Genomic DNA, 47,082 nt, shown 5'->3' with positions numbered 1-47,082 from the left:
CAGCAGGCGTTTGCCGTGTTCGAGCTGCTCAGCGATCTGCGGGCTCGCATCTGGATGCGTTACGGCGTCGAGTTGCACGAGCTGATCCGTCAACAGCGATCGCCTCCGAACGTCGGCGACGTTGACGATATCGCGGACCCGTTCTGAAACGACGTCAACCAGCGGCCGGCATCGGCCGCCGTTCGTTGTTGAGCGATTTACTCGACCTGCGCCGCCGTTTAGTGTCGGATTTGCACAGCCGTCAACAGCATGACAACTCCTCGGAGCATTCCCTCATGCCTGCCTCTACCCCGATTGCCCGCAGCAAGACGGCTGCGCTCGCGCGCGTGCTCGACGTTATCCCAAAGGGCTACTACCGATACACGCAGGGCACTGTGTCCGCGAGCAAAGCGGAATCGCTGGCCCGCAAATTTCACCTGCGATATGGCATCGGCTGCACTCCAGCGCAACGCGTGACGAAGCGAAAGCGCGGGCTGGCCAATGCGCTGCTTGTGATGTTCTGGCCAGAAGGGTGTCTCCAGGTTCAGTGGCTGATGCTCGCGACGGATGGGGATGGCATGGATGGCGAGAGGCTGCTCAGCATCGCAGAGAAGCCGCGCGCGGTGTGGCTCGGATACGAGCTAGTGCGGCGGCCGGAACGTGGCCGAACTGCATGGACCTGGCGTCGTACGTCGAGCGAAATGGCAGAGCATCATGCGCTCATCGCCGAATTCAGCAACAAGCGCTACGCCAATTCGTTGGGCGCGCTGCTTCAGCGTCTCGCCAATCAGCCTGGTTTTCACGGCGTTCGCGAACAATCGAAACGACTTTTCGACGAGGTTCGCAGGTGTGGTTACGCCGGTGACCTTCCTAGCTTGTACTACGTTCAAAAGGTAGCGCACGGGGAACGACTGCGCTTGGTGTAGCAGCTTAGCCACGGCGGCAGCGGACTTCCGCTTGGGAGGTCCTTGCACCGCTGCACGTATCGACCTGCGACTCGTGGGACGCGTTGCGCGACGCATCCGGCCCTCGCGACTGCCGCAATCATCCGTCTGACAAAAATGGGGATACAATCCGACGTTCCGAAACCGGCGTGCGTGTTGCGTCGGTCACGCAAAATTACTTCACTTTTAAGTTAACATGGCGTACCATCTCCGGACGTTGACGCGCCGGTCTATTGGGATATCGAAGCCGGACCCGGCGGTGGGCGTAGGTGCGCGGAAGCTGGTCGCATGGTGCACGGAGAATGATGCCGAAAAATGTCAGCTGCTCGGACAGATTGCGGAGTTGGAGCTTCTTCCCCGGAAAGCTGCCGTCCTTGCTATTGACAAGTTGATTCAAGTTGCCGCGTCGGGATTGCCGGTGGCGGAATTTTATGATGAAAAGTCATGCCACAAGACGCATTCATTCGACTATAAGGGCAAAACGCGAGATATCTGGCGCGTAAGAAAGAGCGACGTCCGAGTCACCTTTTTTTACGGGCACGACAAGCTCATCGTCCTGACTCACGCATTTGCCAAGTACAAGGACAAGCTGACTCGAGCTCAGGAACGAGAGCTCGAGGACGCGGTTAAAGCCTTCATTGATGCGGAAACCGCGCAGCAGTTACTTTATGTCGAGGAACCAAAATGAGTTCACGTGAATCGACCAGCAGCAAGGCAAGCAACCTTGCTGCTCTCCTGGCTGAGGCCGCCCAATCTGACGATTTCGACTTCGAGTTGAAGGCGCAGGAAGTTGCTGTGAACCTTGCCTCGCTTATGCTGCACGCAGGTTTGAGCAGGGCGGCCTTGGCGCGGCAACTGAACTGGAAGCCCGCGCGTTTGAGCAAAGTGCTGGGTGGCGAAGAAAACCTCACTCTACGAACGCTTTACCTTATATACAAGGCTCTTGGATACACGTTTGACGTTGTGCCACGCGCCGAAGATGAGCTGGCGCCCATGCAACCGTGGCAGCGCTTCTCATTTGACAATGAGCATGTACAAACGGCTGACATCAAACTTGAAGAAAAGCCGAGGGTTCCTTCGGTCGGGAGCCGACCCGAGGACGCGTGGCCAGAGTGGCTTTCGCGAAGCCAAGAGAAATACTCGCAGCGCGTTGATTTGATTGCTGCAAACATGGATTTTTACGATGCAGCGCTCGCCTCTTGACCTGCGGCACTACCACTTCAACAGATTCGAACTACAAGTTCGTGGCGACAGGCGTGGTCCCCAGACCTCATCGAATTCAGGGCAATATCCGAGTTTTGATGAGGTCGACTACTCAGCCAACGTACAGGTCTCGGCCCCGCCTGACCAGACATCCCCGTTTCAATTCGCGTTGAAACTTGCTCTCGTTTGCCAACCGAAGTCCCCTGAAACGCAATTCCCGTACACGTTCAATGTTGAAGCGGAGGGCTTCTTTCAGGTTCAGGCTGAGGACGAAGACAAAGGGAGAAAATTGCTGCTCGCAAACGGGACGGCAGTGCTGTACGGTGCGATTCGTGAGCAACTACTGACATTCTCCAGTCGGTTCTCGCAAGGGCCGATGTTGCTTCCGACTGTCAACTTCCTTAATCTGCTCCCGAAAACGAAAGCGGAAGAGACTGTCCCGCCGCTGGCTACGTCAAAGCGCAAGCGTAAGAAATCCACAGAAGGCTAGTGAGTGGCGGTATGACTTAAGCGGTCGTCGTCATGTCGCTAGGTCGTCTATTTGGAGCGCCACCTACGGCCAACCCCAAGACGTCAGCTATTCGACGTTGAGTCTGCTGACGGCTGCGATGTTATACAGCGTTGAGCGTGACACACCGAACTGGCGGCTGATTTCGGCGACCGACATGTCTCGGTTCTTCATCATCGCCAAGGCGGCTTTGCGCTGCTTAGCATCTAGGGCGGGTGGCCTGCCACCATGGCGGCCACGGGCGCGAGCTGCCTCAAGGCCTGCAAGGGTTCGCTCGCGGATGAGTCCGCGCTCGAACTCAGCTAGGGCTGCGAACATGTGGAAGACGAGCTTCCCGGTAGGGCCAGCCGTGTCAATTGACTCCTTCACCGACCTGAGCTTCACGCCACGCTCGTCGAGTTCGCCGACGATGCGGATAAGGTCTTGGAGATTCCGGCCCAGCCGGTCCAGTCGCCAGACCACAAGCGTGTCGCCCTCACGCAGTGCCTTCAAGCAGTGCACGAGTTCTGGCCGGTCAGCCGTCTTGCCACTCGCCTTGTCTTCATAGAGCGTAGTCGCGCCCGCTGCTGTCAGCGCATCGCGCTGAAGGTCGATGGTTTGGTCGACAGTGCTCACCCGAGCGTATCCAATAATCGTCACGTCGCACCCTTTTCCAGTCGCTGATTGCTAAAGAGAATCTTGAGCATCTGGAGGGGTATAGAGCGACGCACAGACCATGACGACGAGCACTGTCGCAAAATTCGTCGTTTTCGTGAGCTTCATGAGAGCGCCGGGAAGTCGCATCCGCGTAACGTTAGGTCCGCACCCGTAACGGCCCTCTTGATACGTATCAAGAAGGCCGGTTCGTCAGGGCGGCGAGGATTGTCGATATCCACTGTTCAATTCGCGCGGGTAGCTCATGAATAGGTCTTGATACGTATCAAGACCAAGTCGCTACGACGAAGACCACAAGCGTCAGGGACGCCCCCTTGATACGTATCAAGAAAGCTATCGCGCAGCGGGGGCGATGCGCCAGCAACCGGTCCCTAGTAGGACACATTTGACCGAGGCGCGACGCGAGCAGATTTTCGCGCGGCGGGCAGCGCACCCCGACGGGCGCCGGCGCCTGAGACGGCGACCGCGGCACGACGCAAAAAGTGTCGTCAAAGAACACATTCAACCCGGCGCCGGCTCGTGTCCTTTAAGGACACGCTCGAACCGGTACCGAAACACGGGGGAATGTCTACGAGAAAGTGTCCGACTCGGACACTTTTGAAAATTCGAGGGTGCGCCGCGTTGGCTTCACCGACGCCCGTGCGGGTGGGTAAGGACACGCCCCGAGCAGTTCCATCGCATGTCGCAGCAAAGCGTCGACGGGAAGGAGTTCGAACCCGAACACCTCTGTATTACGATGAGGGGCTCAGCCTGCTGCCTTGCTTCGCGGCTTGCTGGCTCGCTGACGAGGTTTCGCCTGCCGGGTCATCATCTCAGGTTGATGGTCGGCACAGGGGCGATGGTGTCCAGCCACGTCTCGCGACCTAGTACCCGAAGGACCACGATGAGCGTGTGGAGGGACGACCCGTTGCCGCACTCCAGATTTCGAAGCGCCCGTACGCTGATGCCTGCTCGTTTAGAGACTGTGACCTGGTCCAGGTTTCGATTCACCCGGAGTCTTTTCAGTCGCTCTCCGACCAGGTACTCCATTTCCTCTGGCGGCAGAAATCGCGGTGTTCGCCCCAGCGTCTGCATTTGCCCTCGTCAGTCCGTGTGGATGGTCGCTCAATAACCGGCAGTATTGCGCCGATAAAGCGATTTTTTGCCCTTAACCGGCACTACTTTTCCTTTTACTGTATGTCTGAACATGCACCTTCATAAATAGCTCCTACGGGCGGCCGTCGGCGAGGGTGAAAAACAGTTGCGACCGAGTCCGGAGGTATTCCCATCCCATTGCGGTGGGGTCCTTACGCCGAATGAGGAAGCGAACACTGATGTCCTTCGAGCCGGGTTCGTCGGGTGCCGTTTCGCACTCTATCTCCACGTCTGACCGCTCATTGATTTCGCGTATCGCGGGCTCCAGGACCTTCCGAAGGAAGTAATCAGTTCGTGCGGTCCTGGCCCGTGACGCTCCCGGCCAAGCGCGAACAACGTCCAATGGAATCCACTCGATGGAACCGTGACCTTGGCGCTCTCGCTCAGAAAGGTTGAGGTACAGCGAGCGCGCGTATTTCGACGATAAATCCGGTTGGAACTCGAAAGGCAGCGTGCCGGGCGATTCTTGCGAGCGGAGATAGCGCAGCAGGTCAGTCCACACTTCGACACGAAATCGACTCTCGTCCGCTGTCGTTCCCACGGACTGCACGAACTGTGTTGCCATCCAGACTTCCGAACTGGGTCGCGGTGCGCGGGATGCACGAGTCTCTTCGAACGTTACTTGGTGTGCGTTCCTCAGCATCCGTTGCAGATGGTCGACGTCTCCGCTGTCGACACCCATCAGCCATGCGAAAAGCGTCCGGTCGATTTCATGCGATGCGTAGCGGCTCCCCGTATCGGTTACATCCACCAACGCGAGGTTTGAGTAAGCGGTAAAGTAAATGACGCTCAGGACTTGCGCTGAAACCCAAGTTAGATTGCGCACTTCTTGGCGCACCTGCATCCCGCTGGCTGCCCGATGCGCTTGGGCATTCCAAAGGCTGATATCTTTTGACATTAAGGGTACCTTCGAACTCAGTTGTCGGCGTCTGCGGCAAACCGTTGTGCGACATCATTCACAAGCGCTGCTCTCCCACTCGCTAGTGCTTCGAGCGCGTTCACGTCACCGAGCGTCTCCCGCGGAGATGTGAAAAAAAGCCACTTCACCCAGCCCGGCAACGAGCCGAGTAGTTCGGATATGCGCTCGAGTACCTGGAGGTCGACTCCTGAATTTACGAAAAACGCGGGGTAATAGTCCTTTCCGTCCACATCGACGGTAAAGAATCTCTTGCTATGCGTCGCATCGCCCAATTCCTGCGGCGACATTGACAGCGCAGTCTGAAGGTCGGCGGAAGTGAGTAGCAGGCCCCCAGCGAGAATCTTGCGGTGGTTCTCTTGGACTTCCACTTGAATGTCGGTGTCGGACACATCATCGTCGGGAAAGCGTTCCTCAGGCGGCAGGTCACCTTCAACCTCGTACGAACTGGACTGTTCGCCATCCTTTGTGCCAGTCGGCTCTGGACAGCGTAAGTCGTCGCCATGGACATCGACCAACCATTCCCCAATGCGGTGCTGGACGGTCGCGTCACCAATACCCTTCTTTGGGTCGAGCAGCACCAAGTGTTCGGTCAGGTCGAGGAAGTCTGTACGGAGGTCGAATGCTCCGTAGACGGAGTCGTCGATGGTCAGCCAGTTCTTCAGCCGCTTCTGGAACACATAGGACCGAATGATGTAGGTGCGGTCGATGCCGCTTTTGATGTACCCGAAACGAGCCTTGATGCCCGCGGTCGTACCGACGACACGTTTGGCCAGCGCCGTCGGCAAAAAGGAAACCACCCGTTCAAGGGAGAGCTTTTGCAGCCACCGCGTCGTAAGGACGATTTCCACGTCAGGGTAAGGCTCCAGCATGCTCGCGAGCAGTGGCGCATATTCGAACGCTGGCTCGCCAGAATCGAGCGACACGTTGCCGTGCTCGTCGAGCAGGCCGCGTCCCCTGTGCAGGGTGCCGTCGTAGTCGACGAAGAGTGTCGGTGTGGGCTGGTCCAGCACGAGCGCCGGCGGCTTGCTCTCATTCGTCACGCTTTTCTTCCCCGGCTTGGTTCAGGATATTCGAGTCCGGTGATGTTCTGCCTGACGCAGGGTCCGAGAGAATCTCGCGTGTGCGTCCGATGGTCCAAGTTACCTCGGCATCGGAAAACTCCCATATTCCGCTGCGAGTTTTCTTGAGGAGTCCTGCCTCAACTTTGGACAGTGTTGTTTGCAAGGACCAGGCGTTTTCCGCCATTTTCCTGGCCGTGTACGTTACGAGCTGTTGAGCGAGGTCCTCGCACACGATGTACCTCTCATAGACCTCGGCATCCATAGGTTCTGCGTGGTAAGTATCACCGGACTTGCGCAGCAGGAGTTTGGGCTGCGCGCCAGACACAGCGCCTTGCGCGGACGCTCGCGGAAAGTTGTCTGGGACACACTGCCGGTTCATGAAGGCACCACAAGTCACAGGGAAAGACCACGCTATCAATGGCGTTCGGCGAGCGTCAACAAGAAGTCGACGGTCGCTTGCGAACTGCAAATTCCGCGGTATACCAAGTGTTGCTTTTTTGCCAACGACGAAGGATGCGGGGTGCTGGAAGTCGTCGTCTGCGTTTAGTGCCTGGGTCTACATCAGTGTCAGTGATGGCTTGATGATGACTGCTTTGACGCGGACCAGGGCTGGCAGGGTGGCGGTGCGACGAAGGCCGTCTGCCCCGCACGAGCGTGTTGAAGGTGGGGCGGCTGCTCTTCCTCGCCGCCTCGCTATCGCTCGGAACGGGCGCGACCGCGTCGCCACTGCCGTGACCGTCGCCGCAGCTCATTCTTGGAGGTGAGACGAGTTTGGGCGCCACGATTGTCGGCCGCATAGCCACAGGTCCCCGCCCCCCAATCGGGGTAAATGACCTGCGCCAGCTTCGTGCACATCGCAGCACGGGCGCCGGCTGACCAGGATACGTACATGACCGCTACACACCTATACTCCGACGGACTTACGGCGGAGGTCGGCATATCGACGCGGGCAACTGCGGCGGGCAATATCGCTGAGCCTCGGGTGCGACAGGCCGCCCGTCCTGGTAAGCAAAATCCACCATGCGCGAAGGTCTGCATAGCCGCCGCAGGCAGCAGAATTCTTCGCACGGGAGATGGCGAGCGAAGCGAGCTGATTTAGCTTTGAAATACCATTGCTTAGTAATTTTCTAAAGATGTATTGCCCGCCCTCACTCCCCGAAAAGTGCGCGTAGTAGCGCTGAGTATTCCAGCTTCTCGGTTCCACAGGTCCCTCGCCGGTAGCCACAGGTCCCCTTTCTGCCAGCCGCAGGTCCCCATTGTTCCAATCATGGGTCATCTCCCGACGTATACTTGCTGCCGTCCGACGGGCGGCCATGTAATTCTGACAGGAACGACAATGACCGCGACGCCGAACAACACGCTGGCAGCATGGCACAAGCTGCAACTCCCCCACGGCCTGGGGACGAACTTCGTTACCGCGCAGACGCTCGCGCGAAGCGCAATCTTTAGCACCCTGACTTACGGACCGAAAGCCCGGCGTCCACAATATCTCTCGAAGACGCAACTGGCGACGACTGACACGAGCGGCATAAAGGTCTTTCAGACCGCCGGTCAAGGGCTCGACCAAGGCGACGCTGATGTCTTTTACGAACTGCTCAGGCGCGTCGTCAACAGTGGCCAAGAAAGGCATCGCGAAGCGCGCGTCTATTTCAATCGCGGCGAAGTCATCAAAGCGCTCGGACGAACTCCCGGCGGAAACACCAGAAAGCTGCTCGACGATTCGCTTGACCGTCTTTTTCACGCGGAATTCGAGTTCTCGGTCCCTGGCCTTTTCGTCGGCAAATCCAGGCTGATTCTTAAGATGCTCGGCCCTGAATGCGAGTCGGAAACGGAGCACGACTATGACGTTCTGCTCGATGTCGAACTGGCGAGGCTTTTCGATGGCGGGCAATGGACGCTGCTGCGCCGGTCTGTCATGCAATCCCTCAAGGGCAATCCGCTCGCAAAAGGCCTGTACGCGTATTACTCGACGCATCTGTCTCCCTATCCCATGTTGCCCGGAACGCTTCGCGACCTGATGGGGCGAAAGGGCATGCAATTGAGCAAGTTCGTCGCCGTACTGCGACCTGCGCTGGCTGAGGTCAAGAAGGCCACCGGCTGGGCTAAATGTGAACTGGAGCTGACCGAGAAAAACGCAGGCAAAGTCGTCGTCGAGAGAAACAAGAAAAACAAGAAAGAAGCGAAAGACACGGCGCCCGCGTCAGCAGCGAAGACCGAAGTACCGGAGCCTGTTGCAGAGACCGTGGCGTCCGACGACCCATACGGAGATATTTAGGTCTGACGGGCAACGAGTAATATCACCGAGCGCGAAGCACTTTTTTGGGCGGGAGCGCGAGGTTCTCGTTGACCCGTTCCGCAGAACGGTCAGCAACGGAACCGCGGTGAAGCGCACGGCGTTGTTCTCAATCCTTGCAATTCTTTCTTATATGATAATTACTATTATCATATAAGATTTTTTGAGACTTATAAGTCGGTATTGGCCAATTAAGTGAATGCGCTGAAGGTTTCGGTAGTCTCGAAGCTGTGGGGCGCTGCGCATCTTTTTCTCCCATGCGATTACCGATTCACCGGCGCCGATGCAGGTCAGTCTTTTGATTCGGCATCGCATTCTCGGCCGTACGTCTGCGTCTGCGTACAAATGCGCCACGGTCAAGCGACTGCACTGTAGCTAAAGTCTGACTTGCGATATGCCGATATGCCGAGAATGTGTAAACCAACATTTTGCGGCAAGAAATGAAATGCATTTTGGGTAATCGACTTTCTGGATTGATATCAGGACTGTTGCCGAAGTCCGTGTTTGCGTTGCGGCGGCTGAAATCAGTAGCTTTCGAAACTCCGGCAATGATGAAGACGGCGCTCATGGCTGTAGCACAGTTGTGGCTCCCTTTGTCGATAGTCTCCGTTTGCCTGGCGGGTCTGTATCTCCCTGAGCAATCGGTCGCGCTTTGCCGCTCGCTGTCTGCAGCGTTGTCGGAAAGCGGCCAGAACAATCTTGGCAGCACGGGCTATACGGGCACGCTAGCCGAAATCTTCGACTGGCTCGGAGGAAGTGGGCTTGTCGTAGTTGTCATGTGGTTCTTTCTGCCGTTGGGGACGAGCGTTGAAGCGCGCTTTCACCGCGAAGCTGCAACTAGTGCCGTTGTCCAGATAGTCATCTTATCTCTAGTCGCGCACCTGCTTATCCTCGCCCCGCTTTTCCTTCACCCTTGGTTTAACCAGTGGAGTGCGTATACGTTCTTTAGCCTTCTGGCCATCTCGTACACGCTTGCGCGCTATTCGCTAGCAGGTCAGTGGTTGAAAATGGTATTTGCTTCGGTAACCTACTTGGTCATCGTAGTTTGCGTCGGGTACGGCTTCCCTCAGGTCGGTGTCGTCGTTGCGGTATTCGTACCCTTTGGATACCTCGCGAGGTTGCATGACGGGGCAGCTGTCGGTTGGCAACGCCGCTGGCCCTTCCGGGAGCCGCTAGTGCTCTTGGTTGGCACAATACCGGTCCTCTTCGGCTGTATTTGGCTTGATGCACTACTCGAACCAGACGTCTTGCTCAAGCACCGCACAACCGTTCACCCCGCTATTTTGGCCGTATGGTGGCTGATTCCGGCCGTGGTCACATCTGCGATGTTACGCATAAGGCTGCCGAAGCCGCGTATGTCGGCAATGGTGCTGGTGCTGCTCGCCGCGGCAGCGGTTGTGCTACATGGCGGGCTCAAATCACATGCTTCCGCTCTGACGACACTGTGTTTGACTACCACACTGGCTCTTGTGGCCGCGTTTATCCTGAGCCGCCCGAGGTCCAGTCTCGTCAGGACCGCACTGGTTACAGGTCTCGCCTTTTGTGCCTTGTGGTCAGCATCTCGGTTGAACCCGAGCATTGACCTCGAGCATGCTAATGCACAGCCTGGCCGCGCCGAATCGGGAGACGACAAGAGCTTCAGAACATTCTATGACGCTTGGCTTGCTGCTCGCGGCGAGACGGAGAACGATAACGGTCCAATCATCCTGGTGGCCGCAGCTGGAGGTGGTATCAGAGCCGCGGAGCACACAGCGCTCTCACTTGCCGCTGCGGACGATTACACAAGCGGAGTATTTGGGTCGCGGATTTTTGCTGTAAGCGGCGTGTCCGGCGGTTCCCTCGGCATTGCGTCGTGGCTAGCTGCACGCGATGCTAGCGTCTTGCCCGCAACTCAACCAATCTGCGCAAATCCCATGTATTTGCGTGGTGCATGGCGGCTTGCACACTTCTACGCACACGACTTTATCTCCCCGGTAGCCACGCGGATGTTGTCGTCAGACTTTCCTCTCGCCATATCACCGTGGCCAACAGGGCATAGCAGCCGTGACAGCGCGCTAGTCGATTCGTGGGCAACTGGTTGGGCCGCTGTTGCAAGGGAGTACGGGCGTGACGAGAACAGTTCCGTTCTGGTGCGTACTCTAGAAAGCCTCTCTGAGGACGCTGCTCACTTCCCCCTGACAGTATTCAATTCGACTGCTGCAGCAGACGGAAGGCGAGCAGTCTACAGCAGCGTAAGCATGGACTTTCCTGGTGCATGGACATTGGACGCGGCTACGCCGGTTGATGTGGCTACGCTTGACAGCGCAAGGTTTGCGCTTGTAAGTCCGGTGGGTTCAGCCTGTGCTAGGGGGAACGATTCGGAGAAAGCCAGTGCAGACCCATTGCAAAAGTGCCCGCCTGGATACCGACGCATTGCAGTTGCCGACGGCGGGTACGCTGACAATTCCGGGCTGGCTTCGGTCAACGACATTCTCGACAAGTTGCAGGTGTTTAGGCCGAACCTTGAAAACGTCTATGTCGTCTCGATAAGTAGCAACCCGACTCAGAACGTCGCTTTCAAAGAGGGCACTCGCTTCGACAATGGGCGCTTTCTGGCGGAAATGGTTGCGCCAGCGTATGTGATGGAAAGCGCGCGGGCCGGCCACACAACGGTTTTTTCGAATCTTGTCGCGAAGCGCGTTGGCGAGGCGCATTTCATGCGTTGGGAGATGCTGTCGGCAGAGTCGGTCGAGTATTGGCGAAAGCAGTATCTCAGGGCAACAGCTTCAGGTGGTAGCTTTGTCGAAAGAATGCAAAGCCGGTCGCATGCCATTGAGCAGCTTGACCTTGCACCGCTCGGTTGGACGCTAGACCCCTATTCGGCAGGAGCGGTGTTCTCGCAATCCGTTGGCCATTTTCGAATCTGGGATTTCCCCGTGTGCAAGCAGTACGGAGTCGGGCTTCAGGATATGTGTAACGTGCTGGCACCGTACGCGCAGTGGGGCTTCGGGGCTAGCAAGCCGGCCCAAGGGGCACCAGAAGCCACAGTGAAGGGGACGCGAGCTGCATCGGACCGGAACGAGCCTCGACAGATTTCCCGCAAGCTGGGCTAGGGTAGACGGTCGTGGCGGCTTTGCTGGTTACCTCGGAGGCCACGTTCGTATTCCATTGATAGGGGTGGTTTAATGAGGCGGGGCAGTTGCGCGTAATCATTCCGGACCGGTCTCAACTACCTATGCGCATATTCACAGATACTGAATTCACTGATTTTCGGGACTCGGAGCTAATCAGCATCGCACTCGTCGCCGAAAATGGCGCTGAGTGCTATGGCGAATCGAGCGACTTCGACCAGTCACTTTGTAGCGACTTTGTGAGCGATGTCGTGCTGTCCCAGCTCGGGATGCCAGCAGGGCGGTCGATGCCATATCTGGAGCTTCAGCGGGAGGTGCAGATGTGGCTCGGACGCATTTCGCGTCGAGACCAACCGGTTGTCTGCTATGACTTTGACTGCGACCTGAAATTGCTGGAGTGCTTGCTTGGTGGTGAGCTTCCTCCCGGATGGAAACTCGAGAACATCTGGAGTAAGCTCAGCTAGGGTAGACGAGTTTTTTGCCGAGCACGGCATCTGCATCACGCTTTGTGGGACGCTCGCGCGAATCGAACTGCGATGAACCCGAAAGCGTTCAATTAAGGCGCTGCTATCTGCGCGTCGAGGAGATGCGCGCGGGCACATCTTGTTCTTGTTTCGGTGGTCGAAGACAGTAGTCAATTTCGCAGCATTGACGTTTTGGGGGCAGCGAATGGGGCACGCTGAAAATCAACTGAGAAAAAGTCAGCGTATTTAATTTGCGTTTTTACAACAGTTCAGTGGCCCTCCGCGCAACAGAGCTCAGCCGATGGCTAGGCCCTTTTTCTTTGGTAAATCTGAATCGCTGTGCCAATTTCGCTGGATTCTTGCAGACGGTCTGGTCATGCTGAATATTCTTGCTAGACGAATAGGTCTGAATTGGAACGTGTCGCAAGTAAGCGCGGATGATGTATCTACTCGTCCCTACGAGGCACGCATATTAAATTTGATCGGGGTTAATAAGTCTCGAAAAATGATCGGAGTAAAGGTAACTCTAGGTTTTAGCGATAACGGATTGGCTACAATTAACCATATTCAATAATTGAACGGGTGATTTTACCCCTCCGTACTCCTTGCACAGATTTAGCCATGAACGAGAAAGATCAAGTGTTTTTTATTGAGCTTGGCGAACGTATTGCGAGGGCGCGAAGGGCGCGCGGCATGACCCAACAAGAATTAGCAGAGGCGCTCGGTATCGCACAGCAAACGCTAGCCCACTATGAAGTCGGGCGCTCGCGAGTGCCGGCATCGCTGTTGCCAGCTTTAGTGGAACGGTTGATGTCCTCTTTCGAAGAGTTGCTGTGCAGGCCAGTCGCGCGACGGCTCGGCAAAGGAAGTTCTATATCGCGCCTACAACGTCAGATCGCCGCAATCGAACAACTCCCCAAGCCCAAACAGCAGTTCGTCTCACAAATGTTGGACACCGTGCTCGCACAGGCACGGAAGTAGTAGGAGTCGCAATGCAGTAAACGAAGCGCGGGCCATGAGTGTTACCAGCACTCACGGCCCGCTAACCAAAACCAACTCAACGCAGGAGTTGACCATGGCTGACGCCAATCTTAATGCATCGCACGCACATCCCGAGCGCCGCGTAACCATCCAGCAGTCCTGGCGGTACCGCAGGTACAGTTCGCGCGCAAGAAATGACCCGCCGCTTTACCCTTGGCTTAAGCTTTCCGGCCGATGGCTCGAAGTCGCAGGCTTTGAAGCAGGCCAGCGCGTCCGAATCACGGTAGAAGACAAAAGGCTTGTGATCACCCCAGACTGATCCGCCCTTCAGAGCGAAGCCCGCACACAAAGAAGGCCACGAACCCGCGGGGTTCGTGGCCTTCACGCCTTCTAAGGCCGAACCGAAAATCTTTTTTGAAAGACTGCGCCCCTCTTTCTTTACTGCTTGATTTCGGCCTCGACGAGCTTCGCGAGCAACGCCAGCGACTCCTGCCATCCCAGATAACACGCCTCGACCGGAATGATCTCCGGTATGCCCTCCTGCACGACGGTCATCTCCGCGCCGAAAAACACTGCGCGCAGTTCCACCGTCGTCTGCATGGTGCCGGGCAGGTGCTCGTCCTCGAACACACCGGTGTACCGCAAACGCTCGTTCGGCACGAGTTCGAGATATTCGCCGCCGAACGAATGACCGTGGCCGGCCGTGAAATTCTTGAACGACATCCGGTAGCGGCCGCCGACTTTCGCGTCGAGTTCATGAACCGTGCAGGTGAAGCCGTTGGGCGGCAGCCATTTCACGACTGCGCTCGCGTCGAGAAAGGCCCGATAGATGCGCTCGGGCGGCGCGCGCAGCACACGATGCAGGCGGACGGTGTTCGATGCCATGTCTAAGCTCCCAGGGTGGTGGATCGCCCTGCAATAGTAGGCCACCCGCCCGGGACCCATCGCCTAAACTTCCCAATACCGAATCAATACCGCACACCCGGCCGCATACCCATCGGCCGGATAGCCCGCAGCCGCTAACCCAGCGGCACCCGGAGGTCACCATGAGCGCTCAACCGCTTGCGATGCATCAGGTCGACTACGAAGGCTTCGAGATTCACGTCAGCGCCACGCCAGCCCAGGAAGGCGCGAACCGCTACACCTACACGGCCTACGTTTGCCATCCCGGCGCGAATCCCGCGAAGCCGGGTCACACGGTCACGTATCACGCGGATGGCGACGAAACCTGGCGCAGCGAGGAGGACGCCACCGAGGAGGCGGTGCATGTGGGCCGCAGCATCATCGACGGCACGCACCCCGATCTTTCCGTGCTCTCGCTCGTCACCCACGGCTTCTAGGCCCCTCCGAGTGAGCCGCCTTCGCGCGCGGCCCGCGCTAAAAAAGCGGGCCGCATGTGTCGCGGGAGGGGAGGAGGAAAAAGGCCCGGACCGCAGTCCGGGCAAAGCCGCCGGATTTCCGGCGGCGGAGGTTTTCGTGGGCGTGCCGCTTATTTGTGCCGCGCGCGTTGCACGCGCGGCGCAGAAATGAACGGCGGGCCCGCTCTCTCCCAATCGGGAGAGCGGGCCCGCCAGGCGTTGCTCGCGTAGTGCGCCGGCACTACGTGTGAGCCGCGATTACTGGCCGAAGTAGGTCGGCTTGATGTTCGGTGCGCGGGTGCCGGTTTGGGCGCTGCCGTTCGTCGACGCGCCGTAGGCCGTGGCTTCTGCAGCGCCGTTCTGCTGGGCGACGCGCGCCTCGGCAGCCTGCAGGTCTTCCGGATAGTACGGGCTCGACAGGTTCGGTCGGTAGCCGGCCTTTTCCAGCTGGACCAGTTCGGCGCGAACTTGGGCGCGCGTCACGGGCGCTTGCTCGGCTTGTGCGAACGACAGGGCGGGAGCGGCGAGGACGGTAGCGGCGAGTGCAGCAGCGATCAGATTCTTCATGGTAACAACCTCCGAAAATTATGTTGTCGATCCGTAACAATCATGTTGTTCGAACCGTTGATAAGACTTTATTGCAGTGCACTTCAAAGAAAAATACCGCAGTACAGCAAACATCCTTACTGCAATTGCAATAATTCCAACGATCTTCGGGCGCTTCGGCCGGACCGGATGTGGTCCGGTGAGGCAAAATAGGCACCGAGGGCCGCGCGTTGGGACGGCTGCTTAGCCCGATCGCTTAATGCGAAACCCATTTCAAAGTTCAAGGAGAAACACCATGAAGAACTCTCTCGGCCGCCAGGCGCTAATCGCCGCCGCGCTCGCGGGTCTTGCGGCGGCCGGCGCGGGCGTGGCCCACGCGGACGACACCGTGAATTGCTACGGCGTCGCCAAGGCCGGCCAGAACGATTGTTCGAGCAAGACCGGCGTGCACGACTGCGCGGGCCAGGCGAAGGTCGATCACGACAAGGGCGACTTCAAGACCATGCCGAAGGGCACGTGCGAGAAGCTTGGCGGCATGCCGGAAAAATGAGCCTCGCGGCTGAGGCGGCGCGCAACGCGGGGAGCGCAAGATGAGCGCGCCGGTCGCACTCGGCGGCGTGGGCATTGGCCTGCGTCACGCGCACTTCGAGGCCTTCATGGCAGGGGCGCCTGCGGTCGACTGGATCGAGGTCCACAGCGAGAACTACTTCGGCGAAGGCGGATACGACCTGCACGTGCTCGAAACCGTGCGCCGCGATTTGCCGGTGAGCCTGCACGGCGTGGGGCTCGGGCTCGGCTCGGCTGCGCCGCTCGATACGGCGCATCTCGCGAGGCTCGCGCGGCTGGTGGCGCGCATCGACCCCGCAGTCGTCTCCGAGCATCTGTGCTGGGGCGCGAGCGCGCAAGGCGCGCTGCACGATCTGCTGCCGATGCCGCTCACGCAGTCCTCGCTCGATCACCTGAGCGCGCGCGTCTCGCAGATGCAGGACGGGCTGCGGCGTACCGTGCTGATCGAAAATGTTTCGACCTACGTACGATTTCGCGACGATAGCTACAGCGAGGCTGAATTCCTCGCCGCGCTCGCGCAGCGCACGGGCTGCGGCGTGCTGCTCGACGTGAACAATCTGTACGTGAATCAATGCAACCACAGTGAGGATGCACTGGCGGCCATGGCCGCGCTGCCGCCGCAGATCGTCGGCGAGATCCATCTGGCCGGGCATCGCGCGACGCCAGCCGCCGTGATCGACGATCACGGTTCGCGCGTCGCGCCGGCGGTCTGGTCGCTGTACGAGGCCGCGCTCGAGCGCTTTGGCGCGACGCCCACGCTCATCGAGTGGGACACGGCGGTGCCGGCGCTCGAGGTGCTGCTCGACGAGGCTCGTCTCGCGCGCGAACGCTTTGCGAAGCACGCGCATCACGTAACGGAGCTGCGCTCATGACGGTGCGCAACACGCTGGAAGAGACGCAACAAGCCTTCGCCACAGCGCTGGACGATCCCGCCGCCGATGCGGCGCTCACTCGCGAGCTGCTTCCCGACGATGCCGCGCTGCTGCACGCGCGCATGGGCCTGTATCGCGGCAATGGGCGCGCGGCGCGGCGGCTTGCGCTCGCGAACGCATATCCGGTGCTCGCGGCCCTGACCGGCGAGACGTGGTTCGATGCGCTCGCGCTAGCCTATGCGCGCGCGCATCCTTCGCGCGATGCCGATCTGAACCGCTTCGGCTCGCAGCTGCCCGAATTCATCGAGCGCTACGAGACCGATGCGCGTTATGCGTATTTCGGCGATGTCGCGCGGCTCGAATGGGCGCTGCACGCAGCCAGTTACGCAGCGAACGCCACGCCGCTCGACGCGCAGCAATGGCAAGCGCTCGGCGCGGAGCGTCTTGCGCAAGCGCGTCTCGCGGTGCATCCCGCCTGCGCCGCGCTCGCTTTACGCTTCGACGCCGTGGCGATCTGGCGGGCGCACCAGCCGGGCGGCGTCTGGCCTGGGCGTGTGGACGTGCCGTCGTGGGCGCTCGTGATCCGGCCGCAATGGCGGCCCACGGCGCTTGTGCACACGCGTGCCGCCCACGCGGCCTTCGTGGCGCTGCGCGACGGCGCCACGCTCGACGATGCGCTTGTACAATCCTTCGACATCGACCCGGCTTTCGACTTCGGCGGCCAGTGGCGAGCGTGGATCGAGGCGCGCGCCATCGTCGGCGTGCGCGACGATTGACCCAGCGGCATGACAATGCGCACACATAGTCGCACGTTAAAGCAGAGGAATCCAAACTATCAAAAACGCGCGACGCTCGAAATACACTATATTCAGGAGAATAGGGCGCAAAATGGAGCGCGCCGCAAACGTCGCCATCGACCGGACTTGCCCGCATAGCCACGCCTCGCGTGCCATGCGAGGATGAATGCACAGCAAGCGCCCGGCAACGGGCGCCACTGCAAGGCTAGCCCCCGAAGGCACGAGATGATGATCCGCCGACCGTACGCCGTGCTTGCCATCGGCATTGCGCTGGCAGCAGTGCTGACGCTTGTCGCTGCGTGGGTCATGGCGCAGATGCGGCACGACGCGCTCGCGAGCGCCCGCGCTTCGGCCTCCAACATGGCGCTGCTTTTCGAGCGCGACACGGCGCGCAATATCGACGTCTACGACCTTTCGCTGCAGGCCGTCATCGACGCCATCGACGATCCGCGTCTCGCCTCGCTACCCCCCGACATCCGCCAGAACGTGCTGTTCGACCGCTCGGCCACGGCGAAGAATCTCGGCGCGATTTTCGTCACCAACGCGGCGGGCGAGGTGGTGTTCGATTCGCGCTCGGTGCCGCCGCGCGCGCTCAATGTGGCCGACCGCGACTATTTCATCGCGCAGCGCGACTCGCCGCACGTGGGCCTCTTTCTGAGCCATCCGTTCATTCCACGCGAGGGGCCGGCCAACGCGACCATCGGAATGAGCCGCCGTCTCTCGAATCCCGACGGCTCTTTCGCAGGCGTGGTGGTGGGCACGATGCGGCTCGATTATTTCCGGCAATTGTTCAGCGGCGTGGACATCGGCGCGAACGGCACGCTCGCGCTCACCCTCGCCGACGGCACGCTGCTCATGCGCCGCCCGTACGTTCCTGAGTTGATCGGCAAAAGCGTCGCGGAATCCGCGCTCTTCCAGCGTTTCCGGCGATCGCAGGCTAGCGGCTTCTTCTCGCTCGGCCCCGTAGACCGCGTGCGGCGCTGGTTCGCGCTGCGGCCCGTGGACGGCTATCCGCTCGTGTTCGTCGTTGCCGTCGCGGCGGACGATATCTACCGCGAATGGCGCGTGCGCGCCTGGATCATCGGCACGCTTACGTCGGTGCTCGACATCTCGCTGATCGCGGTCTCGTTGATGTTCACGCGCCAGTTGCGCCGGCGCGGCGAGGTGGAGGCAGAGTTGCGCGTGCAGGCGGGCACCGACGCGCTCACCTCGCTCGCGAACCGGCGCGCCTTCGAAACCCGCGCGGACCACGAATGGGCGCGCGCACGCCGCTCGGGCAACCCGCTCGCGCTCGTGCTGCTCGACGTGGACCGCTTCAAGCTCTACAACGACCGCTACGGCCATCTCGCGGGCGACGACGCCATCGCGGCGGTGGCGCATGCGCTCCGCGCTCACGCACGCCGCGCGGCGGACTGTGCGGCGCGCTATGGCGGCGAGGAGTTCGTGCTGCTGCTGCCCGAAACGGGCGAGGCCCAGGCGCTCGCGCTGGCCGAAAAGGTGCGCGCCGCGATCGAGGCGCTGGCGCTGCCGCACGCCGATAGCCCGAACGGGGTGCTTACGGCAAGCGTGGGCGTAGCGTGTACGACCCAAATCGCGTTTGCCGACTGGCGCGCGCTCACCGACGCCGCCGACGCGGCGCTCTACAGGGCCAAGCGCTCTGGCCGCAACCGCGTGGCGGCGTGGCTGCCCGCTACGCCCGATGACGCCCGCGGCGCGGATGTCGAAGGCCGCTCTGGCTGACCACCATCCAATTTTACCCGGATGATATTGCACAATATAATTTACCCGGATAATATTCGCCAATCATTGGATATCAAGACGGAGAACACCATGGTGGTGGCGAATGGCTGTACGGCTTTTGCGGGCACGCGCCTGATCGCGCGCGGCGCGCCGCTTCAGGTGGCGCTGGCGGTCAAGGCGGAACTCGAGCGTGACGCGAACGAAAGCGGGAACGAGAACGGAGCGACGGTGCTGGTCTTCGACGACCGCGACGCCCGCCCGGTCGAATTCGATCTGCGAGGCACGGAAAAGGACATCGTGGCGCGCATCGCGGCGCAGGTGGGCAACGAGCAGGACGCAGCCGCGCCCAACGTCGCCGACGAAGCCGCACCGGAAGACGCCCCGCGCGGCCGCGGCCGCCCGAAGCTTGGCGTGATAGCGCGCGAGGTGACGTTGTTGCCGCGCCACTGGGACTGGCTCGGCGCGCAGCCTGGCGGCGCCTCGGTGGTGCTGCGCCGGCTCGTGGACGCCGCGCGCCACGCGAGCGAGGCACGCGAACGTGTGCGCGCGGCCCAGGAAGCCGCGCATCGCTTCATGACTGCGCTGGCCGGCAATCTGCCGGATTACGAGGATGCGTTGCGCGCGCTTTATGCGGGCGAGCGTAGCCGCTTCGAAGCGGCGAACGCGCCCTGGCCGGAAGACGTGCGCGACTATGCGCGGGAACTGGCGGAAGCCGCCTTCGCCTGAACGGGCGAAGGGCTCGAATTGCGCGGGCAAAAAAAAACCGCTCCAGCGGGGAGCAGGAGCGGGGAAGTCGGAGAGTTACTACTTGCCAACTCTGCATGAACACTCGTGTGGTCACGCAGCAAGGACAGTCTAGATCCGGCACCCCGCCCTCAATATAGGAGAAGTCTGAAACTCCATTCGGTGTCGACTTCATAACTCACGTCGACGGCTGCCGCAATTGTTTCGGACGCCCGACATCCGGCTTGCCACGCCGATTGCGGCTCCGTACACTCCCGCCTGACCTGCATCAAGGGCGGCCGTTGCATCGATGCGTGCGCGCCAACAATCAAAACCACAACCAGAACCGCAAATCACGCCGACAAGAGGAACCCATGTCCGACTCCTATTTCCCGCGCTGGCGCGCGCAGACGGGTGACGCCCGCAGCGTCGTGGCCCCCGACGAGCGCCTGCCCTGGCCGCAGATGCTCGCCATGGGCGTGCAGCACGTAGTCGCCATGTTCGGCTCGACCGTCCTCGCGCCGCTGCTCATGGGCTTCGACCCGAACCTGTGCATTTTCATGTCTGGTGTCGGCACGCTGCTGTTCTTCGTGGTGGTGGGCGGGCGCGTGCCGAGCTATCTCGGTTCGAGCTTCGCGTTCATCGGTCTCGTGATCGCCGTGACGGGCTATGGCGGCCAGGGACCCAATCCCAACATTCCGGTCGCGCTCGGCGGCATCATCGCGTGCGGCGTGGCTTATACGCTGATCGGCCTTCTAGTTTCGGCCGTCGGCACCAAGTGGATCGAAACGCTCATGCCGCCGGTGGTGACCGGCGCGATCGTCTGCGTGATCGGGCTGAATCTCGCGCCCATCGCGGTGAAGGGCGTGAGCGGCTCGATCTTCGACTCGTGGATGGCCATCGTCACCGTGCTCTGCGTGGGCGGCGTGGCGGTGTTCACGCGCGGCATGCTGCAGCGTTTGCTGATTCTCGTCGGCCTGTTGATCGCCTATGTGATCTACGCGATCGTCACGAACGGCATGGGCCTTGGCAAGCCGATCGACTTCTCGATCGTCGCGAACGCCGCCTGGTTCGGCATGCCGAAGTTCACCGCGCCGGTGTTCGACCCGCACGCCATGGCGCTGCTCGTGCCGATCGCCGTGATTCTGGTGGCGGAGAACCTCGGCCACATCAAGGCGGTTTCCGCGATGACGGGCTACAACCTCGACCGCTATGTGGGCCGCGCGTTCATCGGCGACGGCCTCGCCACGATCGTTTCGGGCTTCGCGGGCGGCACGGGTGTCACGACCTACGCGGAAAACATCGGCGTGATGGCCGTGACGAAGATCTACTCGACGCTCGTGTTCGTGATCGCCGCGCTCATCGCGCTCGTGCTCGGTTTCTCGCCGAAGTTCGGCGCCGTCATTCAGACGATTCCGGGCCCGGTGCTCGGCGGCGTCTCGATCGTCGTGTTCGGTCTGATCGCCGTGACGGGCGCGCGGATCTGGGTCGTCAACAAGGTGGACTTCTCGGACAACCGCAATCTCATCGTCGCCGCGGTCACGCTCGTTCTCGGCGCGGGCGACTTCTCGCTCAAGCTCGGCGGCTTCGGGCTGGGGGGCATCGGCACCGCCACGTTCGGCGCGATCATTCTCTACGCGCTGCTGCGCCGCAAACCGGCGCAGGAAGCGGCGGTTTAAGGCTCACCGCCTTACCGCCTTACCGCCTCACCGCGACATGCGGCGCCGGTCCTCGGCGCCGCGTTTTCCACTCTCTCGTTTCCCCCAACTGCGCCTAAGTGCTCAGTTGCGATTGCGTCCGCGCGTCGTCATCGCCGTTTCCGAAAGATCGACTTCGCGCATCAGCTTCGCGAGCGTCTCGTCGTTGATCTGCATCTGGTTGCGCAGCTTGAGCAGCGTCGCGCGTTCGGCGCGCATGCCGGCGAGGCGCATTTCCATTTCCAGCGCGTCCGAGCGGCGCGCGTTCGCGCTGCGGTCGCGGTCGGCGTCGAGCGAGGCGAGGCGGCGGCGGTAGGCGTCCATCACGCGCGCGGTCGTGTCGGCGGCGTAGGCGGCCTGCGATTCGTCGAGATCCTCGCTCACCTTTTCATGCACCGCATCCACGGCGCGGATGGCCGCCTGCGCCGCCTGGATGCGCGCCGCACGCTCCTCGGCCGCATGCGGTCCCTGCGCGCCGCGCCGCACGCCGCGCAGCAACAGCGGCAGACCCACGATCGCCACCAGCAGCGAGGCGAGGATCACCCCCGTCGCGATGAAGATGGCGCTGTCGCGCCCGGGCAGAGGGCTGCCGTTGGCGAGCGCCACGGGCAGCGAGAGCACGCCCGCGAGCGTCACCGCGCCGCGCACGCCCGCCACCGTGGTGATCGCCACGGTGCGCAGGCCCGGCACCGCGTTGGCCACGCCGTGACGCGCGGCGCCGCGGCTCGCCACCCAGCGCAGCAGCCACACCCAGCCGAAGCGCATGGCGTAGAGCGCCGCGAGCACGGCGGCGATATAGCCGATGAGGCGCAGCATCTGCACGTTGCTCGTGTGGTGCGCGTCGAGCAGCGCCTTGCCGAGAATGCCAGGGAACTGCAGGCCGAGCAGCGTAAACACCATGCCGTTAAAGACGAACTCGATCATCGACCAGGTGCTCGTGGCGCGCACGCGTGCCGACACCGGTCCTGTGTGCGCGACGCTCGTGAAATTCATCGTCATACCGGCGGAAACGGCCGCGAGCACGCCCGACACTTCGAGGTGCTCGGCGAACAGATACGCCGCGAACGGAATCAGCAAGGTGAGCACGACGCCGGGCGCGGGGTCGCCTTCTTCCGTCATGTTGAGAAAACGCGCCGAAACGAAGCTGAAGAGCCAGCCGATCGCCGCCCCAAGCGCCAGACCGCCCGCCGCGATCACGACGAAGCTGAGCGCCGCCGAGCGAAGCGAAAAGTAGCCGGTGAGCGCGGCCGCCACGGCGAACTTGAGCGCGACGAGGCCCGAGGCGTCGTTCATCAGCGCTTCGCCTTCGAGAATGTGCATGAGCTGCGCGGGAATGCGGTCCTTGCCGGCGATGCCCGAGAGCGCGACGGCGTCGGTGGGCGAGAGCACGGCGGCGAGCGCGAACGCCACGGGCAACGAGATCTGCGGCACGAGCCAGTGCACGAAGTAGCCCACGGCGACGACCGTCAGCAGCACGAGCCCGAGCGCGAGCATGAGGATCGCGCGGCGCTGCAAGAAGAACTCGCGTTTGGGCATGCGCCAGCCGTCCGCGAACAGCAGCGGCGGAATGAACAGCGCCATGAAGATGTCGGGATCGAACGTGACGTGCGGGTTCACGAGCGGAAACGTGAGCAGCGCGCCAATGCCGATCTGCACGAGCGGCAACGGCAGCTTGAGGGGCACGGTGCGCGCGATGATGCCGGACAGGGCGACAGCAAGCAGCAGAATGAGAACGGTGAAGAGAATGTCCATCGAAAAACGTAGCGGGGCGAAACGTGGCCGAACGGGACCAGGCGGGGAAGCGTCGAAGAGGGGCGGAGCCTCTTTTCACACGCGGTGCGGCACTGCGTTCTGGCGCGCATTAGAAAGGGGCGCGCCGGTCGAGGGACAGTGTAGCCTGACGCGTCTGTAAGCCGCCGCGAAGCGCGCAGGGCGAATACGTGATGAACCGGAATTTGCCGAAGATGCGGCCATTTGTCTTCCATGTGTGCGCCACGAAGTGCGCCACGACTGCGCCACGACCGAAGCAAAGGCGCGGGGAAAGGCGCACGATATCGGTGCGCCGTGCGATCTCTCGCGCGGTGCATGGCGTGCCCAATCGCTGCGCACGCGACGGGCGTGAACGCGTTTCCCGATGCGTGCCAGATCGCAGTGCGAGCGAGCACGGACCTTGCTTCATCCCTCTCCTGACGCAACGAAAACCAGGCTACGGAGGGTAAGCGCGGACCGTGCAGAGGCTGTGCGGACTGCAGCGTCCTTCCTACGCGCTAGAGGATGGCATGATCACAGAGCAACAGGACAAAACAGCCGTGACCCCTCACGGCTTCGATCTCAGCGTCACTTCGGGGCTACAGCGCTACAGCGCACACCACGGCGACCTTACGCTCACGAGCGTGTTCCAGCCGGTGTTCAGCCTCTCGCACATGCGTGCGGTGGGCTACGAAGGGCTGCTGCGCGCGCATGATCCGCTCGACCGCCCGGTTTCGCCGCTCGACGTATTCGGCGACGCCGCGCGCGTGGGCGAAGCGCTGCTGGTGGACCGGCTCGCCCAGGGGCTGCATCTGGAGAACTTCGCGCTGCTCGGCGCGGAGCGCGAGTGGCTCTTTCTCAACGTGCATCCGGGCACGCTGATCGAGGCTTATCACTCGGCGGCGCTGCTCGCGAACCTGCGGCGGCTGAACATCGCGCCGCGGCGCGTCGTGCTCGAGGTGCTGGAGGACGAGGCGACCGATCTCGACGCCCTCGCGCAGGCCGTGGCGACGTTTCGCGAGCGCGGCTTTCTCGTGGCGCTCGACGACTTCGGGGCGGGCAACGTCGATATCGGCCGCGTGTGGCAGCTCAATCCCGACATCGTGAAGCTCGACCGCATCATGCTCATGCATGCGCAGCATCGCGCCGACATGGCCGCGACGCTGCCCGCGCTCGTGGCGCTGTTGCACGACGCGGGCAAGCTCGTGCTGATCGAAGGCGTGGAGACGGAACACGAGGCGCAGCTCGCGCTCGCGTGCAACGCGGACTTCGTGCAGGGCTTCTTCTTCGCGCGGCCCGCGCCCGGACTCGCCGACGCGGCCCAGGCGCAGAGCGTGATCGCCGAGGCGACCGAGCGTTTTCGTCAGCAGACCGAAACGCGCGAGCGCGGCGAGACGAATCGCCTCGTGCCCTATCTGCGTGCGTTCGAGCGCGCGGCCGAACGGCTTGCGGCCGGCGAATCGATGGAGGAGGTGTGCTGGAACTTCCTCGCGCTCGATCATGCGGCGCGCTGCTATCTGCTCGATTCGAACGGCAGGCAGGCGGGCCGCAACGTGGTGCTGCGCGTCGATCGCGCGGAGCGCGATGCGCGCTTCTTGCCGCTGGAGGACGCACAAGGCGCGAGCTGGCTGCGCAGGCCGTACTTCCGCACGGCGCTCGTCACGCCGGGGCGGGTGCACGTGACCGGGCCGTATCTGTCGATTAACGAGGCGCTGCCGTGCCTGACGCTTTCGATGGCGGTCCCGGTGGGCGAGCGCCTGTGCGTGCTGTGCGGCGACATCGACTGGTTCGAGTAGGCGTGCATCTGCGATCATGTCGCGTTCCTCACGACATGGCGCGCCAACATGCAACATGAACGGGTCCTGCTGGAAGTCATCGCGACCACGGTCGCCGATGCGCAAGCCGCGGAGCGCGGCGGCGCGGATCGTCTAGAACTCGTCACCGCAATGGGCGAGGGCGGCCTTACGCCGAGCATCGGTATGATCGAAGCCGTAGTCACGGCGGTGGCGATTCCCGTGAACGTGATCGTGCGGCCGCACAGCCGCTCGTTTATTTACGATGCGAGCGATTACGCGGTGATGCTGCGCGACGTGCGTGCGGCAAAGCGGGCAGGCGCGCATGCGGTCGTGATCGGCATGCTCACGGCTTCGCATGAAGTGGATCGCGAAGGACTGCAGCGCGCGATCGACGCCGCCGACGGCATGCCGCTCACGTTTCATCGCGCGTTCGACGAAGTACGCGATCTGCACGAAGCGCTCGACGTGCTGCTTGGTTTCGACGCCGTGACGAACGTCCTCACCTCGGGCGGCAAGCCTTCGGTGCTCGACGCGCAGAGGCAGATCGCAAAGCTCGTGCAGCGCGCGGCGCGCACGCATTGCACGGTGCTGGCGGGCGCGGGACTGACGCTCGAGCGCGTCGCGCAATTCGTGAGCGCGACGCAGGTGTGCGCGGTTCACTTCGGCTCGGGCGTGCGCGTTGACGGCAAGGGGCTCGCTCCCGTCGACGAGAACAGGGTGCGGCTCGCGCGGAACCTGCTCGACGCCTGACCCATAAAAAAGCGCGCGCCATTCAGATGAACGGCGCGCGCCTTCCTGCTTCGCGTCACGTTACTTCGCCACCACCACCGGAATGCCGCGCAGCGCGCCCGCGCCCTTGAACGAAGCGAGGGCTTCCTGTACCGCCGCGCTCGTCTTCACGTCGATGGCAAGGCGCGCCGCCAGTTCGCGCTCGCTGCGTTTGACCGCCGCGAGGTTCGCCAGCTTGACGTGCCCATAGCCGCGCACACGTTGATGCAGATTCGCGAGCTTGGCAATGTCGTCGGCGTTTTCGGCGGTGAGGCTTGCGAACGCACCGCGCAGCGTCGCCTCGTAGTCGCCGGAGAGGGCGCGCTCCATGCGTCGCTCCAGCGTCTTGCCGAACGGATCGAGCCACGTGCCGCGCACGCTGCGGCCCTTCTTGAGCAGCCCAAACGCACTCCACATCCACTGGCCGAACTGCATCTTGCGCGGAGGCTGGCCATTCTTTTCACGCGCGATGAGCGGCGGCGCGAGGTTGAACTTCACGGTGAAGTCGCTGCCCGCCGTGCCCTCGAACTGCGCCTCGAGCGCGGCGCGCAACGCCGGGTCGGCGTGCAGGCGCGCGACTTCGTATTCGTCCTTCACGGCAAGCAGCCGGTAGAACGTGGTCGCGACGGCGCGCGCGAGTGTTTTCTCCGCACTCTTGTCGGCGCTGCGTGCGGCGTCGACCAGCGCGCGATAACGCTTCACGTAGCTCGCGCCGCCATACGCGAGCAGACGTGCTTCGCGGTCGGCGATCAGTTCGTCGAGCGTTTGGGTGAGCTTGCGCGCCGTGGCTTTCGCGGCTGCCGTGCGTTGCGTGTCGAGCGCTTCTAGCGCGGCCGGATCGGCGGCGGCCATGCGGCCAATCGAGAACGCGAACAGGTTTGCCTTCACGGCCACGTTGTTCAGCTCGATGGCGCGCGTGAGCGCCGCGAGCGAGACCGGCACGAGGCCGAGCTGCCACGCAAAGCCGAGCATCACGATGTTTGCGCCGATCGTGTCGCCGAGATAACGTTGCGCGAGCGCCTGGGCGTCGCATGCGGCAAGCGGATCTTGCGCCGGTTGTGCGCCGCCTGTCGCCGCGTGCCGCATCTTCGCGAGCAGCGCGTCGGCGTGCAGGTTCGCTTCCGGGTTCTGCACGAACGACGCGTTCGGAATCTCATGCGTGTTCACGACGATGCGCGTGCGGTCGTGTCGCACGGTTTGCAGCGCGTCGGCGCTCGCGCCCACCACCATGTCGCAGGCGAGCAGCAGGTCGGCCTGCTGCGTGTCGATGCGCACCTGGTTGAGCAGCGCGTCGGTCGCCGCGAAGCGCACGAACGAGAGCACCGAGCCGCCCTTCTGCGCGAAGCCCATGAAGTCGAGGACCGAAGCGCTCTTGCCTTCCAGATGCGCGGCCATGCTGATGAGCGCGCCCACGGTCACGACACCGGTGCCCCCCACGCCCGTCACGAGGATGTCGTAGGGCGCGTTCTCGAGATGCGTGGCCGGCATGGGCAGCGCATTCACGCGCGCGGTGAGCGCCTGCGGATCGAACGCCGCGCCCGCGGCCTTCTTGAGCTTGCCGCCCTCGATGGTGACGAAGCTCGGGCAGAAGCCGTTCACGCACGAATAGTCCTTGTTGCACGACGACTGGTCGATGCGACGCTTGCGGCCAAGCTCCGTTTCCACGGGTTCGACCGAAAGACAATTCGACTGCACGCCGCAATCGCCGCAGCCTTCGCACACTTCCTCGTTGATGAAGAGGCGCTTGTCCGGGTCGGGGAATTCGCCTTTCTTGCGGCGGCGGCGCTTTTCGGCGGCGCAGGTCTGGTCGTAGATCAGCACGGTCACGCCCGGCGTTTCGCGCAGTTCGCGCTGCACCGTATCGAGTTCGCTGCGGTGATGGAACGTCGTGCCCTTCGGGAACAGGCCATGATGGCCGTCGTACTTCTCGGGCTCGTCGCTCACCACCACGAAGCGCGAGACGCCTTCGGCCTCCACCTGGCGTGCGATCTGCGGCACGGAGATGCTGCCGTCCACGGGCTGGCCGCCCGTCATCGCCACGGCGTCGTTGTAGAGGATCTTGTAGGTGATGTTGGTCTTCGCCGCGACTGCCTGGCGAATCGCAAGGATGCCTGAGTGAAAGTAGGTGCCGTCGCCGAGATTCTGGAACACGTGCGGCATCTTCGTGAACATCGAATGCGCGGCCCAGTCCACGCCTTCGCCGCCCATCTGGATCAGACCGGTCGTGTCGCGCTCCATCCACGAAGCCATGAAGTGGCAGCCGATGCCGGCCTGCGCGATCGAGCCTTCGGGCACCTTGGTCGACGTGTTGTGCGGGCAGCCCGAGCAGAAGTAGGGCGTGCGGCGCACGGCGTCGGCGGCGTTCGAGAGGATTTGCGGCGCGACGAGATCGACCACGCGCTCGCGGCGGTCGAGCGCGGGCCGGTGCTTCGCGAGCCATGCGGCGAACACGGGCAAGATGCGCGAGGGGCGCAGCTCGCCCAGCTCCGAGAGCAGCAGCGTGCCGTCTTCGGCGTGCTTGCCGATCACCGTGGGGCGCGCGCCTTCCTTGCGGTTGTAGAGGTAGTCCTTGATCTGCTGCTCGATCACCGGGCCCTTCTCCTCGATCACGAGCACGTCGGTGAGGCCCGCGACGAACGCGTCGATCCGCGACATCTCCAGCGGGAACGACAGGCCCACCTTGTAGATGCGCACGCCCGCGCGGTCGAGGTCGTCGACGGTGAGATCGAGACGGCGCAGCGTTTCCATCAGGTCCAGATGCGCCTTGCCGCAGGTGACGATGCCCACGTTCGCGTGCGGGCTCGGCGCGATCCACTTGTCGATGCTGTTCATGCGCGCGAAGTGGCGCACGGCGTCGAGCTTGGCTGCGAGGCGCTGCTCGATGGCGAGACTCGGCAGATCGGGCCAGCGGTTGTGCAGGCCGCCCGGCGGCGGGGTCAATCCTTCCGGTGCTTGCCAGTCGGTTTTGATGGCATCGAGGTCGACGGTCGAGCCCGACTCCACCGTTTCCGAAATCGCCTTGTAGCCGACCCACGCGCCCGAGTAGCGCGAGAGCGCCCAGCCATAGAGGCCGAATTCGAGCATGTCCGCGATGTTCGACGGATTCACGACAGGCATGTGCCACGCCATCATCGCGAAGTCGCTCTGATGCGGCATCGACGACGACACGCAGCCGTGGTCGTCGCCGGCCACCACGAGCACGCCGCCGTGCGGCGACGAGCCGTACGCGTTGCCGTGCTTGAGCGCGTCGCCGGCGCGATCGACGCCCGGGCCCTTGCCGTACCACATCGCGAACACGCCTTCGACGGTGCGCTCCGGGTCCGCTTCCACGCGCTGCGTGCCGAGCACGGCGGTGCCGCCCAACTCCTCGTTGATGGCGGGCAGGAAGCGCACGTCGGCGGCTTCGAGCAGTTTCTTCGCCTTCCACGCCTGCTGATCGACCATGCCGAGCGGCGAGCCGCGATAGCCGCTGATGAAGCCTGCGGTGTTCAGGCCATGCGCGCGGTCGAGTGCGCGCTGCATGAGCGCGAGGCGGATCAGCGCCTGGGTGCCGGTCAGGAAAATGCGGCCGCGCGTGGCGGTGAGGTTGTCGGTGAGCTTGTAATCAGCGAGGGGCGGCGTATCAAGCGGCGAGGACGTATCGCCGAACGGGGGGCGCGCGGTCATTGGGGGGAGTCTCCATTTGTCGAACGCAGTGAGCGCTTCAGCTGTCGCCCGGAGTTAGTGCTTCAGCACTTACTCCGGGCCCATGCAGAGCACTTACTGCGTTCGCATGCATAGCTTTGCGGTCGCTCAAGCCCCACGGAGCAGGGCGGCGAAAGAGACTCTATTTTTCCTCGCCAATGACGCAAATTTTTTGCTAACTCTCCGGCGCTGCCGCTTATTCGCGCGAGAGCCTGCCCGCGCCGGGCGAGTTTGGAGAGAGATTTTCCCTGCCGTGCCGCAAACCCGTCTGAAACGGCCTTCGGGACAATCCGTCAGATCGTCCGGGGTGCGTAGGGCTTTGCCCGATCGAAGGGCACGACATCGTGAAAGTGCGTGTAGTCCATCGTGCTCACGCCGTCCGCGTCGCTCATCAGGTCGACGTAGCGGTAGTCCCAGCGGATCTGGCGGTCCGACCAGCTAAAGCGCGCCTGCATGGTCTGCGCGGTGGACTCGTCGGAGCCCTCGATCACGACGTGCAGCGTGGCGTGCTGCTCGGCCAGCGTCTCGGGCGTGACGCCGTAGAGCGGGCTCGACTCGTCGATCACGTGCATGAGATTCCAGCCCAGCGTGAAGAGCGGATGCTGGTCGCGCACGAGCTTGAGGTCGTGAATGCGCCGCGCGCGAAAGCCATCCGACGAGGTTTCGATGCGGATGAGCCGCAGCTTCGCGCCCGCTTCGGCGATCACGTTCTGGCGGGCGTTGGCGGCGCGCGCCATCAGCGTCATGCGGCCTTCGATGGGGTGCACCACCACCTGGCTCGCGAACATGATCTTCGCGCGCGGGCGCGAGAAGCGCGCGAACACGAGGCCGGTCGCCAACGCGATGCCCGACATGCCGACGAAGATTTCCAGCGTGGCGACGATATGCGCATAGAGCGTTTGCGGATGCATGTCGCCGTAGCCGACCGTGGCGAGCGTTTCCACGCTGAAGAAGAACGCGCCGAGAAAGCCCGTCGGGTACTGATTGGCGATGGGCGCCGTGCCGAGCTGGTAGAGGCACGCGAACACGCCGTTCATGAGCAGGAACAGAGCCGCGAGCGACGCAAAGAAGGTGGGCCAGCGCATGGTGAGCGCCGTGTGATAGAAGTCGCCCCAGGACTGCGGCATGCCGTAGACGAGCACCTCGCGCGTGCCGATCATCAGCTTGCGCGGCGTGCCGCGTCTGGCTTTTCGCCTCGGCCCCGCGGGCGTTTCGGCCTCGCAGGCGGCCATGTCCACGCCGGGTGAAGCCCCGGATGCCGAATCGGCTTGCTGGGCCGCTTCCTGGTTGGCGAAGCGCTCCGGCGTCTCGGACGTCATGATGGTCCCTGCGGATCTGAAGTAAGGAGAAGAGCGTAGCAATGCCGCAGGGACAGGACAAGCGGGCACGCGCCGACGCGCGCTGGCGGGGCGCACGGCTAGCGCGGCGAGAGCAGGAGTGCGACGCGGGAGGAACCGCGTCGAACGAAAGGCTTACGGAAACCCGTGCGGCTTCGGAATGCCCGCGCCATGTTCGATATCGGCGATGGCCTGGCGGCGCGCGGCGTCCACGGCTAGCGTCGCCGCGTCGAAGCCGGCGTTGCCGCCGACCGTGACCCACGGCTGTACGGCCTTGTCGCGATGCGTGATTTGATACTCGGCGTCCCAGCGAGCGCCCAGCAGTTCGAGCGGATGCACGTGGATGGCGTAGACGCCGTATAGAAAGAGCTGTTCGGACATGGCTAACCTCCTGTCGACCAGAGTTAGCGCTTTAGCGCTTACTCTGGTCCCATGCACAGCTGTCGACCAGAGTTAGCGCTTTAGCTGTCGGCCGGAGTTAGTGCTTCAGCACTTACTCCGGGCCCATGCAAAGCGCTTACTCTGGTCCCATGCACAGCTGTTGACCGCACTCGTGCGGCCCCATGAAGAGCACCCCCGCCTCTTGCAGCGTTGCCCGCAGTCCCTGAGCGGGCACCGGGCTCACCGCGGCGACTTACAGTTCGAGTTCGCCGAGAATGCGATGCGCCAGCGCCTTGGCTTCTTCGAGAGCCTCTTCCGGCGTGCCCGATGCGGCTTCGACTTCGTACACCGCGTTCTCGAGTTCCTCGCCGTCGTCGCGCGCCAGGGAGACCAGGCCCTGGTACTGGCCGGCGTTCATGGGCCGCACAGAGGCGACGGCCGTGTAGATCCCCTTGGTGTAGCTGACGTCTTCCATAACGTGCTCCTCGTGGAAGGAAACTCCCCTCGACGGGTCACGTGGATTGGGGCGCGCAAGCGTCGCGCATGACCCGCAGCAGGAGGAGATTCCATGCTAGCACGTTGCCCGCGCCGCTGCGGGACACGCATATGACGGCGGCGCGGCGCTTTCGTGTCAGCCCCGCGCGGTGTCCAGGCGGTGCGCCAGACTGCGCGCCGCGGGCGCCTTCAGTCGGCGATCAGCGCGACGACTTCGTCGAGCGTCGGCGAATGCGCGCCGGGCCGGCGGCACGCGGCGGCGCCCGCGGCGAGCGCGAAGGCCAGATGCTGGCGCCAGTTGCGCTGCGGGGCGCTCATGAGACTGAACAACAGCCCGCCGATGGACGCGTCGCCGGCACCTACCGTATCGGCCACTTCGACGCGCGGCGGCGCCGCCTCGATCACCTGGTTGCCCACATAGAGCGTGGCCGCCTGCGCGCCGCGCGTGACGAGCAGCGTGGCGGCCGGATTGAGCGCGCGCACGGCTTCGATGGCTTCGGCCTCGCTCTTGCCGGCGAACAGCATGCGCAGGTCTTCGTCGGAGACCTTGATGAGGTCGGCGAGCGCGGCCATGCGGCGCAGGATCGGCTCGTAGCCGTGCGCCATGAGGTTGCGGTAGTTCGGATCGAAGCTGATCTTCACGCCGGCCGCGCGCAGCTCGGCGGCGAGCGTGGCGAGCGTTTCGCCGAGCGGCTGGCGCACGAGGCTGATGCAGCCGAAGTGCGCCCACTTCGCATGCGCGCGCCAGCCTTCGGGCAGCTTCGCGGGATCGAAGGCGAGGTCGGCGCTGTGCTCGCCGATGAAGTAGTACGCGGGCGGATGCGTCTGATGCACGATAGCGAGCAGCGGCGCGCGCTCCACGCGCTGCATGAAGCGCATGTCGAGACCGGCGGCCACGCTTGCGTTCCAGAGCTCGTCCGAGAAGTTGTCGACGCCGAGCGCTCCCACGCTCGCCGTGGGCAGCCCGAGGCGCGCGACCGCGCGCGCGACGTTCCAGCCCGCGCCGCCAGGATGCGCGCGCCAGTGCGAGTCCATGCCCGGTGCGCCGGGCTGCGTCGTATGCGGCGTGCCCTCGGGCGCGGGGGTGCGCACGAGATCGGTGAGGATGTCGCCGGCCGAGATGAAGGCCGGGAAGCCGGACGAAAAGTCCGGGCCGGTGCTGCAGGTGCTCATCGTCGTGTTCCTCTGTTTAGTTCTGGCCGCTCGTGCCCGTCATGTCGTTCGCGCCACCAGCGGCGGCGGTCGCTTCCTCGCGGCCCACGACCGGCGCCATGCCGCGTCCTGGCAGCGCGTTCAGCGCTTCGTAGCACGCGCCCATGGTGTGATAGTCGGTCTTGCCGGCGGGGCTCTTCTCGTCACTGTACTTGCGGTTGTCGCAAGTGAGGATGCGGTACCACGCTCCGTAACGATGATCGACGAAATTCGCCCAGCTGTAGCGCCAGATTTCGTCGTACCAGTCCCAGAAGCGCTCGTTGCCGGTGCGCTTGCCGAGCAGCGCCGCCGTGGCGAAGGTTTCCGCCTGCACCCAGAAGTACTTGTCGTGATCGCACACGGTGCCGTCCGGGCCGAAGCCGTAGTAGAGGCCGCCGTGATCGTTGTCCCAGGCGTGCGCCATGGCGGCGTCGAACAGTTCGATCGCGCGCGGCAGCAGCCAGGGCAGCGGCCGGTGGCGTTCGAGCAGCAAGAGCAGCTTCGCCCACTCCGTTTGATGGCCCGGCTGGAAGCCCCACGGGCGGAAGATGTTCGAGCTGTCTTCCTCGTTGTAGTGCCAGTCCACCGACCAGTCCGCGTGAAAGTGCTCCCACACGAGCCCTTGCGAAAGCTTCGCCTGGCGCAGCGTGATGTTCGAGGCCACGCGCTCGGCGCGGTCGAGATAGACGAGATGGCCCGTCGCCTCATAGGCCGCGAGTAGCGCCTCGGTCGTGTGCATGTTGGCGTTCTGGCCGCGATAGCCGGACACGACCCAGTCGGCGCTCGCCTCGTCGGCGTAGAGGCCCGCTGCGCCGTCCCAGAAGCGGTGTTCCATCAGATCGAAAGTCGCGCCGATCATCGGCCGCGCTTCTTCGATGCCGGCCATCGCCGCATGCGCGTAAGCGAGCAGCACGAACGCGAGGCCGTAGCAGTGGCGCGTGGCGTCGAGCACGCGCTTCTTGCCGTCGCGCCAGTCGATCTCCCAGTCGTAGCCCTGCAGATGCGGGTCCCAGTGGCCCTCGCGCAAGAACTGCAGGCCGTGGCGCGCGTATTCGAGGTAGTGCGGATCGCCGAACTCGCGATACGCCATCGCATAGTTGAAGACGTAGCGGCAGCTGCTCACGAGGTGGCGCGAGTGCGCGTTATAGATCGAGCCGTCGTCGCGGAAGTAGTGGAAGAAGCCGCCCGAGGGATCGAGCACGTTCGGCGCGTAAAAGCGCAGCGTGTCCTGCACGTGGCCGAGCAGGAAGCCGCGGTCGCGAAAGCTCGCGACGCCCGGTACGGCGACGGGTTGTGCGGTGGCGGAGGAGGCGGTGTCGGCGGTCATCGTCATGGCTTTCTCTTCTGGCTTGGACGTGGCTTCAGCGTATTTTCGATCTGTGTTCTGCGTGTTTTCGACGGCGCGCGTCACGCGCTCTGCGGTGCATCTGCAGCATGATGGACGGCGTGCGCGACAATGAGATTCGATGACGCCGCACCCAGTGTGCTCGCACGCGCGACGAGCTGCACCGGCAAGCGGATTTCGCTCGCGTCAGGCGTTTCTTCGAGCAGCAGTTCGACGCCGCGCCGCCCGAGCGCTTCCTTGTCGACGGCGATCGTCGAGAGCGGCGGCGTGGCGTGGGTGGCGCCAGCGATATCGTCGAAACCGATGATGGCGATGTCCTCGGGCACGCGCAGGCCGTTGGCGAGGCACACGCGCATGGCGGCGAGCGCGGCGGCGTCGTTGTAGGCGAAAAGCGCGTCGGGCGGCGGGCGCGAGGCGGCGCGCGCCGCGTCGATCAAACGCTGCATGGCGAGCGACGCGCCCGTGTCGGGATCGAGGCCGCCGTCGATCGTCGTTTCGAGCGACGGGTCGAACAAGAGCCCCGCCTCGAAGAACGCGCGCCGGTAGCCGAGCGCGCGCTGCGCGATGCTGTAGTGCGCGAGCGAGCCGCCGATGAACGCAATGCGCCGCCGTCCCAGTTCGAACAGATGCTGCATGGCGAGCGCGGCGCCGGCCGCGTTATCAATGTTCACCGAGCGCAGGCCAGCCGCCCACAGGTCGATCAGCACGAGCGGGCGCTGCAGCGCGACGAGCGCGGCGAGCATTTCCGGCTCGACGAAGCCCGCAACGGCGATGGCGTCGGGCGCGTGCAGGCGCAACTGCTGGACGGTGTCGTCGGCGGGACCGGCGGTGAGCAGCGCGGGCACGATGCCGTGTTCGCGGCAGGCGTCTTCCACGCCGTGCAGCACGTGCGAAAAGAACGGGCTGGCCGCGAAGTTGTTGTGCTGGCGATGGAGCAGGAAGGTGAGCCGCCGAATGCGCGGACGCAGTTGCGCGCAGTCATAGCCGAGCGTGCGCGCGACTTCGACGATGCGCCCGCGCGTGGCCTCGGAAAGGCCCGGCTGGTTCTTCAACGCGCGCGACACCGTGCCGATCGACACGTTGGCGGCTTGCGCGACGTCACGAATGGTTGTCCCCATAATTCCTGGCTGGCGGTGGCGCGTTGGGCGTTCCGGGTGTGGTCAGGTGTGCGGCGATTGTATAGTAAAAACCTGGCAAAAAACCCCCATTCCAGGTTTCGAATTCCAGGTAAATACCAGTAAACAATGAAATAAACGCAAACGTTCATGTTTAGTAAAAAGTACTAAACGGGCGCAGGCACGACGGTTGCGGTAACCCCGACACCATCACTCGACTTGCGGAGGCATCATGCTCGGCACCCTGCTTCTGGTCATTCTGATCCTGCTGCTCATTGGCGCGTTCCCAGCGTGGCCGTATAGCCGTTCATGGGGCTACGCGCCGTCGGGCACGCTCGGCATCATCGTCGTCGTGGTCGTCGTACTGGTCTTGATGGGGACGATCTAGCCACGGCGCAGCCGTAAAGCGACGCAAGCAAAAGGGCCGGCGCGCGGCACCCGCCGCGCGGCCGGCCCGTTCGTGTTCTGGGCTGCCGCAGGCTGAGTCAGGCTGCTATGACCAACCGGCTTCGCCAGGTGCCGAAGTGAGCGCGGGCACGAGGTTGGCGCTCGCGCTGCCGTGGATCACGACGAGTCCGCTCGCTTCCTGCTTCGCGCGGCGCTTGGCCAGGGCCGCGAGCGAGGCGATGGCGTCGCTGCTGTGCTGCGCGCCCTCGCCCGGGGCGATGTACACGCAGCCGATCGCCATCGTCACGAAGGTGAAGAAGGTGGCGTTGCCGTGGCGATCCTCGCCGTGAATGCCGCCTGCGAGGCGGTCGCCCGGTGCGTAGAAGCGCTGCGCGCCTTCGTTGAACATATCGATCGCCTGGCGCGCGCGCTCGCGCCACGTCTCGCTCTGGAACAGGATCAGGAAGTCGTCGCCGCCCACGTGGCCGAGGAAGTCGCGCGTGGGGTCGCAGGCGTCGGCGAGCACCGTCGCCGCGAACTTGAGCACCTCGTCGCCCTGCCAGTAGCCGTACTGATCGTTGAAGGGCTTGAACTGGTTCAGGTCGACGTAGCACGCGTGAAAGCCCGCGTCGTGCGACAGCAGACGCTCGATATGCGAGCTGATGGGGATATTGCCCGGCAGGAACGTGAGCGGATTGGCGTAGCGCGCCGCCTGGATGCGCACCTCCGTCACGGCGCGCACAAGGCTCTCGCCGGTGCCGAGCCCGGCGTAGCGGCCGTTATCGGTGATCACGAAGCCATCGGCGAGATAGCGCTGGTCGTCGCTGACGAGCAGCGTCGCCATCTGCTCGACCGTCATCGACTGCTCGATGAGCACCGGCTGCGCGTTGGCGAATTGCAGGCAGGCCTTCTTGCCGAACAGCTCGCGGTGATACGGCAGCGCATAGCGGTCCATGAACGCGCGCCGGTTGATGAGCGCGACGGGCGCTTCGTCTTCCACCACGGCCACCGCGTGCAGGTCGGGTTGGCCGTTGAACAGCTCGAGCACGTCGTTGTTGGTCGCCTGGCGCGGCAGCGCAGGCGCGCGCACGAGCATCTTGCTGGCCGGCGCGCCACCGCCCGCGGGCTGCGTGGCGGCGCTGCGCGTGGCCTCGGGGAACACGGCGATATGGTCCGCGCGAATCGCCTCGCGCGCTTCGCGGGTGAGCACGCGCAGCGGCTCTACGTTGGGGCGGCCGAAGAAAAAGCCCTGGCCGCAGTCGATGCCCATGTCGCGCAGCACGATCAGGTCGGCCGCATTCTCGATGCCTTCCGCCACGAGCCGTGTGCCGCTCGCCTGCGCGAAATGCTGCACAGCGCGCACGGCTTCGAACTTGAGCGCGTCGTTGGCGATGTCGTGGATGAAGAAGCGGTCGATCTTCACGACATCGGGCTGCAACTGCACCCAGAGGTTGAGGCTCGCGTTGGCCGTGCCGTAGTCGTCGAGCGCGAATTGGGCGCCTGCGGCGCGCAGCGTCTCGACGACGGGCGAAAAATTGCGCAGGTCGTGGATGGCGCTTTGTTCGGTGAGCTCGATCACGACGCGTGTGGGGTCGATCGGGCCGTCGAAGAGGGCGAGCGCGGCGTCGCCGTCGGCGGTGAGCTGGCGCAGCGCGTCGGCGCTGAAATTGAGGAATAGCTTGCCGGGGCAGTTGAGCCTCGCGAACGTTTCGATGCAGGTGCGGGCGGCGGCGCGTTCGAGCGAGGCGGTGCACTGTTCGTCGCCGGCGCGCGCGAAGAGGGCGGCGGGCGTTTCGAGCGGCGAGCCTGCCGGCCCGCGAATGAGGCCTTCGTAGCCGACGATCGCGCCACCCTCGAAATCGACGATGGGCTGGAAGACGGCGCGCAGCTGGCGCTGGGCGATCAGCGCCCCGACGCCGGGCGCCGCGTGCAGGAGTGGCGCGGGAGCAGACATGGACAGGCCGGAACGGGCGAAGACGATGAACTTAACGGCATATCATCGGATGAATTAAATGAAATTTTGGTGACAGCGCGGGGAAGCCCATTCTTTGGGCATCCGGCGCATGCGCGCGACGCGGGGAGGGGAGGCTGGCGGGGGAGGGTGAGACGCCGGGCGCTAGCCGCGGCGTTTGCTGCAGCGGGGCGGCGGTCTCGCGCCGGGCCGAATGACGTACTGAACGATGCTCAGCGCCGTGCGGCGGCGGCAGTGCGCTCATTCGCGCCGGCGCGCGATTCGTCGCCCGCGCTGGCGGCGCGCTCGGCGCTCATGCCGCGCTCGCCCCAGCGCTGGGCGAGCGCCGCGCACACCATGAGCTGGATCTGGTGGAACAGCATGAGCGGCAGCACGACCGCACCCACGGCGTTCGAGGCGAAGATGACTTTCGCCATCGGCACGCCGGCCGCGAGGCTCTTCTTCGAGCCGCAGAAAATGATAGTGATCTGATCCGCGCGCGAGAAGCCGAGCTTCTTGCTCGTGAACATCGTGATGCCGAGCGCGAGCGCGAGCAGGACGCCGTTCACGACGAGCAGGCCGCCGAGCGCGGTGAGCGGAATGTGATGCCAGAGCCCTTCGTTCACGGCCTCGGAAAACGCGCCGAACACCACGAGCAGGATCGACCCCTGATCGACGAACTTGAGCACGCCCTTGTTGCGCTCGATCCAGCGGCCGATCACCGGGCGCAGCAGCTGGCCCGCCACAAACGGAACGAGCAGTTGCAGCACGATGTTCCACACGGTGTGCCAGGCCGAGCCGCCGCTCGCGCTCTGGTTCGTGACGATCAGGCTCACGAGGGCGGGCGTGACGAAGATGCCGATCAGGCTCGACGCCGAAGCGCTGCAAACGGCGGCGGGCACGTTGCCGCGCGCAATCGAGGTGAACGCGATAGACGACTGCACAGTGGAGGGAAGCGTGCAGAGGAACAGCACGCCCGCGTAGAGCGCCGGGGTGACGAGCGGCGAAAGCACGGGCTTGAGCGCGAGGCCCAGCGCCGGAAACAGCACGAAGGTACTGAGCAGCACGACGATGTGCAGCCGCCAGTGCGTCGCACCGGCGATGATCGCCTCGCGCGAGAGCTTGGCGCCGTGCAGGAAGAACAGCAGGCCGACGGCCACGTTGGTCAGCCAGTTGAAACCGGTGGCGGCCTGGCCGTGCACCGGGAACAGGCTCGCAAGAATCACCGTGCCGACGAGGCAAAGGGTGAAGTTATCGGGCAGGAATTTGGGACGTGCCATCGGACAATCTCAAGTGCGCGCGTGGGCGCCTGGCTGCGCGCGGATCGATGTGCGTGCAACGGGTGAATGGGAAAGTCTATTGTCGGCGCAAGCCGATTGAAAAAGCAAATTCATTTCAGGCATCGATTAATGATTGGCGCGCATGTATCTCGGCATCCCTGTTCGCTTTATGCGGGATTCCTCCTGAACGCGCGACGGGTATTCCCGAGCCGCAAAAGTCGTCAGGACTCCGCGCATTCTTCAGATGTTCAGAGATGACTGAAGCATAAAACGAACCGCTGCTGACCCGTGCCCAAGAGCCTTGCCAAACGGCCTTCGCTGGGCGCGTCGGCAGCCAGAAAACCCAGCAGTAACATGGTGTTACAACCCTTCGGGCGGCATAACATCTTTTGGCTCGACACCCCTTCAGCACGCCCATAAATTACCGTCAAAGGACGCCCGGACCGTTGTGGCGGCAATCGTTACGCGCTCGCGCGGCGAGCGTCCGGGGACTAGCCCGCCATGGCCCGATTGGCGGGTGTGCCAAAGCGCGAACGTCGGGCAGGTGAAACGTCACAATGCACGCAGGGTTGTCAAAACTGGGACAGTGGGTCTTGGGGGCCGGATTAGCGGCCTTCGTTGCGCTCGCCCATGCTCAGCCCGGTTTTTCAGGGCACGGCGGGGGCGGCGGCTTCGCGCGCGCGCCTTCCATGCCCGCGATGCCCGCCATGCACTCGATGCCGGCGCCGCGCGGCGGCAGCATGGCGTGGGGCGGCGGCTACCGCGGCGGCCCTGAACGCGGCCGTGGCCCGACCGCTTACGCCGGTGGCGCTTCGCCCATGCGCGTGGCAGACCAGGGCGGCCGCAATGAGCGCCGCGGCAACCGCGCGCCGAACCAGTGGCAAGGCCAGGTCCAGCAGCAGGCTCCCCATCGCGACTACAGCTACGGCACGCCGTTCGGCGGCTACGGCGGCGGCTATCGCGGCAATCCCATCACGCCCGTGAGCGCGGAATCGCGCCAGGTGCCGCATCCGCCGGCCGACTCGCCGGTGCGCGCGGGCTCGATCCGCGAAGACGTCGCCCGCTACAACGAGGAGCGCGGCGGTACCTACCGGCCATTCCCGCGCAACGGCGGCGAAGTCCCGCGTCCGCCCATGCCTTCGCCTTACCGCAATTGAGCGCTGCCTCGCGGCCGCTTTCGCTTTCTTCCCCACGCACGTTTTCTCCCGCTTTCTTCTTTTGATTCTCCTCGGGATTCGCTTCAGGCATTGACCTGCTAGCGCCGCCGAAACACGTCCAAAACAAGGTGCGTTCGTCCACGCCGCGAAAACTGACGCGTGGATACCACACTTTTTTGGAAATCTCTCGTCACACAGAACCCTATCGTCTCAAATCTCGCTTTCGTTTCGGCGGCGCGTCATTCGCAGCCCCGCGCGTGCGGCAGCGGCCCGCTGGGCGCGGCCCGGCACGCTGCGATTCATGGTGACGCAGCGCAACGCAAAGCGGCGTCGACAGCGGAAAAGCCGGTTCGATCGACGGCAAACTAATGCGCCCGATATACCGGCAATAACACCGTTTATTTTTGACCATAAAAATGGTCCGCAAAGATGGATCCGCCCAGAACGGCCACGTCTGCGAACGACGAAAAACAAAGCCTTGCGCGAGCGCCTCAGCCGCCCGACACCCTTTTTTGACAAAGACTGGAGAACCCATGAATACAACGGTCAGCCGCGCGCTGCGCACTACCCTGAAGGCGAGCGCGCTCGCCGCTGTTCTTGCCGCCGCGTCGTCGTCGGCGTTTGCGCAGTCGAGCGTCCAGCTCTACGGCCAGGTCGACGAATGGGTCGGGGCGACGAAATTCCCGGGCGGCCAGACCGCCTGGAACGTGAGTGGCGGGGGCATGTCCACGTCGTATTGGGGCATGAAGGGCTCTGAAGATCTGGGCGGCGGCTTCAAGGCGATCTTCACCCTGGAAAGCTTCTTCCGCGCGCAGAACGGTCAGTACGGCCGCTTCGCGGGCGACACGTTCTTTGCGCGCAATGCGTACGTCGGCCTCGAATCGCCGTACGGCACGGTCACCGCGGGGCGCCTGACGACGCAGCTATTCGTCTCGACGATTCTCTTCAACCCGTTCATCGATTCGTACACCTTCTCGCCGATGGTGTACCACGTGTACCTCGGCCTCTCGACGTTCCCGACCTACACGACCGATCAGGGCGTGGTGGGCGACTCGGGCTGGAACAACGCCGTGCAGTACTCGACGCCTAACTTCAACGGCCTCTCGGGTTCGGCCATGTATGCGTTCGGCAACCAGGCCGGCCAGAACGGCTCGAAGAAGTGGAGCGTGCAGGGTCTGTATTTCCATGGCCCGTTCGCGGCCACGGCGGTCTACCAGTACGTGAACTTCAACAACACGCCGGGCGACATCGGCAGCATCGTGAGCGGCGACACGACCATCATCGGCCTGAAGAGCCAGGGCGTGGCGCAGGTCGGCCTCTCCTACGACCTCCAGTACGTCAAGTTCTTCGGCCAGTACATGTACACGGCGAACTGGCAGCAGGTGGGCAGCTGGCACGTCAACACCGCCCAGGGCGGCGTGACGGTCCCGGCCGGCCCGGGCACGGTGATGGCGTCGTATGCGTACTCGCGCGACGGCGGCGGTCTGAACCAGACGCGCCAGACGGCGGCCATCGGCTACGACTACCCGCTCTCCAAGCGCACGGACGTCTACGCCGCGTACATGTACGATCACTTCGACAACATGTCGAGCGGCCAGACCTACGGCGTGGGCATGCGCGCGAAGTTCTAAACGGCGCAGCCTTCAAAACCCCGCGCTATGTGCAGCGCGGGGTTTTTGCTTTTTGGGCCGCCCGATATGAAGCGCGCCTGCGCGTTTCAACACCCGCATTTGATAAAACGAGGAAAATATCGCCGATTGATTCCCATTCTTTGATGTTCGAAGTGAAGGCCGCGCAATGGATACCCTCGTCAGCATGAAAGTGTTCCGCCAGGTGGTGGAGGCGGGCAGCTTCGTCGCGGCGGCCGAACGCATGAACATGTCCGCCGCGATGGCGAGCAAGCATGTGATGCATCTGGAGCAGCAGCTCGGTGCGCGCCTGTTGAACCGCACCACGCGCCGCGTTGCGCCCACCGAGGCGGGGCGCGAGTACTACGAACGCGTGGCCCAGGCGCTCACCGAACTGGACGAGGCCGGCCAGGCGGTGGGCGCGGCGAGCGTGGTGCCGCAGGGGCGGCTGCGCGTGTCGTCGCTCACGGCGTTCGGGCTGCGTCATGTGATGGGCGCGGTCGCCGACTACGCCGCCGGGCATCCGCAGGTGACCGTCGACATCACGTTGTCCGACCGCGTGGTCGAGCTGATCGACGAGGGCTTCGACGTGGCGATCCGCGCCGCGCCTTCCGGGCTCAAGTCGTCTTCGCTGATCGCCCGGCCGCTCGCCACCGCGCACATCGTGCTGTGCGCCTCGCCCGAGTACCTGCGGCGCCACGGCGTGCCGAAAACGGTGGCCGATCTCGCGCGGCACAACTTCGTTCAGTACGCGGGGGCATCGGCTCAGGAACTCGCGCCGTTCGCGGAGGGCGCGGGCGGCATGAAGCCCAAGCCGGGCGGCAACCTCATCGTCAATCACCTGGAAGCGCTGCGCGTGGTCGTGCTGCAAGGCGGCGGGCTGTCGATGCTCGGCACCGAGGTGGTGGGCGACGATATCGCCGAGGGGCGCCTCGTGCCCCTGCTCGTCGACGCGCTGCCGCCGCGGGAACTGCCGATCTACGCCGTGTACGCGAGCCGCCGCCATCTCTCTGCAAAGGTGCGCTCGTTCGTCGATTTCCTGGCCGCGCGTTTTTCGGAGCGCGCGCTGTGGCCAGGCGTGGAGGCGATCCGCGCGGCGGCGGTCAATGCCGACGCCGCCCGTATTGCGTCTACCCGGCGCTGAAACCGGGCGCGCCTAGCGTTCAGCGGGCCACGCCCAGCCGCGCCTTCGTCGCCTCATACTCGTGCTTCAGGCGCGCCACGAGGTCCGCTACCGAGGGCACGTCGTCCATCAGGCCGACGGCCTGGCCCGCACCCCACACGTCTTTCCAGGCCTTCGCCTTCGAAGTGCCCGCGCCGAAGTCCATCTTCGACTTGTCCGACTCGGGCAGCGCATCCGGATCGAGCCCGGCGTTCACGATGCTCTCGCGGATGTAGTTGCCGTGCACGCCCGTGAAGAGGTTCGTGTAGACGATGTCCGCGGCCTTCGCTTCGAGAATGGCGTGCTTGTAGTCGTCCACGGCGTGCGCCTCTTTCGTCGCGATGAAGCGCGTGCCCATGTAGGCGAGGTCCGCGCCCATGGCCTGGGCGGCCAGGATCGAGCCGCCGTTGGCGATCGCGCCCGACAGCACGATCGGGCCGTCGAAGATGCGCCGCACTTCGCCCACGAGCGCGAACGGCGAAGTTGTGCCCGCATGGCCGCCTGCGCCCGCGGCCACGAGGATCAAGCCGTCCACGCCCGCTTCGAGCGCCTTCGCGGCGTGGCGCAGGTTGATGACGTCGTGCAGCACGATGCCGCCATAGCTGTGCACGGCGTCGAGCAGTTCGCGCGGCGGCGCGCGCAGGCTCGTGATGAAGATCGGCACGTGGTGCTCGACGCACACGCGCACGTCGTGCTCGAGCCGCGCATTCGACTGATGCACGATCTGGTTGACGGCGATCGGCCCGATGACGGCCTCGGGGTTCGCGTTCTTGTAAGCGGTGAGTTCTTCCCGGATCTGCGTGAGCCAGACGCCCAGTTCCTCGGCGGGGCGCGCGTTGAGCGCCGGGAACGAGCCGACGATGCCCGCCTTGCACTGCGCGAGCACCAGCTCCGGATAGCTGACGATGAACATCGGCGAGCCCACGACGGGCAGCGAGAGGTTTTGCAGGACGGCGGGGAGTGCCATGGGGAGGTCTCCTGGCGGCGCTTCGATAGACGGCGGGGCGCGAAATCGGCCGTTCGATTATAGGCGTGGGGTCGTTCGGGCATCGCGTGTGCGGATTCCTGGTATGGTTTTCGAGGGAGTGTTCGGTTTCTACCGCTGCGGGCTCAAAAGCACATTTTCGAGTCGCGCGCGCCTCATACAATGACCGCAGACCAACAAACACAAGAGACTAGCCCCATGCCCTTCGACGGATTCCAGCCTTTCACCGTTCGCACTGCGGGCGGCGTAGACATCTGCGGCGTGAAGGGCGGCGACGGACCGCCGCTATTGCTGCTGCACGGCCATCCGCAGACGCATATGATCTGGCACCGGTGCGCCTCTTCGCTCGCGCAGCATTTCACCGTCATCGCGACGGATCTGCGCGGCTACGGCGCCTCCTCGAAACCGGCCAGCGACGACACGCACGCCGCCTATTCGAAGCGCGCGATGGCGGCCGATCAGGTCGAAGTCATGCGCCACTTCGGCCACGAGCGTTTTCTCGTGTGCGCGCACGACCGCGGCGCGCGCGTCGCGCACCGCATGGCGCTCGACCATGCCGACGCCGTCGAGAGGCTCATGCTGCTCGACATCGCGCCCACGCTCGCCATGTACGAGCAGACGGATCGCGAGTTCGCCACGCTGTACTTCCACTGGTTCTTCCTGATCCAGCCCGAGCCGCTGCCGGAAACATTGATCGAAGCGAACCCCGACGTCTATATCGAGCGCGTCATGGGCAGCCGTCACGCGGGGCTCGCTCCCTTCGCGCCGAAGGCGCTGGGCGCCTACCGCGCGGCGCTGCGTCAGCCGGGCGCCGTCCACGCGATGTGCGAGGACTACCGCGCCTCGGCCACCATCGACCTCGAGCACGACCGCGCCGACCTCGAGCGCGGCAACAAGGTGGCGTGCCCGCTGCGCGTGCTGTGGGGCGCGGAAGGCGTGATCGAGCGCTGCTTCGACCCACTCGCCGAATGGCGCAAGGTGGCGCGCGACGTGAGCGGGCGCTCGCTGCCGTGCGGCCATTACATTCCCGAGGAGGCGAGCGAGGCGCTGGTCGAGGAGATGCTGGCCTTCTTCGAGACCACGGAGCGCTGACGGGCTGCCGCGCCCCGGCTTCAGCCTAGAGGCGGCAGGCGGCGCGGGACCGGCGTGGACTTGACGATGGCCGTGCTGGTTTCGGCGCGCTCGGTGACTTTCGCGAGAATCTCATCGAGCTGATCGATCGAATGCAGATAAAGCCGGGCGATGAAGCAGTCGTCGCCCGTGACCTTGTCGCACTCGACGAATTCGGGAATGCGCCGCAGCACCTCTTCCACCAGATGCAATTGCCCGGGCAGCGGCTTCACGCGCACGATGGCCTGCAAGGTGTAGCCGAGCGCGCGCGGATCGATCTGCACCGTATAGCCGCCGATCACGCCTTGCGCTTCGAGCCGGCGCAGCCGGTCGGACGTGCTCGGCGCCGACAGTCCCACGTGCTTGGCCAGTTCGGCGACGCTCGCGCGGGCGTCCTCGGCGAGCGCCGCGAGCAGCATGCGGTCGATGTCGTCGAGCGGGGCCGCGGCGGGCGTTGGATTCGGGCGTCGGTTCATGATTGCGCGGGTGTTCCGCCAAGTTGGCCTTTCAATCGAAGGCAATGGTTGCCTCTCGCCTAAGTTTAGCCATGTATTCATCGGCCCGCAGCCGATAAACTGACTTGCAGATGCGAAGGGCCGCGCGCCCTTCGTGCGCTACAACGAGGATGCAAGCTCATGTCTGCCAACACTCCTGAAATTCGCCGCGGCGCCGCCGAGATGATCGTCGCGATGCTGATGTCCGGCACCATCGGCTGGCTCGTGGTCGCCTCGCGCCAGGCGCCGATCAACATCGCCTTTTTGCGCTGCGTGCTGGGCGGCGCCACGCTCACGCTCGTGTGTGCTGCGCTCGGCCTGCTGCGCCGCAAGCATCTGCCGCCGCGCACACTCGCGCTCGCCGTGCTCGGGGGCGCGGCCATCGTCGCGAACTGGGTGCTGCTGTTCGCCGCCTATTCGCGCGCTTCGATCTCCATGGCCACGGCCGTCTACAACACCCAGCCGTTCATGCTGGTCGGTCTCGGCGTGGTCGTCTTGCGCGAGCGCGTGAGCGCTTCGACGTTGGCGTGGCTGGCGGTGGCCTTCCTCGGCCTCGTGTGCGTGGTCGAGGTGCAGCCCGCCGTGCTCGCCGTGCCCGGCGAGTATCTGCAGGGCGTGGCCTACGCGGCGGGCGCGGCGTTTCTCTACGCGATCTCGTCGATCATCACGCGCCATCTCAAGGGCACGCCGCCGCACCTCATCGCACTCGTGCAGCTCGCGTTCGGCGCGCTCGCGCTCGCTCCGTTCATCCACTACGGCACGCTGCCGGCCACGCCGCTGCACTGGGCGCAGCTCGTCACGCTCGGCGTCGTGCACACGGGCATCATGTACGTGCTGCTCTACGGCGCGATCCAGAAGCTGCCCACGGCGATGACGGGCGCGCTCTCCTTCATCTACCCGGTGGTCGCGATTCTCGTGGACTGGTTCGCGTTCGGCCAGCGTCTCGCGTGGATCCAGGTGGTGGGCGCCGCGCTCATCCTCGTCGCGGCGGCGGGCGTGAACCTCGGCTGGCGGATCGTGCCGCAGCGGCGGGACACCCGTTCGGCCTGAGGCGTCGCGAGCGCGCCGCGCGGGCGCGGCGCTTCGGCATGCGGCGGTTGGCGTGTGGACAGCATAATGTCGCGATTCGAACCTCGCGATTCTCTGGTCCTCATGACGCCTTCGCACGCCCCCCGGGACGAAGCCGAACTCACGCGCGCCAAGCGCCAGGCGCTGGCGTTCCTGCTGGTTGCGGCGCTCGTCTTCGCCGGCACGGCGCTCTTTTTCCCGCCAGGCGTCGTGACGGACGGCGTCAAGTCCGTGAGCGAAGCCGCCATGGTCGGCGGCCTGGCCGACTGGTTCGCGGTGGTTGCGCTGTTCCGGCGCGTCCCGATTCCGTTCGTTTCGGCGCATACGGGCGTGATTCCGCGCAACAAGGAGCGCATCGCCGACGAGCTCGCCGCCTTCGTGCGCGACAAGTTTCTCGACGTGGGTTCGCTCGTCGGGCTGATCCGCCGCCACGATCCGGTGGCGCGGCT

The 47,082-nt window shown here is 63.9% G+C and carries 44 protein-coding genes (1 of these 44 running past the window's edge); 25 read left to right on the top strand and 19 right to left on the bottom strand.

What is annotated here, in order from left to right; all coding sequences use genetic code 11:
• Nucleotides 1–188 precede the first annotated feature (188 nt).
• The 4 genes from M3I53_RS04385 to M3I53_RS04370 all read left to right on the top strand — a co-directional run bounded on the left by M3I53_RS04385 (nt 189) and on the right by M3I53_RS04370 (nt 2,616).
• Complete coding sequence (locus tag M3I53_RS04385; protein ID WP_254314715.1) at nt 189–905, top strand: hypothetical protein; 717 nt, start codon at nt 189–191, stop codon at nt 903–905.
• 214 nt (nt 906–1,119) lie between these two features.
• Nucleotides 1,120–1,611 carry a type II toxin-antitoxin system RelE/ParE family toxin gene (locus M3I53_RS04380; protein WP_254314714.1) on the top strand — a complete coding sequence of 164 codons (492 nt, stop codon included), beginning with the start codon at nt 1,120–1,122 and terminating at the stop codon, nt 1,609–1,611.
• Nucleotides 1,608–2,126: a helix-turn-helix domain-containing protein gene (locus M3I53_RS04375; RefSeq protein ID WP_254314713.1), complete on the top strand. Its 519-nt coding sequence runs from the start codon at nt 1,608–1,610 to the stop codon at nt 2,124–2,126. The genes M3I53_RS04380 and M3I53_RS04375 overlap by 4 nt, the downstream gene beginning before the upstream one ends.
• A complete protein-coding gene (locus M3I53_RS04370) occupies nt 2,107–2,616 on the top strand; it encodes a protein-export chaperone SecB (protein ID WP_254314712.1) in 510 nt (169 codons plus the stop codon). Before M3I53_RS04375 ends, M3I53_RS04370 begins: the two co-directional genes overlap by 20 nt.
• Before the next feature lie 87 nt (nt 2,617–2,703).
• Here the strand turns inward: M3I53_RS04370 and M3I53_RS04365 are convergent, their stop codons facing one another.
• The 5 genes from M3I53_RS04365 to M3I53_RS04350 form a co-directional block, all read right to left on the bottom strand.
• Nucleotides 2,704–3,273, bottom strand: a complete 570-nt coding sequence (locus M3I53_RS04365; protein WP_254314711.1) for a recombinase family protein — start codon at nt 3,271–3,273, stop codon at nt 2,704–2,706.
• Between the two features lie 822 nt (nt 3,274–4,095).
• Nucleotides 4,096–4,317 (bottom strand): helix-turn-helix domain-containing protein, encoded by a 222-nt coding sequence (locus tag M3I53_RS38555; RefSeq protein ID WP_375542465.1) that lies wholly within the window; start codon nt 4,315–4,317, stop codon nt 4,096–4,098.
• A gap of 178 nt (nt 4,318–4,495) precedes the next feature.
• Nucleotides 4,496–5,320: a replication initiation protein gene (locus tag M3I53_RS04360; protein ID WP_254314710.1), complete on the bottom strand. Its 825-nt coding sequence runs from the start codon at nt 5,318–5,320 to the stop codon at nt 4,496–4,498.
• 17 nt (nt 5,321–5,337) lie between these two features.
• Nucleotides 5,338–6,381: an HAD domain-containing protein gene (locus tag M3I53_RS04355; protein WP_254314709.1), complete on the bottom strand. Its 1,044-nt coding sequence runs from the start codon at nt 6,379–6,381 to the stop codon at nt 5,338–5,340.
• A complete protein-coding gene (locus M3I53_RS04350; RefSeq protein WP_254314708.1) occupies nt 6,371–6,664 on the bottom strand; it encodes a hypothetical protein in 294 nt (97 codons plus the stop codon). The genes M3I53_RS04355 and M3I53_RS04350 overlap by 11 nt, the downstream gene beginning before the upstream one ends.
• Nucleotides 6,665–7,738: 1,074 nt before the next feature.
• Between M3I53_RS04350 and M3I53_RS04345 the strand changes: the two genes are divergently transcribed.
• The 5 genes from M3I53_RS04345 (at nt 7,739) to M3I53_RS04325 (ending at nt 13,569) form a co-directional block, all read left to right on the top strand.
• Complete coding sequence (locus tag M3I53_RS04345; protein WP_254314707.1) at nt 7,739–8,677, top strand: hypothetical protein; 939 nt, start codon at nt 7,739–7,741, stop codon at nt 8,675–8,677.
• 458 nt (nt 8,678–9,135) lie between these two features.
• A complete protein-coding gene (locus M3I53_RS04340) occupies nt 9,136–11,787 on the top strand; it encodes a hypothetical protein (protein ID WP_254314706.1) in 2,652 nt (883 codons plus the stop codon).
• An 86-nt stretch (nt 11,788–11,873) separates the two neighbouring features.
• Nucleotides 11,874–12,269 carry a hypothetical protein gene (locus tag M3I53_RS04335; RefSeq protein WP_254314705.1) on the top strand — a complete coding sequence of 132 codons (396 nt, stop codon included), beginning with the start codon at nt 11,874–11,876 and terminating at the stop codon, nt 12,267–12,269.
• A 621-nt stretch (nt 12,270–12,890) separates the two neighbouring features.
• Complete coding sequence (locus tag M3I53_RS04330) at nt 12,891–13,250, top strand: helix-turn-helix transcriptional regulator (protein WP_254314704.1); 360 nt, start codon at nt 12,891–12,893, stop codon at nt 13,248–13,250.
• Between the two features lie 94 nt (nt 13,251–13,344).
• On the top strand, nt 13,345–13,569 hold the full coding sequence (locus tag M3I53_RS04325) for a SymE family type I addiction module toxin (RefSeq protein ID WP_254314703.1): 225 nt from the start codon (nt 13,345–13,347) through the stop codon (nt 13,567–13,569).
• Between the two features lie 119 nt (nt 13,570–13,688).
• On the opposite strand, the gene M3I53_RS04320 is transcribed toward M3I53_RS04325, so the two are convergent.
• Nucleotides 13,689–14,135: an SRPBCC family protein gene (locus M3I53_RS04320; protein WP_254314702.1), complete on the bottom strand. Its 447-nt coding sequence runs from the start codon at nt 14,133–14,135 to the stop codon at nt 13,689–13,691.
• Between the two features lie 161 nt (nt 14,136–14,296).
• Between M3I53_RS04320 and M3I53_RS04315 the strand changes: the two genes are divergently transcribed.
• Nucleotides 14,297–14,590 carry a hypothetical protein gene (locus M3I53_RS04315; RefSeq protein ID WP_254314701.1) on the top strand — a complete coding sequence of 98 codons (294 nt, stop codon included), beginning with the start codon at nt 14,297–14,299 and terminating at the stop codon, nt 14,588–14,590.
• 276 nt (nt 14,591–14,866) lie between these two features.
• On the opposite strand, the gene M3I53_RS04310 is transcribed toward M3I53_RS04315, so the two are convergent.
• Nucleotides 14,867–15,175: a DUF4148 domain-containing protein gene (locus tag M3I53_RS04310; protein WP_069265178.1), complete on the bottom strand. Its 309-nt coding sequence runs from the start codon at nt 15,173–15,175 to the stop codon at nt 14,867–14,869.
• Nucleotides 15,176–15,449: 274 nt separating this feature from the next.
• On the opposite strand from M3I53_RS04310, the gene M3I53_RS04305 reads away from it, so the two are divergent.
• From M3I53_RS04305 to M3I53_RS04280, 6 genes are all read left to right on the top strand, one after another.
• Nucleotides 15,450–15,704 carry a DUF2282 domain-containing protein gene (locus M3I53_RS04305; protein WP_254314700.1) on the top strand — a complete coding sequence of 85 codons (255 nt, stop codon included), beginning with the start codon at nt 15,450–15,452 and terminating at the stop codon, nt 15,702–15,704.
• A 40-nt stretch (nt 15,705–15,744) separates the two neighbouring features.
• Nucleotides 15,745–16,593 carry a DUF692 family multinuclear iron-containing protein gene (locus M3I53_RS04300; RefSeq protein ID WP_254314699.1) on the top strand — a complete coding sequence of 283 codons (849 nt, stop codon included), beginning with the start codon at nt 15,745–15,747 and terminating at the stop codon, nt 16,591–16,593.
• On the top strand, nt 16,590–17,369 hold the full coding sequence (locus tag M3I53_RS04295; RefSeq protein ID WP_254314698.1) for a putative DNA-binding domain-containing protein: 780 nt from the start codon (nt 16,590–16,592) through the stop codon (nt 17,367–17,369). The genes M3I53_RS04300 and M3I53_RS04295 overlap by 4 nt, the downstream gene beginning before the upstream one ends.
• Nucleotides 17,370–17,615: 246 nt before the next feature.
• Nucleotides 17,616–19,130 (top strand): sensor domain-containing diguanylate cyclase, encoded by a 1,515-nt coding sequence (locus M3I53_RS04290; protein ID WP_254314697.1) that lies wholly within the window; start codon nt 17,616–17,618, stop codon nt 19,128–19,130.
• Nucleotides 19,131–19,220: 90 nt separating this feature from the next.
• Nucleotides 19,221–19,856 (top strand): DUF2239 family protein, encoded by a 636-nt coding sequence (locus M3I53_RS04285; protein ID WP_254314696.1) that lies wholly within the window; start codon nt 19,221–19,223, stop codon nt 19,854–19,856.
• A gap of 371 nt (nt 19,857–20,227) precedes the next feature.
• On the top strand, nt 20,228–21,532 hold the full coding sequence (locus M3I53_RS04280; RefSeq protein WP_254314695.1) for a solute carrier family 23 protein: 1,305 nt from the start codon (nt 20,228–20,230) through the stop codon (nt 21,530–21,532).
• A gap of 102 nt (nt 21,533–21,634) precedes the next feature.
• On the opposite strand, the gene M3I53_RS04275 is transcribed toward M3I53_RS04280, so the two are convergent.
• The gene (locus M3I53_RS04275) at nt 21,635–23,302 is read right to left on the bottom strand and encodes a Na+/H+ antiporter (RefSeq protein ID WP_254314694.1); all 1,668 of its coding nucleotides are present in this window, start codon (nt 23,300–23,302) and stop codon (nt 21,635–21,637) included.
• 527 nt (nt 23,303–23,829) lie between these two features.
• Between M3I53_RS04275 and M3I53_RS04270 the strand changes: the two genes are divergently transcribed.
• A complete protein-coding gene (locus M3I53_RS04270; protein ID WP_254314693.1) occupies nt 23,830–25,095 on the top strand; it encodes an EAL domain-containing protein in 1,266 nt (421 codons plus the stop codon).
• A gap of 48 nt (nt 25,096–25,143) precedes the next feature.
• Nucleotides 25,144–25,845, top strand: coding sequence for a copper homeostasis protein CutC (locus tag M3I53_RS04265; RefSeq protein WP_254314692.1), 702 nt, complete (start codon nt 25,144–25,146; stop codon nt 25,843–25,845).
• 60 nt (nt 25,846–25,905) lie between these two features.
• On the opposite strand, the gene M3I53_RS04260 is transcribed toward M3I53_RS04265, so the two are convergent.
• From M3I53_RS04260 to M3I53_RS04230, 7 genes are all read right to left on the bottom strand, one after another.
• The gene (locus tag M3I53_RS04260; RefSeq protein WP_254314691.1) at nt 25,906–29,529 is read right to left on the bottom strand and encodes an indolepyruvate ferredoxin oxidoreductase family protein; all 3,624 of its coding nucleotides are present in this window, start codon (nt 29,527–29,529) and stop codon (nt 25,906–25,908) included.
• Between the two features lie 311 nt (nt 29,530–29,840).
• On the bottom strand, nt 29,841–30,779 hold the full coding sequence (locus tag M3I53_RS04255) for an ion channel (protein ID WP_254314740.1): 939 nt from the start codon (nt 30,777–30,779) through the stop codon (nt 29,841–29,843).
• Between the two features lie 240 nt (nt 30,780–31,019).
• Nucleotides 31,020–31,265: a hypothetical protein gene (locus M3I53_RS04250; RefSeq protein WP_254314690.1), complete on the bottom strand. Its 246-nt coding sequence runs from the start codon at nt 31,263–31,265 to the stop codon at nt 31,020–31,022.
• A 253-nt stretch (nt 31,266–31,518) separates the two neighbouring features.
• Complete coding sequence (locus tag M3I53_RS04245) at nt 31,519–31,740, bottom strand: hypothetical protein (RefSeq protein WP_028201740.1); 222 nt, start codon at nt 31,738–31,740, stop codon at nt 31,519–31,521.
• A 209-nt stretch (nt 31,741–31,949) separates the two neighbouring features.
• A complete protein-coding gene (locus M3I53_RS04240; RefSeq protein WP_254314689.1) occupies nt 31,950–32,933 on the bottom strand; it encodes a carbohydrate kinase in 984 nt (327 codons plus the stop codon).
• Between the two features lie 16 nt (nt 32,934–32,949).
• Nucleotides 32,950–34,284, bottom strand: coding sequence for an AGE family epimerase/isomerase (locus M3I53_RS04235; RefSeq protein ID WP_254314688.1), 1,335 nt, complete (start codon nt 34,282–34,284; stop codon nt 32,950–32,952).
• A 74-nt stretch (nt 34,285–34,358) separates the two neighbouring features.
• Nucleotides 34,359–35,414: a LacI family DNA-binding transcriptional regulator gene (locus M3I53_RS04230; RefSeq protein ID WP_254314687.1), complete on the bottom strand. Its 1,056-nt coding sequence runs from the start codon at nt 35,412–35,414 to the stop codon at nt 34,359–34,361.
• A gap of 229 nt (nt 35,415–35,643) precedes the next feature.
• On the opposite strand from M3I53_RS04230, the gene M3I53_RS04225 reads away from it, so the two are divergent.
• Entirely contained in the window at nt 35,644–35,799 is a 156-nt protein-coding gene (locus M3I53_RS04225; protein ID WP_069265162.1) for a DUF3309 family protein, read from the top strand.
• Between the two features lie 105 nt (nt 35,800–35,904).
• Here M3I53_RS04225 and M3I53_RS04220 read toward each other — a convergent pair whose 3' ends face one another.
• Nucleotides 35,905–37,752, bottom strand: a complete 1,848-nt coding sequence (locus tag M3I53_RS04220) for a phosphodiesterase (protein WP_254314686.1) — start codon at nt 37,750–37,752, stop codon at nt 35,905–35,907.
• A gap of 230 nt (nt 37,753–37,982) precedes the next feature.
• A complete protein-coding gene (locus tag M3I53_RS04215; RefSeq protein WP_254314685.1) occupies nt 37,983–39,029 on the bottom strand; it encodes a bile acid:sodium symporter family protein in 1,047 nt (348 codons plus the stop codon).
• 689 nt (nt 39,030–39,718) lie between these two features.
• Here M3I53_RS04215 and M3I53_RS04210 point away from each other — a divergent pair.
• The 3 genes from M3I53_RS04210 (at nt 39,719) to M3I53_RS04200 (ending at nt 42,958) form a co-directional block, all read left to right on the top strand.
• A complete protein-coding gene (locus M3I53_RS04210; protein ID WP_254314684.1) occupies nt 39,719–40,186 on the top strand; it encodes a hypothetical protein in 468 nt (155 codons plus the stop codon).
• 533 nt (nt 40,187–40,719) lie between these two features.
• On the top strand, nt 40,720–41,817 hold the full coding sequence (locus tag M3I53_RS04205; RefSeq protein ID WP_069265158.1) for a porin: 1,098 nt from the start codon (nt 40,720–40,722) through the stop codon (nt 41,815–41,817).
• 166 nt (nt 41,818–41,983) lie between these two features.
• Nucleotides 41,984–42,958, top strand: coding sequence for a LysR family transcriptional regulator (locus tag M3I53_RS04200; RefSeq protein ID WP_254314683.1), 975 nt, complete (start codon nt 41,984–41,986; stop codon nt 42,956–42,958).
• A gap of 19 nt (nt 42,959–42,977) precedes the next feature.
• Here M3I53_RS04200 and M3I53_RS04195 read toward each other — a convergent pair whose 3' ends face one another.
• Nucleotides 42,978–43,943, bottom strand: a complete 966-nt coding sequence (locus M3I53_RS04195) for a nitronate monooxygenase family protein (protein WP_254314682.1) — start codon at nt 43,941–43,943, stop codon at nt 42,978–42,980.
• A 216-nt stretch (nt 43,944–44,159) separates the two neighbouring features.
• On the opposite strand from M3I53_RS04195, the gene M3I53_RS04190 reads away from it, so the two are divergent.
• On the top strand, nt 44,160–45,053 hold the full coding sequence (locus M3I53_RS04190; protein WP_254314681.1) for an alpha/beta fold hydrolase: 894 nt from the start codon (nt 44,160–44,162) through the stop codon (nt 45,051–45,053).
• 20 nt (nt 45,054–45,073) lie between these two features.
• Here M3I53_RS04190 and M3I53_RS04185 read toward each other — a convergent pair whose 3' ends face one another.
• Nucleotides 45,074–45,547, bottom strand: coding sequence for an Lrp/AsnC family transcriptional regulator (locus tag M3I53_RS04185; protein WP_254314680.1), 474 nt, complete (start codon nt 45,545–45,547; stop codon nt 45,074–45,076).
• 159 nt (nt 45,548–45,706) lie between these two features.
• Between M3I53_RS04185 and M3I53_RS04180 the strand changes: the two genes are divergently transcribed.
• Nucleotides 45,707–46,615: a DMT family transporter gene (locus M3I53_RS04180; RefSeq protein ID WP_254314679.1), complete on the top strand. Its 909-nt coding sequence runs from the start codon at nt 45,707–45,709 to the stop codon at nt 46,613–46,615.
• 102 nt (nt 46,616–46,717) lie between these two features.
• Nucleotides 46,718–47,082, top strand: the 5' portion of a protein-coding gene (locus tag M3I53_RS04175) for a DUF445 domain-containing protein (RefSeq protein WP_254314739.1). It continues 940 nt past the right edge of the window; only the first 365 of its 1,305 coding nucleotides appear in the window; its start codon is at nt 46,718–46,720; its stop codon lies off the right edge, out of view.

The sequence above is a fragment of the Paraburkholderia sp. CNPSo 3272 genome (genome assembly GCF_024206495.1).
Classification (GTDB): Bacteria; Pseudomonadota; Gammaproteobacteria; order Burkholderiales; family Burkholderiaceae; genus Paraburkholderia.
Note: the sequence above shows the minus strand (reverse complement) of the source record. Positions and strands in the feature narration are given on the sequence as shown.

Coding starts and splice junctions, on each gene's coding strand:
- M3I53_RS04380 (WP_254314714.1), top strand. CDS start 1,120: ATGGCGTACCATCTCCGGACGTTGACGCGCCGGTCTATTGGGATATCG.
- M3I53_RS04375 (WP_254314713.1), top strand. CDS start 1,608: ATGAGTTCACGTGAATCGACCAGCAGCAAGGCAAGCAACCTTGCTGCT.
- M3I53_RS04370 (WP_254314712.1), top strand. CDS start 2,107: ATGCAGCGCTCGCCTCTTGACCTGCGGCACTACCACTTCAACAGATTC.
- M3I53_RS38555 (WP_375542465.1), bottom strand. CDS start 4,317: ATGGAGTACCTGGTCGGAGAGCGACTGAAAAGACTCCGGGTGAATCGA.
- M3I53_RS04360 (WP_254314710.1), bottom strand. CDS start 5,320: ATGTCAAAAGATATCAGCCTTTGGAATGCCCAAGCGCATCGGGCAGCC.
- M3I53_RS04350 (WP_254314708.1), bottom strand. CDS start 6,664: ATGGATGCCGAGGTCTATGAGAGGTACATCGTGTGCGAGGACCTCGCT.
- M3I53_RS04345 (WP_254314707.1), top strand. CDS start 7,739: ATGACCGCGACGCCGAACAACACGCTGGCAGCATGGCACAAGCTGCAA.
- M3I53_RS04340 (WP_254314706.1), top strand. CDS start 9,136: ATGAAATGCATTTTGGGTAATCGACTTTCTGGATTGATATCAGGACTG.
- M3I53_RS04330 (WP_254314704.1), top strand. CDS start 12,891: ATGAACGAGAAAGATCAAGTGTTTTTTATTGAGCTTGGCGAACGTATT.
- M3I53_RS04325 (WP_254314703.1), top strand. CDS start 13,345: ATGGCTGACGCCAATCTTAATGCATCGCACGCACATCCCGAGCGCCGC.
- M3I53_RS04320 (WP_254314702.1), bottom strand. CDS start 14,135: ATGGCATCGAACACCGTCCGCCTGCATCGTGTGCTGCGCGCGCCGCCC.
- M3I53_RS04315 (WP_254314701.1), top strand. CDS start 14,297: ATGAGCGCTCAACCGCTTGCGATGCATCAGGTCGACTACGAAGGCTTC.
- M3I53_RS04310 (WP_069265178.1), bottom strand. CDS start 15,175: ATGAAGAATCTGATCGCTGCTGCACTCGCCGCTACCGTCCTCGCCGCT.
- M3I53_RS04305 (WP_254314700.1), top strand. CDS start 15,450: ATGAAGAACTCTCTCGGCCGCCAGGCGCTAATCGCCGCCGCGCTCGCG.
- M3I53_RS04300 (WP_254314699.1), top strand. CDS start 15,745: ATGAGCGCGCCGGTCGCACTCGGCGGCGTGGGCATTGGCCTGCGTCAC.
- M3I53_RS04295 (WP_254314698.1), top strand. CDS start 16,590: ATGACGGTGCGCAACACGCTGGAAGAGACGCAACAAGCCTTCGCCACA.
- M3I53_RS04290 (WP_254314697.1), top strand. CDS start 17,616: ATGATGATCCGCCGACCGTACGCCGTGCTTGCCATCGGCATTGCGCTG.
- M3I53_RS04285 (WP_254314696.1), top strand. CDS start 19,221: ATGGTGGTGGCGAATGGCTGTACGGCTTTTGCGGGCACGCGCCTGATC.
- M3I53_RS04280 (WP_254314695.1), top strand. CDS start 20,228: ATGTCCGACTCCTATTTCCCGCGCTGGCGCGCGCAGACGGGTGACGCC.
- M3I53_RS04275 (WP_254314694.1), bottom strand. CDS start 23,302: ATGGACATTCTCTTCACCGTTCTCATTCTGCTGCTTGCTGTCGCCCTG.
- M3I53_RS04270 (WP_254314693.1), top strand. CDS start 23,830: ATGATCACAGAGCAACAGGACAAAACAGCCGTGACCCCTCACGGCTTC.
- M3I53_RS04265 (WP_254314692.1), top strand. CDS start 25,144: ATGCAACATGAACGGGTCCTGCTGGAAGTCATCGCGACCACGGTCGCC.
- M3I53_RS04260 (WP_254314691.1), bottom strand. CDS start 29,529: ATGACCGCGCGCCCCCCGTTCGGCGATACGTCCTCGCCGCTTGATACG.
- M3I53_RS04255 (WP_254314740.1), bottom strand. CDS start 30,779: ATGGCCGCCTGCGAGGCCGAAACGCCCGCGGGGCCGAGGCGAAAAGCC.
- M3I53_RS04250 (WP_254314690.1), bottom strand. CDS start 31,265: ATGTCCGAACAGCTCTTTCTATACGGCGTCTACGCCATCCACGTGCAT.
- M3I53_RS04245 (WP_028201740.1), bottom strand. CDS start 31,740: ATGGAAGACGTCAGCTACACCAAGGGGATCTACACGGCCGTCGCCTCT.
- M3I53_RS04240 (WP_254314689.1), bottom strand. CDS start 32,933: ATGAGCACCTGCAGCACCGGCCCGGACTTTTCGTCCGGCTTCCCGGCC.
- M3I53_RS04235 (WP_254314688.1), bottom strand. CDS start 34,284: ATGACGATGACCGCCGACACCGCCTCCTCCGCCACCGCACAACCCGTC.
- M3I53_RS04230 (WP_254314687.1), bottom strand. CDS start 35,414: ATGGGGACAACCATTCGTGACGTCGCGCAAGCCGCCAACGTGTCGATC.
- M3I53_RS04225 (WP_069265162.1), top strand. CDS start 35,644: ATGCTCGGCACCCTGCTTCTGGTCATTCTGATCCTGCTGCTCATTGGC.
- M3I53_RS04220 (WP_254314686.1), bottom strand. CDS start 37,752: ATGTCTGCTCCCGCGCCACTCCTGCACGCGGCGCCCGGCGTCGGGGCG.
- M3I53_RS04215 (WP_254314685.1), bottom strand. CDS start 39,029: ATGGCACGTCCCAAATTCCTGCCCGATAACTTCACCCTTTGCCTCGTC.
- M3I53_RS04210 (WP_254314684.1), top strand. CDS start 39,719: ATGCCCGCGATGCCCGCCATGCACTCGATGCCGGCGCCGCGCGGCGGC.
- M3I53_RS04205 (WP_069265158.1), top strand. CDS start 40,720: ATGAATACAACGGTCAGCCGCGCGCTGCGCACTACCCTGAAGGCGAGC.
- M3I53_RS04200 (WP_254314683.1), top strand. CDS start 41,984: ATGGATACCCTCGTCAGCATGAAAGTGTTCCGCCAGGTGGTGGAGGCG.
- M3I53_RS04195 (WP_254314682.1), bottom strand. CDS start 43,943: ATGGCACTCCCCGCCGTCCTGCAAAACCTCTCGCTGCCCGTCGTGGGC.
- M3I53_RS04190 (WP_254314681.1), top strand. CDS start 44,160: ATGCCCTTCGACGGATTCCAGCCTTTCACCGTTCGCACTGCGGGCGGC.
- M3I53_RS04185 (WP_254314680.1), bottom strand. CDS start 45,547: ATGAACCGACGCCCGAATCCAACGCCCGCCGCGGCCCCGCTCGACGAC.
- M3I53_RS04180 (WP_254314679.1), top strand. CDS start 45,707: ATGTCTGCCAACACTCCTGAAATTCGCCGCGGCGCCGCCGAGATGATC.